General features: G+C 61.8%; 48 protein-coding genes, 4 tRNA genes and 1 riboswitch (1 of these 53 only partly in view). Of the genes, 27 read left to right on the top strand and 25 right to left on the bottom strand.

Going from position 1 to position 55,231, the window contains the following annotated elements:
- From CEY05_RS31300 to CEY05_RS24325, 3 genes are all read left to right on the top strand, one after another.
- Positions 1–762 (top strand): hypothetical protein (locus CEY05_RS31300; RefSeq protein ID WP_158219414.1); only part of this gene is annotated, 762 nt, incomplete at its 5' end.
- Positions 755–1,087, top strand: a complete 333-nt coding sequence (locus tag CEY05_RS24335) for a DUF3307 domain-containing protein (protein WP_088599818.1) — start codon at positions 755–757, stop codon at positions 1,085–1,087. The genes CEY05_RS31300 and CEY05_RS24335, both read left to right, overlap by 8 nt.
- A gap of 712 nt (positions 1,088–1,799) precedes the next feature.
- Positions 1,800–2,036 carry a helix-turn-helix domain-containing protein gene (locus CEY05_RS24325; protein WP_088599816.1) on the top strand — a complete coding sequence of 79 codons (237 nt, stop codon included), beginning with the start codon at positions 1,800–1,802 and terminating at the stop codon, positions 2,034–2,036.
- On the opposite strand, the gene CEY05_RS24320 is transcribed toward CEY05_RS24325, so the two are convergent.
- The 4 genes from CEY05_RS24320 to tpiA form a co-directional block, all read right to left on the bottom strand.
- The gene (locus tag CEY05_RS24320) at positions 2,010–2,999 is read right to left on the bottom strand and encodes a site-specific integrase (RefSeq protein ID WP_088599815.1); all 990 of its coding nucleotides are present in this window, start codon (positions 2,997–2,999) and stop codon (positions 2,010–2,012) included. The two genes, CEY05_RS24325 and CEY05_RS24320, sit on opposite strands and share 27 nt — an antisense overlap.
- Before the next feature lie 138 nt (positions 3,000–3,137).
- Positions 3,138–3,222, bottom strand: a tRNA-Leu gene (locus tag CEY05_RS24315).
- Between the two features lie 133 nt (positions 3,223–3,355).
- The gene (gene secG / locus CEY05_RS24310) at positions 3,356–3,841 is read right to left on the bottom strand and encodes a preprotein translocase subunit SecG (protein WP_088599814.1); all 486 of its coding nucleotides are present in this window, start codon (positions 3,839–3,841) and stop codon (positions 3,356–3,358) included.
- A gap of 27 nt (positions 3,842–3,868) precedes the next feature.
- Positions 3,869–4,633: a triose-phosphate isomerase gene (tpiA, locus tag CEY05_RS24305; protein WP_088599813.1), complete on the bottom strand. Its 765-nt coding sequence runs from the start codon at positions 4,631–4,633 to the stop codon at positions 3,869–3,871.
- Positions 4,634–4,955: 322 nt separating this feature from the next.
- Positions 4,956–5,117: riboswitch (yybP-ykoY riboswitch) on the top strand.
- 11 nt (positions 5,118–5,128) lie between these two features.
- Between tpiA and mntP the strand changes: the two genes are divergently transcribed.
- The 3 genes from mntP to CEY05_RS24290 all read left to right on the top strand — a co-directional run bounded on the left by mntP (position 5,129) and on the right by CEY05_RS24290 (position 7,917).
- A complete protein-coding gene (gene mntP / locus CEY05_RS24300) occupies positions 5,129–5,698 on the top strand; it encodes a manganese efflux pump MntP (RefSeq protein ID WP_088599812.1) in 570 nt (189 codons plus the stop codon).
- Between the two features lie 388 nt (positions 5,699–6,086).
- Complete coding sequence (locus CEY05_RS24295; RefSeq protein WP_088599811.1) at positions 6,087–7,148, top strand: NAD(P)-dependent alcohol dehydrogenase; 1,062 nt, start codon at positions 6,087–6,089, stop codon at positions 7,146–7,148.
- A gap of 148 nt (positions 7,149–7,296) precedes the next feature.
- Positions 7,297–7,917 carry a hemolysin III family protein gene (locus CEY05_RS24290; protein WP_158219412.1) on the top strand — a complete coding sequence of 207 codons (621 nt, stop codon included), beginning with the start codon at positions 7,297–7,299 and terminating at the stop codon, positions 7,915–7,917.
- Here the strand turns inward: CEY05_RS24290 and CEY05_RS24285 are convergent.
- The 7 genes from CEY05_RS24285 to CEY05_RS24255 form a co-directional block, all read right to left on the bottom strand.
- The gene (locus CEY05_RS24285) at positions 7,914–8,789 is read right to left on the bottom strand and encodes an ABC transporter permease (RefSeq protein WP_088599809.1); all 876 of its coding nucleotides are present in this window, start codon (positions 8,787–8,789) and stop codon (positions 7,914–7,916) included. The genes CEY05_RS24290 and CEY05_RS24285 overlap by 4 nt on opposite strands.
- A 4-nt stretch (positions 8,790–8,793) precedes the next feature.
- Complete coding sequence (locus CEY05_RS24280; protein ID WP_088599808.1) at positions 8,794–9,726, bottom strand: ABC transporter permease; 933 nt, start codon at positions 9,724–9,726, stop codon at positions 8,794–8,796.
- Between the two features lie 8 nt (positions 9,727–9,734).
- Entirely contained in the window at positions 9,735–10,484 is a 750-nt protein-coding gene (locus CEY05_RS24275; protein WP_088599807.1) for a glycerophosphodiester phosphodiesterase family protein, read from the bottom strand.
- The gene (locus tag CEY05_RS24270) at positions 10,481–11,488 is read right to left on the bottom strand and encodes an ABC transporter ATP-binding protein (protein ID WP_198952889.1); all 1,008 of its coding nucleotides are present in this window, start codon (positions 11,486–11,488) and stop codon (positions 10,481–10,483) included. The genes CEY05_RS24275 and CEY05_RS24270 overlap by 4 nt, the downstream gene beginning before the upstream one ends.
- The gene (locus CEY05_RS24265; protein ID WP_198952888.1) at positions 11,485–12,348 is read right to left on the bottom strand and encodes an ABC transporter ATP-binding protein; all 864 of its coding nucleotides are present in this window, start codon (positions 12,346–12,348) and stop codon (positions 11,485–11,487) included. The genes CEY05_RS24270 and CEY05_RS24265 overlap by 4 nt, the downstream gene beginning before the upstream one ends.
- Positions 12,349–12,360: 12 nt before the next feature.
- Positions 12,361–13,971, bottom strand: a complete 1,611-nt coding sequence (locus CEY05_RS24260; RefSeq protein WP_158219411.1) for an ABC transporter substrate-binding protein — start codon at positions 13,969–13,971, stop codon at positions 12,361–12,363.
- 73 nt (positions 13,972–14,044) lie between these two features.
- Positions 14,045–14,902 carry a MurR/RpiR family transcriptional regulator gene (locus CEY05_RS24255; protein WP_088599804.1) on the bottom strand — a complete coding sequence of 286 codons (858 nt, stop codon included), beginning with the start codon at positions 14,900–14,902 and terminating at the stop codon, positions 14,045–14,047.
- Positions 14,903–15,182: 280 nt separating this feature from the next.
- On the opposite strand from CEY05_RS24255, the gene CEY05_RS24250 reads away from it, so the two are divergent.
- Together CEY05_RS24250 and CEY05_RS24245 are read left to right on the top strand one after the other, a co-directional pair.
- Positions 15,183–16,937 carry an MOSC and FAD-binding oxidoreductase domain-containing protein gene (locus CEY05_RS24250; RefSeq protein ID WP_088599803.1) on the top strand — a complete coding sequence of 585 codons (1,755 nt, stop codon included), beginning with the start codon at positions 15,183–15,185 and terminating at the stop codon, positions 16,935–16,937.
- An 86-nt stretch (positions 16,938–17,023) separates the two neighbouring features.
- Positions 17,024–17,764 (top strand): NADPH-dependent F420 reductase, encoded by a 741-nt coding sequence (locus tag CEY05_RS24245; RefSeq protein WP_088599802.1) that lies wholly within the window; start codon positions 17,024–17,026, stop codon positions 17,762–17,764.
- Between the two features lie 14 nt (positions 17,765–17,778).
- Here the strand turns inward: CEY05_RS24245 and CEY05_RS24240 are convergent.
- A tRNA-Ser gene (locus CEY05_RS24240) sits at positions 17,779–17,866 on the bottom strand.
- Positions 17,867–18,101: 235 nt separating this feature from the next.
- Between CEY05_RS24240 and CEY05_RS24235 the strand changes: the two genes are divergently transcribed.
- The 4 genes from CEY05_RS24235 to CEY05_RS24220 all read left to right on the top strand — a co-directional run bounded on the left by CEY05_RS24235 (position 18,102) and on the right by CEY05_RS24220 (position 20,188).
- Positions 18,102–18,186 (top strand) — tRNA-Leu (locus tag CEY05_RS24235).
- 374 nt (positions 18,187–18,560) lie between these two features.
- The gene (locus CEY05_RS31510; RefSeq protein ID WP_198952896.1) at positions 18,561–18,971 is read left to right on the top strand and encodes a hypothetical protein; all 411 of its coding nucleotides are present in this window, start codon (positions 18,561–18,563) and stop codon (positions 18,969–18,971) included.
- A gap of 11 nt (positions 18,972–18,982) precedes the next feature.
- The gene (locus CEY05_RS24225; protein ID WP_143220625.1) at positions 18,983–19,501 is read left to right on the top strand and encodes a hypothetical protein; all 519 of its coding nucleotides are present in this window, start codon (positions 18,983–18,985) and stop codon (positions 19,499–19,501) included.
- A 51-nt stretch (positions 19,502–19,552) separates the two neighbouring features.
- Positions 19,553–20,188 (top strand): PIN domain-containing protein, encoded by a 636-nt coding sequence (locus CEY05_RS24220; RefSeq protein ID WP_255407785.1) that lies wholly within the window; start codon positions 19,553–19,555, stop codon positions 20,186–20,188.
- Between the two features lie 12 nt (positions 20,189–20,200).
- Here the strand turns inward: CEY05_RS24220 and CEY05_RS24215 are convergent, their stop codons facing one another.
- From CEY05_RS24215 to rpsO, 5 genes are all read right to left on the bottom strand, one after another.
- Positions 20,201–20,695 carry a hypothetical protein gene (locus tag CEY05_RS24215; RefSeq protein WP_088599799.1) on the bottom strand — a complete coding sequence of 165 codons (495 nt, stop codon included), beginning with the start codon at positions 20,693–20,695 and terminating at the stop codon, positions 20,201–20,203.
- Positions 20,696–20,874: 179 nt separating this feature from the next.
- Positions 20,875–22,092 (bottom strand): threonine ammonia-lyase, encoded by a 1,218-nt coding sequence (locus CEY05_RS24210; RefSeq protein WP_088599798.1) that lies wholly within the window; start codon positions 22,090–22,092, stop codon positions 20,875–20,877.
- A gap of 40 nt (positions 22,093–22,132) precedes the next feature.
- Positions 22,133–22,801 carry a hypothetical protein gene (locus CEY05_RS24205; protein ID WP_198952894.1) on the bottom strand — a complete coding sequence of 223 codons (669 nt, stop codon included), beginning with the start codon at positions 22,799–22,801 and terminating at the stop codon, positions 22,133–22,135.
- A gap of 325 nt (positions 22,802–23,126) precedes the next feature.
- Entirely contained in the window at positions 23,127–25,289 is a 2,163-nt protein-coding gene (gene pnp / locus CEY05_RS24200; RefSeq protein WP_088599796.1) for a polyribonucleotide nucleotidyltransferase, read from the bottom strand.
- A gap of 89 nt (positions 25,290–25,378) precedes the next feature.
- Positions 25,379–25,648 (bottom strand): 30S ribosomal protein S15, encoded by a 270-nt coding sequence (gene rpsO, locus CEY05_RS24195; protein WP_006223612.1) that lies wholly within the window; start codon positions 25,646–25,648, stop codon positions 25,379–25,381.
- A gap of 376 nt (positions 25,649–26,024) precedes the next feature.
- Here rpsO and CEY05_RS24190 point away from each other — a divergent pair, with 376 nt between their 5' ends.
- Positions 26,025–26,525, top strand: a complete 501-nt coding sequence (locus CEY05_RS24190) for a hypothetical protein (RefSeq protein ID WP_233161696.1) — start codon at positions 26,025–26,027, stop codon at positions 26,523–26,525.
- Between the two features lie 33 nt (positions 26,526–26,558).
- Here CEY05_RS24190 and pssA read toward each other — a convergent pair whose 3' ends face one another.
- From pssA to CEY05_RS24165, 5 genes are all read right to left on the bottom strand, one after another.
- Entirely contained in the window at positions 26,559–27,338 is a 780-nt protein-coding gene (gene pssA / locus CEY05_RS24185) for a CDP-diacylglycerol--serine O-phosphatidyltransferase (RefSeq protein WP_088599795.1), read from the bottom strand.
- A gap of 68 nt (positions 27,339–27,406) precedes the next feature.
- Positions 27,407–28,081 (bottom strand): phosphatidylserine decarboxylase, encoded by a 675-nt coding sequence (locus CEY05_RS24180; RefSeq protein WP_088599794.1) that lies wholly within the window; start codon positions 28,079–28,081, stop codon positions 27,407–27,409.
- A gap of 194 nt (positions 28,082–28,275) precedes the next feature.
- Entirely contained in the window at positions 28,276–29,292 is a 1,017-nt protein-coding gene (gene ilvC / locus CEY05_RS24175; RefSeq protein WP_088599793.1) for a ketol-acid reductoisomerase, read from the bottom strand.
- 111 nt (positions 29,293–29,403) lie between these two features.
- A complete protein-coding gene (gene ilvN / locus CEY05_RS24170; RefSeq protein WP_057655781.1) occupies positions 29,404–29,895 on the bottom strand; it encodes an acetolactate synthase small subunit in 492 nt (163 codons plus the stop codon).
- 9 nt (positions 29,896–29,904) lie between these two features.
- Positions 29,905–31,614: an acetolactate synthase 3 catalytic subunit gene (locus tag CEY05_RS24165; protein ID WP_088599792.1), complete on the bottom strand. Its 1,710-nt coding sequence runs from the start codon at positions 31,612–31,614 to the stop codon at positions 29,905–29,907.
- Between the two features lie 510 nt (positions 31,615–32,124).
- Here CEY05_RS24165 and CEY05_RS24160 point away from each other — a divergent pair.
- Positions 32,125–34,353: an FUSC family protein gene (locus CEY05_RS24160; protein ID WP_088599791.1), complete on the top strand. Its 2,229-nt coding sequence runs from the start codon at positions 32,125–32,127 to the stop codon at positions 34,351–34,353.
- Between the two features lie 61 nt (positions 34,354–34,414).
- Here CEY05_RS24160 and yaaA read toward each other — a convergent pair whose 3' ends face one another.
- The 3 genes from yaaA to CEY05_RS24145 all read right to left on the bottom strand — a co-directional run bounded on the left by yaaA (position 34,415) and on the right by CEY05_RS24145 (position 37,372).
- Entirely contained in the window at positions 34,415–35,191 is a 777-nt protein-coding gene (gene yaaA / locus CEY05_RS24155; protein WP_088599863.1) for a peroxide stress protein YaaA, read from the bottom strand.
- 127 nt (positions 35,192–35,318) lie between these two features.
- Positions 35,319–36,101: a 3-hydroxybutyrate dehydrogenase gene (locus CEY05_RS24150; protein ID WP_088599790.1), complete on the bottom strand. Its 783-nt coding sequence runs from the start codon at positions 36,099–36,101 to the stop codon at positions 35,319–35,321.
- Between the two features lie 101 nt (positions 36,102–36,202).
- Positions 36,203–37,372, bottom strand: coding sequence for a cation:proton antiporter (locus tag CEY05_RS24145; protein ID WP_088599789.1), 1,170 nt, complete (start codon positions 37,370–37,372; stop codon positions 36,203–36,205).
- A gap of 285 nt (positions 37,373–37,657) precedes the next feature.
- On the opposite strand from CEY05_RS24145, the gene CEY05_RS24140 reads away from it, so the two are divergent.
- The 13 genes from CEY05_RS24140 to drmA form a co-directional block, all read left to right on the top strand.
- Positions 37,658–37,748 (top strand) — tRNA-Ser (locus tag CEY05_RS24140).
- Between the two features lie 176 nt (positions 37,749–37,924).
- Positions 37,925–39,124, top strand: a complete 1,200-nt coding sequence (locus tag CEY05_RS24135) for a tyrosine-type recombinase/integrase (RefSeq protein WP_088599788.1) — start codon at positions 37,925–37,927, stop codon at positions 39,122–39,124.
- Positions 39,125–39,414: 290 nt separating this feature from the next.
- Complete coding sequence (locus CEY05_RS24130; protein ID WP_158219410.1) at positions 39,415–39,651, top strand: AlpA family transcriptional regulator; 237 nt, start codon at positions 39,415–39,417, stop codon at positions 39,649–39,651.
- On the top strand, positions 39,651–40,619 hold the full coding sequence (locus CEY05_RS31075; RefSeq protein WP_143220621.1) for a hypothetical protein: 969 nt from the start codon (positions 39,651–39,653) through the stop codon (positions 40,617–40,619). Before CEY05_RS24130 ends, CEY05_RS31075 begins: the two co-directional genes overlap by 1 nt.
- A 499-nt stretch (positions 40,620–41,118) precedes the next feature.
- Positions 41,119–41,376 carry a hypothetical protein gene (locus tag CEY05_RS24115; RefSeq protein WP_088599784.1) on the top strand — a complete coding sequence of 86 codons (258 nt, stop codon included), beginning with the start codon at positions 41,119–41,121 and terminating at the stop codon, positions 41,374–41,376.
- A 30-nt stretch (positions 41,377–41,406) separates the two neighbouring features.
- Positions 41,407–42,132, top strand: a complete 726-nt coding sequence (locus CEY05_RS24110) for a hypothetical protein (RefSeq protein ID WP_233161688.1) — start codon at positions 41,407–41,409, stop codon at positions 42,130–42,132.
- Positions 42,133–42,409: 277 nt separating this feature from the next.
- Entirely contained in the window at positions 42,410–42,622 is a 213-nt protein-coding gene (locus tag CEY05_RS24105) for a helix-turn-helix domain-containing protein (RefSeq protein ID WP_255407784.1), read from the top strand.
- Positions 42,623–42,673: 51 nt separating this feature from the next.
- On the top strand, positions 42,674–43,732 hold the full coding sequence (locus CEY05_RS24100) for a DNA cytosine methyltransferase (protein ID WP_198952887.1): 1,059 nt from the start codon (positions 42,674–42,676) through the stop codon (positions 43,730–43,732).
- Positions 43,733–43,750: 18 nt separating this feature from the next.
- Positions 43,751–44,209, top strand: coding sequence for a very short patch repair endonuclease (locus tag CEY05_RS24095; protein WP_088599782.1), 459 nt, complete (start codon positions 43,751–43,753; stop codon positions 44,207–44,209).
- Positions 44,210–44,229: 20 nt separating this feature from the next.
- Positions 44,230–47,370, top strand: a complete 3,141-nt coding sequence (gene drmD / locus CEY05_RS24090; RefSeq protein WP_088599781.1) for a DISARM system SNF2-like helicase DrmD — start codon at positions 44,230–44,232, stop codon at positions 47,368–47,370.
- Positions 47,367–51,656, top strand: coding sequence for a type IIL restriction-modification enzyme MmeI (locus tag CEY05_RS24085; protein WP_088599780.1), 4,290 nt, complete (start codon positions 47,367–47,369; stop codon positions 51,654–51,656). Before drmD ends, CEY05_RS24085 begins: the two co-directional genes overlap by 4 nt.
- Complete coding sequence (locus CEY05_RS24080) at positions 51,656–53,530, top strand: DUF4209 domain-containing protein (RefSeq protein ID WP_088599779.1); 1,875 nt, start codon at positions 51,656–51,658, stop codon at positions 53,528–53,530. Before CEY05_RS24085 ends, CEY05_RS24080 begins: the two co-directional genes overlap by 1 nt.
- Positions 53,520–55,231: the 5' portion of a DISARM system helicase DrmA gene (drmA, locus tag CEY05_RS24075; protein WP_088599778.1), read on the top strand. It continues 2,356 nt past the right edge of the window; only the first 1,712 of its 4,068 coding nucleotides appear in the window; the start codon lies at positions 53,520–53,522; the stop codon falls past the right edge of the window. The genes CEY05_RS24080 and drmA overlap by 11 nt, the downstream gene beginning before the upstream one ends.

The raw sequence follows: 55,231 nt of genomic DNA, 5'->3' as shown, positions 1-55,231 counted from the left end.
AAAGACGGACCGCAAAGCGGCCGATGGTTCGAGATTGAACCAACCGACGAATGGGAATTCGCAAGCACGCACGAGGTACGAAAACTCTACGCCGCCCCGCCTGAGAAGCAAACTTCACACCCCGAGGGGGATGCGGTGGGAGCGGCTGAGACGATTGCGGGCGCCATCACGAAACTGGACCGTCTGCGCGCGCTGACGCCGAGTGACGTTAGCGAAACCTGGGAGGAAGCATACCGGGAGTTGTCCGAAGCCCTGTATAGCGCCGAGTCGCAATTGCTCGCCGCCCCAACCGTCCCGCATTCCTTGACGGTTGCGCAGGGCGATGAGCGGGCGGCGTTTGAGGCGGACTATGCGAAAGCCTGGAACGCTGCCTACGACAACAAGACCAATCACACCGCTGCTGATGTGGCGCAGCTGCGGGACGGTGACGGGTATGGCGATGACGTGGACTATCTGAAGGGCCGCTGGGAAGGCTGGATGGCCCGCGCCGCCAAGCCGGAGCAGCAGGGCGGGGGCGATGCGGAGCGTCAGAAAGCGCTTGGCGAAGCAGTCGAGCGCGCCTGCAGGGAATTGCCGGCGGATTACGAAATTCAGATCAGGCTGGAGAACGGCTACGGCGGCGCAAAGCTGTACCAGTTCGATGGCGGCGTCAGCACTGACCTGGATGACGATGACGAGCGCGACCTCGCCCGGGAGATCAGTGAGGGCATCGCCACAGCCATCGCCCAGCGCGCCGCTGCTCAGGGGGCGAACGATGAGTGAAATGCTCTTCCTCCTGATCGCCGCGCACGCGCTCTGCGACTACCCGCTGCAGGGTGATTTCCTGGCCCGTGCCAAGGACCGCAACACCGACCTCGGTAAGTTGTTCTGGCCGCATGCCCTGTTCGCCCATTCGATGATCCACGGCGGTGCGGTGCTGCTGATTACAGGACTGCTGCCGTTGGCCATCGCAGAGGTCTGCGTCCACGCCATCACCGACTGGCTGAAATGCGAGAAGCGCATCGGGCTGAATACCGACCAAGCGGTCCATATCCTGTGCAAGGTGATCTGGGCTGCGGTCGCAACTTATGGGGTGGCGCATGGCTGAATCGACTGGCGATAAGCAACTGTTGGAGGCCGCGGCGCGGGCGGCGGGCGCCGATGAGATATATGCGCGGCTTTCCGAAATAGCCCACCGAGACAGCGCTGTTTCGATATCAGTTCGCGCGGCTGACCTACGGGCAATCTTGGCTCTGTACCAGCAGAGTCAGGCAGAAACTATCGCTTGGGAGTCCACCACTCCCGTATACATCCAATACGTCACAGACAGTCGATACCGCAAGTTCCCAGCCTATGCGAGGAAATGGTACAGGCCTTATCGGTGCGCCGCTTGTGATGGGCGCGCCGCCGCCGCCGCCCTGTGTGACCCCCACCAGAAGGGAGAGAGCGGTGGCCAATGATCTATTACCGTGCCCATTCTGCGGCGGTCCCGTAGAGATTGAGAAGACCATTGATGGGCGGCGATGGTGGGGCGTCGTATGCCGCAACACCAGGAACCTCGGCGGTTCATGCTGTGTCAGCATCACGCCATCTGCATCCGAAGAGGCGGCGGTGGCACGTTGGAACATGCGCACGCCTGCGGGGCAAACGCCGCAAGAACTTGCAGCCGCCTCAGTACGGCAACGGCGAGATGAGATTCCGTTCCCGAATATCGACGGCACCGACCTATTCCGCCGATACACGGACGGCGATGACTGGAATACCAAGCGTTGACTGAAGCAATACGACGACTGATTGAAACGACGAGAGAGGACTGGGCCATGCAGATCGAGCAACACGAACTCAAGCAATTGCTGTCCGAGGCAGCGCGCCAGGGCGCCATGCTCGCCATCGAGGGGATGGTGTGCTACCACCTGTCCGATGCCTGCGAGCGCTTGGGCATCAGCTATAACACGCTCAAGCGCCGCATCAGCGAGGGGAAGATCAAGACCGTGGACGGCCGCATCACCGGCGCTGAGCTGTTGCGCTACCTATCCCAGCAAAGCGGCGAGGCTTGAAGCGTGCGGGTTGTAATAGCGCATGGCCATCTTCGGGTCGGTCCACCCGAAGACCTTGCACAGGTCCAGCACGGTCAGCTTCTTGGAAATCATCGTCGCCGCAGTGTGGCGGGTGTCGTGCCAGGTGAAGCCCGACAGCCCGGCCCGCTCGCGGTACTTGCGAAACAGGGCGTCCAGGCTTGCGGTCTTCAAGCCAAAAACCAGGACATCATCCCATCCTTTCATCCGCTCCAGCACCTTGCGCGCCTTGGTCGACAGCGGGACATCGCGGGCGCGGCCGCTCTTGGTCATGGGCAGGTGGCAATGGTCCACGAAGACCTGATCCCAGGTCAGCCCGCATAGCTCTCCGGCACGCATGCCGGTCCTGATCGCCATCAACATGCACAGCGCCACGGCCTGGCCCGTCGTGGCCACCCTTCCCCGCCGCTGGTAGCCCATCTCTCGCAACATCTTGCGGATCTCCCACCATGCCAATACCCGCTCCCGGTGTTTCACCTGGGCGGGCTTGCGGATATCTCGGCATGGGTTGGAATCGACCCAGCGCCATTCCAGGCGCGCGGTCTGGAAGACAGATGACAGCAGGGTGATTTCGCGCAGGACGGCGGCAGGCCCCACCTTGGCCCCACGGGCGTCCCTGAAATCGGCGATATGCTGGGGGGTGACGCGGCCAATCGGCAGGGCCAGGGGCAGTTTATGCCCAGGCTGCTCGAAGGCCGCCAGGCGCACAGCCTCCCACCGGTAGCCGCGCTTGCTGGGGCTGACCTCTTCGGCATAGCGCCGAAGGGCATCTTGCAGGGTATGCTGTTCGCCAAGTGGCTTGGTGGCTTGGGCGACTATCTCCGCTTCACGGCGCGCCGCCCATTCCTTGGCTTCGCGCTGCGTGGGAAACGTCTCGCTATCGCGGATGCCCAGCTTCTTGATCTGGACGCGGTAGCCTTTATCGGTCTTCTGAATGCTCGCCATGGGGCCTTGAGCGGGGCCGCGATGGGGCCGAAGACTGCGAATATTTGATATCTGGCAGTCAACGGACTGCCGATCTTTCCCGCAAGTCGTTGATTTTGATAGTTTTGGATTCTATACGATCAACGACTTTCTAAATCTTGGTGCCGACGGCGAGACTCGAACTCGCACAGCTTTCGCCACTACCCCCTCAAGATAGCGTGTCTACCAATTTCACCACGTCGGCAGGGTAATTCTTGTTTCCAGCGATGCGGCTGCTGGAAAGTCCGAAATTCTAGCATGGTTCCGGCCATCGTGTCGGCGCGGAACCATCGGACTACTTGGCCACTTCAACCGCTTCGATCGCTGATCGACCCGGTTTACTTCGCGGGCGCGGCCGGGGTGCTCGTAGCCGGCGCCGCGGGCGTGGCAGGCGCGGCAGGCGCGCCCGGGATCGACGCATCGGGCTTGGCAGCCGGGGCGGCAGGCGTGCTGCCAGCCGGCGCCGCCGGAATCGCGTTACCGCCAGCAGGAGCGGGAGCACCCGGAACCTGCGGCACCGAACGATCGGCCGGCGCTTGATACCCACCCATCACGCCCGTATCCACCGCGGCCGGACCACCGACGCCCTTGTGCGTCACATATGCCAGACCCGCCGTGGTGGCGAAAAACACCACCGCCGCCCACTTGGTGGTGCGCGAAAGGAAGTTGGCGGCGCCCGAAGCACCGAACAGGCTACCGGCGGAACCGCTACCGAAAGACGAACCCATGTCGGCGCCCTTGCCTTGCTGCAAGAGAACCAGAACGATGATGCCCAGTGCCGACAGCAACTGAACGACCATCAAAATCGATTGAATCAAAGGCATTACTTACTCCGAAATCCGAAACGCTGCTCAAACAGCGGCTATGCGTAAAAATTCATCGGCCACCAGCGACGCGCCGCCCACCAGGGCACCGTCGATGTCGGGCATGGCGAACAACGTAGCGGCATTGGCCGCCTTGACGCTGCCGCCGTAAAGAATACGTACTTGCGGGACGCCCAGGCCTTGCAGCGCCACGCGGATGGCGCCATGGACTTCCTGCGCCTGCTCCGGCGTCGCGGTGCGACCCGTACCTATCGCCCAGACCGGCTCGTAGGCCAGCACCATCCTGGCCAGCGCGTCCGCGCCCAAGGCCAGCACCGGCGCCAGCTGGCGTTCGATGACACCCAGCGTATTGCCGCCTTCGCGCTCGTCCAGGGTTTCGCCGACGCACACCACCGGGGTCAGGCCGGCGGCCAGGGCGGCGCGTGCCTTGTCAGCCACCAACTGATCGCTCTCGCCATGCATGGCACGGCGCTCGGAATGGCCCGCCAGGGCCCAGCGGCAGCCGAAATCCTGCAACATGGCGCCCGCCACTTCGCCCGTGTAGGCGCCCTTGTCATGCACGCTGATGTCCTGCGCGCCCCAGGAAATGGGACTGCCCTTGAGCAGCACCTCGGCCTGGGCCAGATAGGGGAATGGCACGCAAACACCCATCTCGCAATGGCCGGCCACGCCCTGGCGCAAAGCCGCCAGCAAGGCAGCATTGTCGGCCAGCGTGCCGTGCATCTTCCAGTTACCCAGCACCAGGCGCGCACGCTCGGTGTCGGACGGGTGTTGGCGATCTGTCGTCGTCATATATAGGCTTCGCAAACCGTAGGTTGGATCGGAATATGGCCCGGCGGGTTCCCCGCCCCTGGCACAGGCCGCGTACGGCAGGAGACTTGAAATCTCCCGGCTCGATCCACGGCCGTCAGGCAAGACGGACCCACCGGAAAAAATCCCGGTAAACCCGCGATTGTATCCTGTTCGGCCGCTTCAGGTGGGAGAACCTGCCGTAACAGCCGCTTTTCGGGGTAACCAAGCCACATACCCCAACCCTCGGCCTTCTGCCCGAATATCCCTTTGGACGAGGCCATCTTTACGCCCAGCTGTCACGAAGCGCTGCTAAACTGGCGGCTCACTTTGGGGAGTAGCCTGCTTCCACCCCCTGGAAGCGCCCGCGTCAACATTCTTGGCCTCACGGCCATGGCGCTGGCAGCCCTTGCGGCTTGGCGAGACCATGGGTTTCCTTATGCCTCAGCCGGGCGCATTCGGGAATCTATGCGTCGCCCGGCCGAGACTCCCCGTTTCATGAATTTCGCGGCAACCATCCTGCTGGCCTTCGCCATGTCGACCGACGCTTTCGCGGCCGCCGTCGGCAAAGGCACCGCCCTGTATAAGCCCCGCTTCAGCGACGCCCTGCGCACCGGCATCATCTTCGGCGTGATCGAGGCCATTACGCCCCTCATAGGCTGGCTGATCGGCTCGGCCGCCGCCAAGTACGTCCAGGAATGGGACCACTGGCTGGCTTTCGTCATGCTGTCCGTATTGGGCTTGCTGATGATACGCAACGCCTTGCGCAGCCAGGGCGAGGAAGAAGCAAGCGAACCGCCCCGCAAGCATTCCTTCTGGAATCTGGCCCTCACCGGCTTCGCCACCAGCATCGACGCCATGGCCGTCGGCGTGAGCCTGGCTTTCATCGACAACAACATCTTCATCACCGCCTCCGTCATCGGCCTGGCCACGCTGCTGATGGTGACGATAGGCGTGATGCTGGGCCGGGTGCTGGGCAAATTCGTCGGCAGGCGGGCGGAAATGTTCGGCGGCCTGGTGTTGATCGGCGTCGGTACGTCCATCCTGTTCGAACACCTGCACGCATGATGCACAACGGCCCTCGCATGTCCAAATCCACAGGCATTGCCGCTGCGACTATCCTGGCGTGGCCCTGTAGCAAGCCATGGACGTCAGACGTGGACGCCGAACATCGGCGCAGGTAACGAGCAGCAGAATTTTGCAGGCCAGACCCCTGCGGAAGCCTTCTTCCGCAGCCCCGTCCATCAGAAAAATGTCGGAGAAATAGGCAAGCATCCGCTTCATTTAGGCACGCAATTGTCATCTGAATCAGCCTAGTATTGATCCCGACGTGGATCACGGCGCAATGCCTGTGGGCGCGTATCGCAGCCACAGCCAATACACGGCCTCCCCCCTCGTTTCACAGCCGTCCCGTCTTTCCACGAATTCCGCAATTTTCTCGCTGTCGGAGATCCCCATGACTACCTCTTACGCATTCGGCGCCACTGGCCCCAAGGCCGCGCTCGCACCTTTCAACTACGAAGTTCGCGACCTGCGTGAATTCGATGTCCAGCTGGAAGTGCTGTACTGCGGCGTCTGCCACTCGGACCTGCACCAGGCGCGCGACGAATGGCGCAACACCATTTATCCCGTCGTCCCCGGCCATGAAATCGTCGGCCGCGTGACCGCCGTCGGTTCGCAAGCCACCAAGTTCAAGCTTGGCGACATCGTCGGCGTGGGCTGCATGGTCGATTCCTGCCGCGCCTGCCCCAGCTGCAAGGAAGGCCTGGAGCAGTACTGCGAAGGCGAAACGGGCTTCGTGCCGACCTACAACGGCACCGACAAGCAGACCGGTGCAACCACCTACGGCGGCTACTCGTCGCAGATGGTGGTGGACGAGGCCTATGTGCTCAGCGTCCCCAAGAACCTGGAACTGGCCGGTGTAGCGCCCCTGCTGTGCGCGGGCATCACCACCTACTCGCCGTTGCGCACCTGGAATGCCGGCCCCGGCAAGAAAGTCGGCATCGTCGGCCTGGGTGGCCTGGGCCATATGGGCGTGAAACTGGCCGCCGCGATGGGCGCGCACGTGGTGCTGTTCACCACCTCGCCGTCCAAGATCGAGGATGGCAAGCGCCTGGGCGCCAACGAAGTCGTCATCTCCAAGAATGCCGAAGAGATGGGCGAGCATGCCAACAGCTTCGACCTCATCATCAATACGGTGGCGGCACAACACGACCTCAACCCCTTCCTGAACCTGCTGCGCCGCGACGGCACGATGGTCCTGGTGGGTGCGCCGGAGCACGATCACCCGTCTCCCCAGGTCTTCAACCTGATCTTCAAGCGTCGCCGCCTGGCCGGCTCGCTGATCGGCGGCATTGCCGAAACGCAGGAAATGCTGGACTTCTGCGGTGAGCACGGCATCACGTCCGACATCGAGCTGATCAAGATGCAGGACATCAACCATGCCTACGAGCGCATGCTCAAGAGCGATGTGAAGTACCGCTTCGTGATCGACTCGGCGACGCTGCAGCAGCAGTAAGCAGCAGCAAGCAGCAATCGCGCTTGCGCCAACGATGAAAATGGCCGGCTCACGCCGGCCATTTTTCATCGCCCCGCCGACGAGCCGGCGCGGCACCGCCACAATCCCGTCACATGGACTGGTATACGCTGCCTCATTGGAGGTAGACATGTATCAAGGTGAACGTTTGAACACGGCCACCCACTTCGTGGGACTTTGCCTGGCTGCGGCCGCCCTGGTCTGGCTGGGCCCGCGGATGTGGCTGGATGGAAAGCCGGGGTCGGCGGCCGGGTTCGCCATCTATGGGCTGTCCCTCTTGACCGTCTATGGCAGCTCCATGCTGTTTCATGGCACGCGCGGCACCAGCAAGGCCACGTGGGCCATCGTCGACCATTGCGCCATCTATCTGCTGATTGGCGGCACATACACCGCGCTGGCCCTGCTCAGCCTGGAGGGTCCCACCCTGGTGATCCTGCTCAGCGCCGTCTGGTTGCTGTGCTTGTGGGGACTCATCAACGAGGCCTGGCTGGGCCGCTCGCGGCGGCCGTCAGTGCGCCGTTATGTCTGGCTGGGCTGGGGCGCGGTCGCGGCCCTGATCCCGGTGATGCCCGAAATGAATGCCTGGAGCCTGGTGGCACTGTGGGGCGGCGCCGCCGTCTATACCGCGGGCACCCTCTTCTACCGGAACCGTCGCTCGCTCGTCCACGCCCACGGGGTCTGGCATGTCTTCGTGATCGTCGGCAGCGCCTGCCATTTCCTCAGCATCGCGGCGCAATTGCGTCAGGGCTAGCGCAAGGCCGGATCCAGGCGATCGCGGATCCAGTCGCCGACGATGGATATCGACATCGTCGTCAGGAAAATGATCGTCCCGGGAAAGATCGCGATCCACCATGCCGTGGTCAGGAAGGCCCGTCCGGCTCCCAGCATCTGCCCCAGGCTGGTCAGCGGCGGCCGTATTCCCAGGCCGAGAAAGCTCAAGGACGTTTCCAGCAGGATGACTTGCGGAAAGTTCAGCGTGAACTGCACGATCAGCACGCTGAGGATATTCGGCAGGATGTGCTTCGAATACAGCTGCCAGGGCGATGCGCCCAGGGCGGTCACCGCCACCGCATAACCCTGGTTCCTGGCGGAGATCACCACGCCCCGCGTCAAGCGCGCGAACACTTCCCAGCCGTAGAAGCCCATGATCAGGATGAACAGCATGAAGCTGCCGCCGAACACGGCGATCAGGGCCAGCGCGATCAGCAGGAAAGGCAGCGACGCCTGCACATCGGCGAGCATCATGATGGCCTCTTCGACCAGCCCGCGGAAATGCGCCGCCAGAAAGCCCAGGACAGTGCCGATCAACGCCCCGATGGCGGTGCCTCCCAACGCCACCAGGATGCTGAAGCGAATCGCATACAAGAGCCGGCTGAGGATATCCCGCCCCAGTTCGTCGGTGCCCAGCCAGTGGGCGGAAGTGCCGCCCAGGAACACCGGGGGCGCCAGACGCAAGCGCAGCGCCTGGGTGCGATAGTCGTAGGGTGCCAGGACATCGGCCAGGCAGGCCACGGCCAGCAGCAGCACGATGAAGACCACGGCCACGACGACCACCACCGGATAGTGCGAGTCCGGCCGGTCCGCCGCGGACTTTTTCCACCGACGTGGCAATACGAGCGACATGGCCCTACCCTTCCTTGCGCGCCGAGCGCATGCGTGGATCGACCAGGGTGTAGAAAAAATCCACCGCCAGATTACTCAGCACCATGGTGACCGCCGTCAGGATCAGGATGGCCTGCACCACGGCGAAATCCCGTGAGGTCACCGCACCGATAAGCAGGCGGCCGATGCCGGGCCAGCCGAACACCGTCTCGACGATGATGGACCCGGCCACCAGATCGCCCAGCTTCAGGCCGACGATGGTGATGATGGGAATGGCAGCGTTGGGCAGCGCATGCCACAGTACCCGCCGGGCTTGCGGCACCCCTTTGGCCCGCGCGGCGACCATGTACTGCCGATTGAGCACCTCCAGCATGGCCGAGCGCGTGAAGCGGGCGAACACGCCGGCGAAGTGCGTGCCCAGCGTGATGGCCGGCAGGATCAGGTGCCAGAGCGTGTCCGCGCCGGCACTGGGCAACATGCGCAAGTGCAGCGAGAACAGCAATATCAGCAGGATGCCCAGGAAGAAATTGGGCAGGCTGAACCCCAGCACCGCGAAGCTCATGACGAAGCGGTCCACCGGCCGATTGCGATGCAGCGCGGCGACGATGCCCAGCGCCAGTCCAGCCAGCAGGCCCAGCCCGAAGCCGGTCAGCCCCAAGCGCAAGGTATAGGGCAACGCTTCAGCGATCAGCTCCGTGGCCGGCTTCTGGTCGGACAGCGACAAGCCGAAATCGCCCTGCATCAGGTTTTGCAGATACGAAACGTATTGCTCCCACAGCGGGCGATCCAGGCCGAACTTCTGCCGGTACTGCTGGACGACTTCGGGCGACGCCTGATCGCCGACCAGGGCTTCGATGGGATCGCCCGAAAGATTCAAGGCCACGAACGTGAACGTGACGACGATCCACACCGTCAGGAGACCACGTACAAGCTTGCGTATCGTTGCGCGCCAGTCCATGCTGTGCCTCAGGTTGACGAAGGGGTGGCGGCAATGCCGGACGTACCCGGCGCGATCATCAGCAACGGGTCGTTCACCAGCACGCCCCGGGGCTGCAAGTCCAGAATGCGCGCCAGGCGTTCGGGCGTGGTGTCGCCTACCGCGCAGGGCGTGCCCTTGCCCCCCATGGTGACCCAGGTGGGTTTGTCGCGCAGCACGCGCGCGGCGGCTGGCTGTGCCACCTCACCCTCCCACACGCGGAACACCTGTGCGCCCGCCTGCTCGAACGCGTCGGCCTGTGCGTAATCCGGCAGGAACGCCAGCAGCTTCAGGCCGGGCTCCAGTTCACGCGCCCTGCGCATCTGTGCCACGTCACGCACGCCGATCCAGGCGCGGCCGATGGCGCCATGCGCCAGGACATCACGCACCACGGCCTCGATCAAGATCAGATCGGGCGTCTTCACGTCGATGAGGACAGGCCGGCGCGGCGCGATGCGGGTCAAGGTCACCGGCAATGGCGACAGGCGTTCGTTGCCCATCAAGGCCACGGCGTCGAGTTCGGCGGCGTCCAGATCGGCAATCGCGCGGGCCTCGCCGTTCAAGGCGATACGGGCCAGGTTGGCATCGTGACAGGCGTACACCTGCCCGTCCCGGGTCAGCCGCGCATCGGTTTCGACGACGTCCGCGCCGATGGCGATGGCGCCGTCATAGGCGGCCTGGGTGTTTTCAACATAGCGCGAGGAATATCCCCGGTGGGCGATAACGAGGGGACGATTCATCGTATTTCCTTGATTTGCTCCGCGAAATGGCAGCGCACGGCATGGATGCCGTCTATCACGCGCAGCGCCGGCGCCTCGGTAACGCAGCGGCGCAGCGCGTAGGGACAGCGGGTATGGAAGTGGCAACCACTGGGCGGATGCGCGGGGCTGGGAGGCTCGCCTTTGAGCACGACACGCCCACCGCGGCCCTGGCCGGGTGCTTTCGACACGTCAGGAATGGCGGACAGCAGCGCGCGCGTATAGGGATGCAAGGGCTGGTCGTACAACTCGTCGGTCCAGCCTTCCTCGACGATCTGGCCCAGATACATGACCGCAACGCGATGCGACAGCCGCCTGACGACACGCAGGTCGTGGGAGATGAACAGATAGGCAATGCCATAGTCCTGCTGCAGGCTCTCCAGCAAGGCAATGACAGTGGCCTGCACCGACACGTCCAGCGCCGATACCGGCTCGTCGCACACGATCAGGCTGGGCTTCAAGGCCAGCGCCCTGGCGATCACCACACGCTGGGCCTGGCCCCCACTTATCTGATGGGGATAACGATGCGCCATCTCGGCCGGCAGCGACACCGCCCGCATGAGTTCGGCAACCTCGGCATCGCGTTCGTCGGGCGCGCCGATGTCGTGCAGGTCCAGAGGCTCGCGAATCTGCCTGGCGATGGGCAGGCGCGGATCCAGCGACGATAGCGGGTTCTGGAAAATGATCTGGACTTCGGCGCGTTTCGCGCGCCATTGCGACGCCGACAGGGACGCCAGATCCTTGCCCTTGAATCGGATGGTCCCTTGCGTGGGGCGATCCAGCCCCACGATCATGCGCCCCGTGGTGGTCTTGCCGCAGCCGCTTTCGCCCACCAGGCCCAAGGTCTCGCCGATACGAAGACTGAAAGACACGCTCTCGACGGCATGGATCGCGCGGCGCTTGCCCAGCCAGGACCGCGCACCGCCAAAGTAGCGCCGCAGCCCATCGACCTCCAGCAGATCGCCGTCATAGCCGGGCTTGCTCATAGCCATGTCTCCCGTGGCCGATAGACGGGCGCGCGGATGTCCAGGCGCGGCATGGCGGCAAGCAGCTCGCGCGTGTAATCCTCGCGCGGCCTGGCGAATAGCTGTTTCGCCGGCGCGGCTTCGACCACACGACCATGCCGCATGACCACGACGTCGTCGGCCATCTCCGCCACCACACCCAGATCGTGCGTGATGAAAAGCATGGCCATGCCCAGTTGCGCTTTCAGGCGGTTGAGCAGATCCAGGATCTGCGCCTGTATGGTCACGTCCAGCGCGGTGGTGGGCTCGTCGGCGATCAGCAGTTTGGGCCCACAGGCCAGCGCCATGGCGATCATCACGCGTTGTGCCATGCCGCCGGAGAACTGGTGCACATACGAGGCCAGGCGCTGCCTGGGTTCGGGAATGCCCACCATTTCCAGCAATTCCAACGCGCGCGCGGCGCGCTGCGAGCCCGACAGGTTCGTATGCAGCGCCAGGGCTTCATGCAGCTGGCTGCCCACGGTGTGAACCGGATTGAGCGAGCCCAACGGATCCTGGAACACCATGCCGATGGTGCCGCCGCGGATACGCTGCAGCGCCTGTTCCGGCAACATTGCAAGGTCGCGTCCCTCGAACAGGATACGCCCCGCCGTCATCCGGCCATTGCGGGGAAGGATGCCCAATATGGCCTGGCAGGTGATGCTTTTGCCGCTGCCGCTCTCACCCACGATGCATAGCGTGCGGCCGGCATCGACGCTGAAGCCGACGTCGTGCAGCACGCCGGTCCATCCCGTCGCCCCGCGGAAACCTGCATGCAGGCCGTGTACGGCGAGGACGGGCTCGGCAGCGCCGTCGGCGACGACTTGAGGGACGACTTGCAAGATGGGCTTCAATCAAGGCGTCCCGAACGAGAGGTTGTCGGGGCGCAGATCCATGTAGTACTGCGAATACGGCTGCCAGACCACTTTCTTTTTCATGGCATAGCCGGTGACCGGGTTGTACAGCATGGTCATGGGCATGTCGTCCTCGAAGACATCGAGCACCTTGGTATACGTCGCCCGCCGTTGCGCCGGATCCGTGGCCGTATACAAGGTCTTGGCCAGCGTGTTGAATTGCGGGTTCGCGGTATAGAGCTTCTGCGACTTCTGCGTCTCGGAATCCGCGCCCCAGAGTATCAGCAGCGAGCCCGTCGGATCCGGAATGCGATAGGTGTTGGACCAGGCGAACATCTGCACGCCGGGCTTGCGCACGTCCTTGAAGCTGTCGACGAAATCGATGCGGACGTTGATACCGACGGCGCGCCACATTTCCTGCATGATCTGCGCTGCCTCGACGTTATAGAGGTAGTAATTCGGGATCAGGCGATAGGAGATCTCCTGGCCTTTGTAGCGGCTCTGCTGCAGGAGCTTCCTGGCCTGCTCCGGATCGTAGGCGTAGCCCACGCGGTTCTTGTCGTAGAGATTGCCGAAGCTGGGCAGCTGATAGCCATTGGGCGCATACGTCTTGCCCTTCCACAAGGCATCGATCAGCGCCTGGCGGTCGATCGCCAGGCTCAAGGCATGGCGCAATTTCTTGTCGGACAGCAGCGGATCGTTGGTGTTGAAAACCACGACGTGGCTGTTTTCCAAAGGCACGGTCTTCAGTGCCACGTCCTTGTAGGCTGCCAGCGCCTGCCATTGGTCCGGCGGAATTTCGGCGGCGATGTCGTAGTCGCCCGCCACCAGGCCGGCCACGCGAGCCGCCACTTCGGGGACCGATTTGAAGACAACCTTCTTCGCTGCCGGCTTGCCTTCGTAATAGGCATCGAAGGCTTCCAGCGTGACGTGGTCGTTCTTTTGATAGCCGGCGAACTTGTAGGGGCCGGTGCCCACCGGGTTCCAGCGCAAGGCCTTGGCCGCGTCGTCCATCCAGACCTTGGCGGCGACACCGTCCTTCTTGTATTTGTTCCAGGCCTCGTCGCAGATGACGAAGGACATATAGCTGGACAGGCGCTGCTCCAGCGAGGCGTCGTGTTCAGCGGTGGTGAAACGCACGGTGGTGTCGTCGACCTTTTCGACTTTACGCAGGGTGCCGAAATAGGCCGGACCTTCGGCGTAATAGGCGTCCGGGCCCCACAGGCGCTCCGGCGAGAACGTCGCCAGGACATCGTCAGCATTGAACGGGCTGCCATCGTGGCAGGTCACGCCCGTGCGCAGCTTCACATCGAACGTGGTGGGCGTGGTCCAGGACCAGCTGGTCGCCAGGCCGGGAACCAGCTTCGCACCGCCATCGGCATCCGGATGATTGAAATCGCGGCGGATCAGCGTGTCGAAAATCGAATAGTAGATGCGGACGTCGACGTTGCCGTTACCGGCGGCGGGGTCCAGCGTGCGCGCAAGTTCATTTACCGCGACGGTCAGATTGGGGCGCGTATCGCTCGCGGCCTGGGCCTGCCCCATGGGCAGGATCAACGCCGACAGACACGAGAGAACGCCGCGTACGGCGTGCCGTTTCAGATTCAACATGCCAATTCCTCCGCCTGCGCGGTCAGTGATATCGAAAGGTGTTCTGTAGCTTGGTACTTCTTTGTTCTTGTATTCAGGGCTGGGACCGGTCGCCACGCTTCTTTTGCGGCACGCCGGCATTCTCGAACGACAGGCGCAGGTCTTCCAGCTGGGCCAAGGCATCCATGGAACGGCCTCGATCCACTCTGGAAAGCTCCAGCACCAGCGTGTTGCAGATCGCCATCGGCACCGTCAGGGAGTGGAACTCGCCTGGCTCGCCGCGTCTGGCGGTGATGGAGATCTTGGCCGCGGGCGCCACGCTGCGGTCGGTGAGCAGCACGGTGCCGGCGCCGCGTTCGGCGGCCAGCGTCAGGGCGCGCACCACGCCGGGGCTGTCGTGGCGAAAGATCATGCCGAACACCAGGTCTTTCTGTGTCAGGCCGATCAGTTCGTCGGCGGCTTGCCAGTCGGCGTGCGCCAGGCCGGTGGCGGCGTAGCCGGAACGCTTCAAGCGCCGCGCGAATAGCTCGGCCAGGCTGCCAGCGTGGCTTTCACCGATGACGATGATTTTGTTTGCGCGACGCAAGGCGTTGGTCGCTGCCGTGATCTGTTCCTGGCTGACCTGCGCCATCAGGCGGCTGAGCGCCAGCATTTCTCCAGCGACCACGGATTCCAGCAGGGAGCGCCCCGCTGCACTATCGACACGCTTGCGCACGCGCGCCGCCGCATCCTGCTCGAATTCCAGCGCCTCGCGCATGGCGCTATAGGTTTCGAAGCCCAGCTTGCGCGCCAGGCGGCTGGCCGTGGATGGGTGCACGCCTGCACGCGCTGCAACTTTCTGTGCAGGCATGAGGCTGCCGATGGTGGGGTCTGTCAGCAGAACGTTGACCAACCGTATGTCGGACGGCGTCAGTGTGTCGTTCTTTTCCGCGACCAGGTCTTCGAAACGCATTCCAGAGGACTTTATAAGAAATTCTTGTGAGCAGTCAGGTGAAGCTATGCTGAATCGTATGCAAACTATATTGCAGGATCTTTACCATTGCAATTTTTATTGCAGCGACGATTACGGATGCGGCGGGACGGATGCCGAGCCACGGAGGCGGGGTGGTCAGGCCCCGTTTCGACTCGCCAATATTACGGATAGCGCCCTGCCGCGCGCCGACGTACTATTTACCGCGGCCCGGTTTCGCTTCAGCACCCGGCGCCGAATTCCGTAACGACGGAGCCATGCCATGGCACGATTACTCTCGGTAAACGTCGGCCTGCCGCGCGACATCGACTGGAAGGGCCGCACGGTACACACAGGCATCTGGAAGTACCCGGTCATAGGCCGCTGCCGCGTCGGGCGCCTGAACCTGGCGGGGGACGGCCAGGGCGACCTCGGCGGGCATGGCGGCGAGCAGCGCGCGGTCTTTGTGTACCAGGTCGAAGCCTATCGCCACTGGGAAGCCGAACTCCACCGTAACGATTTCGTCCACGGCCAGTTCGGTGAGAACTTCACGGTAACTGGCCTGCCGGACACCGAAGTCTGCATCGGCGACCGCTATCGGATCGGCAGCGCCCTGTTTGAAGTCACCCAGCCGCGCGTGACCTGTTATCGCGTCGGTATTCGCACCAACGAACCAAGGATGCCGGCGCTACTGGTGGCAGCCGGACTGCCGGGGTTCTACCTGCGCGTCCTGAGCGAAGGCGATGTGGGTGCCGGCGACGAAATCGTCAAGGTCGGCGCCGCCGCCGAACGCATGACCGTCGCGCAAACCGACGCCCTGTTGTATTCATCCCGCCACCCGCGCGAACAGTTGGAGCGGGCGCTGCGCATCGAGGCGCTTTCGAAGGGTTGGCGCGGATCGTTCGACGCGCTGCTGCGGCGTCCCATGGCCAGCGGCAATGCGGGCCTGGCGCCGGCGGCCGCCCGTCAGGCCGCTGCGCCAGGCTTCCAGCGGCTCTCGGTGACCGCAGTGGAATCCGTTTCCGACGATGTCATCGCCCTGTCGCTGCAAAGTGCGGATGGACAGGCGCTGACGCCGGCGCTCCCCGGCCAGTATCTGGTCCTGCGCTTGCAGGTGGCTGCCGGCGAACCGCCGGTCCTGCGCAGCTATTCGGTCTGCGGCCGGACGGATTCGCCTGGTTACCGGATAGGCGTGAAGGTCGAGCCTGACGGCAGGGCCGGCAGATATGTCCGTGATCACGTGAAGGTCGGTGACGTCCTCGATGTCAGCGCGCCGCGTGGCGGTTTCACGCTGCAAGGCGGGGAAGGCCCCGTGTTGCTCATGAGCGCCGGCATCGGCGTGACGCCGGTACTGGCGATGCTGAATGCGCTGGCCATGGCGCACACGGCGCGCCGGGTCTCGTGGATACACGTGGCGCGCGACGGCCGGCATCACCCATTCGCGGCGGAGGCACGGCGCCTGGTGGACTCGCTGGCGCAGGGATGCGGCCATGTGCGCTACACCCGGCCGTCCCCGAGCGATGTGGCCGGCCGGGATTTCGATGGCTCAGGCCGCCTGTCGCTGACGGCGCTGCGCGAGCTTCCCATCGCTGCGGACTCGGAGGCCTATGTGTGCGGTCCGATCGCTTTCATGGCGGACATGAAGCAGGCGCTGGCGTCACTGGGTGTAGCGTCAGAGCGGCTATATACCGAAACCTTCAACGGCGGCGCGTCGCTGACGCCCGGCATCGCCGCTACCGCAACGCGGCCCCCGCATGCCCCCGAACATGAAGATTGCGCCGGGCCGCGAATATCGTTCGCCCGCAGCGGTGTCAGCGCGCATTGGAATGGCGCGGCCTATCGAAGTATTCTGGAACTGGCCGAAGCCTGCGATGTGCCCGCGCGCTGGTCCTGCCGCAGCGGCGTCTGCCATAACTGCGAGAGCGGCCTGATCTCCGGTTCTGTCGCGTACGAGCCGGATCCGCTGGATCTTCCGGCAACGGGCAATGTATTGATCTGCTGTGCAATGCCGCGCGATGACTTGGTCGTCGATCTATGACGGACGGCCGCCACGGCACGCGATGACCTGTTTATCCGCCCTTGAATAGCGCGCCGCCCTGGCGCGCGCCCGAGATGGAGCCCACGATGATCTATCGCCGTGATTTTCTTGCAGCCGCCGCGCTGGCTGCCATCTTGTCAGCCGTTGTGCTGCCGCCCGTCCACGCACAGGCGGCCACGCCATCGAACCAGGCCAGGCCGCAAGTCGGCATCATAGGTGCCGGCACGGTGGGCGGGACGCTGGGCGCCATGCTCGTGCAGGCAGGGTATCCGGTGATGTTCTCGTCCCGGCACCCTGAAGAACTGCGGGAGATGGTGCAAAAGCTGGGCAAGCTGGCAAGTGCCGGCACGCCCGGTGAAGCGGCCAGGTGGGGGCAGATCGTCTTGGTGGCCGTGCCGTATGGCGCGCTACCTCAATTGGGACAGGATCTGCGTGCTGAACTGCGCGGCAAGGTGGTCATCGACGCTACCAATCCATTCTCCGGACGCGACGGCGCCCCGGCGCGGCGCGCCGAACAGGAGGGGGTGGGCAAGGTTTCGGCGGAACTGCTGCCTGGGACACGTCTGGTCAGGGCTTTCAATACGATGAGCACGCGCACGATCGCCAGCGCCGCACACCGGCCGGGCGATCCGCTGGCCATTCCCATCGCGGGCGACGATGCCGACGCACTTGCCGTCACGTCGCAACTGATACGCGATATCGGTCTGGAACCGGTCGTGACAGGCGGTTTGGAGACGGCGAGGACTTTTCAGCCGGGGGCCCCCGGCTGGCAGGCTATCGGCAATGCCGCGGATCTGCGCAAGCGCTTGAATTTACCGGCAAGGTAAATGGCCGAGGGGCTTGGCGGAAGGAGTGGGATTCGAACCCACGGATGGTTTCCCATCGCCGGTTTTCAAGACCGGTGCAATCGACCACTCTGCCATCCTTCCCGCAACTTCTCCACAAGGCTGCCGCGCTCATCATGCTACGCTGCTTGCAGGGCGGCCATTGTATCGGATTTCAGGGGCCGCCGTGCCGCGCGCCACCCGGCCGGAATCCGCAAAACGGCCCCTGGCACCGTGCCGCGCGCCTGCGCCGCCACGGGTGCAAACAGGCGGTACAATCCCGCTTCGCTCAAAACAGCGCCCGCACCTGTTCCCCATTCGGCGGAGCTTTTGCCACACCGCCCGGGTGGTGAAATTGGTAGACACAGGAGACTTAAAATCTCCCGCCGCAAGGCGTACCGGTTCGATTCCGGTCCCGGGCACCACGTATCGGCACGGCTTGGCGGCGATAGTGACCGTTAACGAAACCCGAGGCGTTCCGCATCCGTTCAGCAACGCGTTCCGCATTTCCCCATGCCCCACCAGTCCCACGGTAATCCCCCCGTAAAAGCGATGTTGTGGATTCAGACGGTCAGTGCAACACCCCATTTTTAGTATTGCTACCAACATGGTCGTTTACTTCTGCGATCCGGGCAGCCCCTGGCAGCGAGGCACCAACGAAAATACGAACGGCCTGCGACGCCAGTTTGCGACGTGCCGAAAAATCGGACTGATCCGACGGCAAAATGGCACTTTGCCAGGGATCCAATTCCGACGGGGGCGGCACCTATGTGCATCGCCAACCAGGAGGAGGAACAGCATGTCCCGCATCAGAATGAGAGACCCCGTCAGTCGGTATGAGTTGAACAGCAAGCTTGCCGCACAGGATGCGCGCCTGGATTCCGCGATGCACCAGATGTTGAGCATCGTGACCCGCATGGATCAGACTTGCAAGGACATGCGCGCTGAAAACATGAAGATGCGCGATGAGCTACGCGCCGAAGTGCAAGAGATTCGTGCCGATGGCAAAGACACCAGGAAAACCGTGATCGTCACGGGCATCGCGGTCGTCCTTGGCGTCGCGGCCTTCAATTCATCCGTGTGCTCCAGTCTCGTGGCAGGATTCCAGGCAGCGCTAGCCGCACAGCAATCACTTCAGCCGCCACTGCATATGCCGGCGCCCCCTTCGTCCCTGCCCCCCGGCCCCATCATCGCCGCCCCGGTGCATTAAGGAGGAACAGCATGCCGCGCATACGAATGAGTGACCCGGTCAGTCGGTACGAACTGAATAGCAAGCTAGCCGTGCAGGATGCTCGGCTGGACGCCGCGATGCACCAGATGCTGGGTATCGTGACTCGCATGGAGCAGACTTGCATCGACATTCGCGCCGACAACAAAGCGATGGAGGCAAGATTCGACGCCAGATTCCTCTCCATAGACGCGAAATTCGATCGCATGGACGCAAAGTTCGATTCCATCGACTCAAAATTCGATTCCATCGAAAAGAAGTTTTCCTCCTTGAAGACGACCATGATCGTCACAGGCATCGGGACGGCCCTCACGGTCGTCTTCGGCGTCGGGTCATTCAACGCAACGTTGACGTCCAACATGCTCGCAGCATTCCAGGTGGCTGCATCGAACCAGCAGCACACACGGACGTCCATGGCCGAACCGCAGGCCGTGCGACCTCCACTGGCATCCCCCCAACCCGCTCCGCCCACCGACACGGAGAAAATCCCCCCGCCCGAAGCCCCCAGGTAAAATCCGCCATTCCCTCTGCCTGACTGCCGCCCCGACGGCCCGCTTCCGCTCTTGCCCTACACCCTCATCCCCATCGCAGGCCGCGCCATATCCGTGGGCGGCCCTCCCCTGTTGGTCCTCGATGCCTGCGTATTGATGTCTTCGGTACTGCGCCCGCTATTGCTGCGCCTGGCCGACCAGCAGGCCTATCGGCCGGTGTGGAGCGCGCGTATCGGCCAGGAATGGGTGCGCAACGCGGCGCGCATCTGGGAGTGCGACCCGGCGCTGGTCGAAGGCGACTGGCAAGCCATGCAGGCCCGCTTTCCGGACGCCGATGCTGGCGAATTCAGCGCCTACGAAGCCGGTCTGCGCTACAGCGACCCCAAGGACAGGCACGTGATCGCCGCCGGCCTGGCATGGCGTGCGCGCTGCGGCGAGCAGATCACGCCCGCGGCCAGCGTGCTGACCTGGAATCTGAAGGACTTCAATCGGTCCGAACTGCGGCGCCTGGGCATGGATGTCTATGACCCCGATCGTCTGCTGTCTTTCTGGTGGAGCCAGGATCCCGCGCCGCTACGCGACGCCCTGGCCCACACCATGGAGCAACTGGTCGAAGCTGGCCGCCAGCCCGAACCCCTTGCGGTGACCTTGAATCGCGAACGTCTGCATCGCCTGCGCAGCCTGATGCTGGCCGCGCAGGCGGCCTGAAAGGACGTCTCCTCAGGCGTGCTGTCGCGCCGGACAGCGACGCAGCCAGACCGCATCAGGCACCGCAGCGGCCCGTTTCGAACAGCGGGGATTCATCACGCCCAGCGCCCGCGCCAATTCATCCTGGCCACGCTTGCGATAAACGACATCCACCCGCACGGCATTGTGCTGGGTATCGCTCTGCGCCTGCGGCGCAAGCACATGGCGCTGGGCGCGGCCTTGCAGTTCCGGCCGCACGCCAGCCAGGATCAGGTACTGATGCACGTAGTCTTCATTACGCCGCGCCAATTTTCGATTGTGATCGAGATCGGCCGGATTGCCGCCGGTAAACACCGTCCCGCGTAGATTGATTTCCTGGATGACGTAGCAGTCTTCCGGCAACTGGTGCCTTAATCGCGCCAGCGCGCGGTCCAGCTGACCCTGCGTGTCGGCATGCTGCGCGACGGTCACGTCGAAGCTTTGGTGGCGGGCCGGCTCGGCGGAGTGGGAATGGATGGGATATGTCATGACGGTGCTGCCTCCTTGCCAAGATAAAGATCATGCGAACACGAATCGCATGTGGCGGGTGAGTTGGCAGCCGGCGTAGACCGGTTCCCTCGATGTATTCAGTCCCGATCCGTCATCTCATGAACTCCCAGGCAGTCAGCAACGTGGCGACCGTCCCTGCATCATCGCGGCCAGAGACATCAATGATCATGATTGCTGGCCGCGAAGCCGGCCGCATTCAATCGGTCGATGACCTCGGTGATATGTTCGGGCCCGCGCGTCTGCAGCACGAAATCGACCTCCACATTGCGCACCGGCAAGGACGTGAAGGCGCGCTGGTGATGCACCTCGGTGATGTTGGCTTGCGCATCGGCGATAAGCGAGGTGGCCTGCGCCAGCGCGCCCGGGAGGTCGCGCATGTCGACGCGGATGCGGGCCAGGCGGCCCGCGCGCACCATGCCGCGTTCGATCAGCTCGCCCAGCATCAAGGGATCGATATTGCCCCCCGTCAACACCAGGCCAATGCGCTTGTCCATGAAACGCGTATCGCCTTTGCCATGCGCGTGCAGCAAAGCGGCCAGGCCAGCCGCGCCCGCGCCTTCCACCACGGTCTTTTCGATTTCCAGCAGCACCACGATGGCGTGCTCGATATCGGCCTCGCTCACCAGCTGGATATCGTCGACCAGGCGCGCGACGATCTCGCGGGTGATGCGCCCCGGCGACTTCACGGCGATCCCCTCGGCGATGGTGTACGGTCCATGCGGCAATTCCTTGCCGGCCAGCGTCGCATACATGGAGGGAAAGCGCTCGGTCTGCACGCCGATCACCTGCAGGTTCGGCTGCAAGGCCTTGGCCGCCGTGGCGATGCCACCGATCAGCCCGCCCCCGCCGATCGGCACGACCAGCATATCCAGGTCCGGGCGCACTTCCAGCATTTCCAAGGCGACCGTGCCCTGCCCGGCGATCACCGCCGCGTCGTCATACGGATGGATCATCACCAGGCCGCGCTTGGCCGCCAGCTCATAGCCATGCGCTTGCGCATCGTCGAAGGTATCGCCCGCCAGCACCACCTCGGCGCCGTAGCGGCGAGTATTGGCCACCTTCACGGTCGGCGTGAAGCGCGGCATCACGATCACCGCCGGCACGCCCATGCGCTGGGCGTGATAGGCCACGCCTTGGGCATGGTTGCCTGCCGACACGGCGATCACGCCACAAGCACGCTCGTCGTCGGTCAGCAGGCGCATGCGATTGAACGCGCCGCGCTCCTTGAAAGACGCGGTGAACTGCAGATTCTCGAATTTCAGCCAGATTTCCGCGCCCAGCATGTCGGACAGCGTGCGCGAATGGGTGAAGGGCGTGTTCAGCACCTGCCCCTGGAGGTTTTGCCGCGCGGCCTGGATATCGGAAAGATCGATCACGATGGCGTCCTGACGAAGAAACGACGGCCTGCCCGGACGGCTACCGCACCGGCAGGAAATTAAAGAACATCAAGCCCTGAGCATAATTGATCCCGATGCGGCGGCTGTTTTCGCCCAACAGGTTGGCGATCAGGTCCAGACGTCCGATGATGGCACCGAATTCCCGCTCGAAACTCAGATTCACGGCGGTGCCGCTGATTTCATTGGCCAGCAGCAAGGGATTGCCGGCGCTATCGCGCCGGCTGGCCAGCAGCCAGGCGGCGGCCTCGACGTTGCGCGCCGCGTTATAAACGCGCTGGCCGTCGAGGATGTCGGCCACGTAGAAACGCGTCTTGCCGTTGTGCGCTGCAATGATGGTGTCGGCCAGGCCAAAGATGAACGCGGCCACCCGGTCGCCCTGGTAATTGGGATCCAGCGACACGGCCAGCACCTGGATGTCGCGCAGGCCGCTCAAGCCGCCGGGCGGTCTGCGGGTGTCGATCAACTGGCGCAAATGCGTAATGGCGGCCGCCTGGTCCGCCATGCCCGCTTTGCGCCATTCACGCGGATTGCGGCGGTACAGCTTGTCGGCCAGCGAATAAAGGCTGTTGAGGTTGTCACGCATCTCCAGCGTGACGGTGCGATTGAAATCCGTCTGGCCGAACTGGTCGGCGGACATGCTTTCGCTGCGCGGCCCGCGGCCATCGCTGGAGGTGGCCTGGGGATTCATGCAAGCGGCCAGGGTCAAGGACAGTGAAAACGCCACGGCGCCGTAGGCAGCGCGCTTCAGCCCACGGCCCAGCCCAGGCCCCATTCCAGCCCTCGAGCCAGGACCGACGCGGGCCAGCGCGCCATCAGCCCTGCGCAATGTCTTGCCCACGCTCAGCCATGCATACATCCATTATCGGCCCCCCTCTTGCCATCCAATGCCGACAAAACTTTACCCCAAAAAGCGGCCAGGGCAGTCGAAAAGCAGAACGGCGCCCGCAGGCGCCGTTCTTTCAGGCATCCCGCCACCAAAGGCAGCGGGACACCTGCACTGTCACCCTTGCGGCTTAGCCCGCCGGGGTTTCCGTGGCGGCCGGCGTTTCCGCGGCCGTCTGGTTTTGCTGCTGCTCGATGCCGCCGATAGCCTTGACGGACAGGCGCAGACGGCCCTTGTCGTCAGCTTCGATGACCTTCACGCGCACTGCCTGGCCCACCTTCAACACGTCGTTGATGTTGGCGATGCGGTAGTTGGCGATCTCCGAGATGTGCAGCAGGCCGTCGCGGCCCGGCAGCACTTGCACGATGGCGCCGAAGTCCAGCAGACGCAGGACGGAGCCGTCGTAGATCTGGCCCACTTCGACGTCGGCGGTCAGCTCGACGATACGGCGTTGCGCTTCCTTGGCCTGATTTTCATCCACGCTGGCGATCACGATGGTGCCGTCGTCGGAGATGTCGATCTGGGTGCCGGTTTCTTCGGTCAGCGCGCGGATGGTGGCGCCGCCCTTGCCGATCACGTCACGGATCTTCTCGGGGTTGATCTTGATGGTCAGCATGCGCGGCGCGAAAGCCGACAGCTCGCCACGCGACTCGCCCAGGGATTTCTTCATCTCGTCCAAGATGTGCAGGCGGCCTTCACGGGCTTGCGCCAGCGCGACCTGCATGATTTCCTTGGTGATGCCCTGGATCTTGATGTCCATCTGCAGCGCGGTCACGCCCTTCTCGGTACCGGCAACCTTGAAGTCCATGTCGCCCAGGTGATCTTCGTCACCCAGGATGTCCGTCAGCACGGCAAACTTGCCGTTGTCCAGGATCAGGCCCATGGCCACACCGGCCACGTGATCCTTGACGGGCACGCCGGCGTCCATCATGGCCAGCGAACCGCCGCACACCGATGCCATCGACGACGAGCCGTTGGATTCGGTGATTTCCGAGACGATACGGATGGTGTATTGGAAATCTTCGGGCGCGGGCAGCAGCGGCACCAGGGCGCGCTTGGCCAGGCGGCCGTGGCCGATTTCGCGACGCTTGGGCACGCCGATGCGACCGGTTTCGCCGGTGGCGAACGGAGGCATGTTGTAGTGCATCATGAAGCGGTCACGGTACTCGCCCATCAGCGCGTCGATGATCTGCTCGTCCTGCTTGGTGCCCAGCGTGGCAACCACCAGGGCTTGCGTTTCGCCGCGGGTGAACAGGGCGCTGCCGTGTGCGCGCGGCAGCACGCCCAGGCGCACGCTGATCGGACGCACGGTGCGGGTGTCGCGGCCGTCGATACGCGGTTCGCCGTTCAGGATCTGGCTGCGCACGATGCGCGATTCCATATCGAACAGGATATTGTCGACGGTGACGCCGTCGGGCTCGCCGGTGCCGGTTTCGGCAGCCTGCGCGGCCAGGCGGGTACGCACATCGGCGTAGACTTCACGCAGCTTGGTGGTACGAGCCTGCTTTTCGCGGACTTGGTAGGCGGCAACCAGGCCGTCCTGGCCAGCGGCGCCAACAGCGGCGATCAGCGCGTCGTTCTTGGGCGCAGGCGCCCAATCCCAGTCGGGCTTGCCAGCATCGCGCACCAGTTCGTGGATGGCGTTGATGGCGGCTTGCAGTTGTTCGTGGCCGTAGACCACACCACCCAGCATCACTTCTTCCGACAGCTGGTCGGCTTCCGATTCCACCATCAGCACGGCGGTCTCGGTACCGGCGACGACCAGGTTCAGGTTCGACGTCTTGGTCTGCGCGGCAGTCGGGTTCAGCACGTACTGGCCATTGATGTAGCCAACGCGAGCGGCGCCGATGGGGCCGTTGAAGGGGATGCCGGAGATGGCCAGGGCGGCGGAAGCGCCGATCATGGCGGGGATGTCAGGGTCGATCTCGGGGTTGACCGAAACCGTGTGGATCACAACCTGCACATCGTTGTAGAAGCCTTCCGGGAACAGCGGGCGCAGCGGACGGTCGATCAGGCGCGACGTCAGCGTCTCTTTTTCCGACGGCTTGCCTTCGCGCTTGAAGAACCCGCCGGGGATGCGGCCGGCAGCATAGGTCTTCTCGATGTAATCGACGGTCAGCGGAAAGAAGTCCTGGCCGGCCTTGGCTTTCTTCGCGGCCACGACCGTGGCGAGCACGACGGTGTCATCGATCGACACGACAACGGCACCAGAGGCCTGGCGGGCGATTTCGCCGGTTTCCATAACGACCGTGTGCTGGCCGTACTGGAACGTTTTAGTCACTTTATTGAACATGACGATTATTCCTTACAAATGAAAAACCGTGGCCGCTGCGACAGAGTCGCACCGGCCACGGTTGCGTCATGGGGAACCGACCCCGTCGATCACTTGCGCAGACCGAGTTTTTCGATCAGAGCGCGATAAGAATCGGGATTACGGCCTTTGAGGTAGTCGAGCAGTTTGCGACGGCGGCTGACCATGCGCAGCAGACCGCGGCGCGAGTGGTGATCCTTCATGTGTTCCTTGAAGTGACCAGTCAACTCATTGATGCGGGCGGTGAGCAGAGCCACCTGAACTTCGGGGGAGCCGGTATCGCCCTGAGCGCGCTGGAATTGCGCGACGATATCGGACTTCTTGATGTCAGCGACGGACATGTAATGACCTCTTCGAACATGCGTCAGGGCCGAGGCGCCCGGACGTGGGTTAAAAATGATTTCTACTACGAGCCAGGCATCGATTGTCGATGCGTCTTGCCAAATAGATACTGTATGCCTTGGAATACACGTTTTCCGGACGTCTATGCCGGAGAACCGAAGGATTATAGCTGAAAGCCGGGATTTGTCCCCTGCATTCTTTCATCAGGCGTTCAGGCGGCGCCCGGAGACTTCCATGCCCGATTCATCAGGAACCCTGTCCCCCATTGATTCGCGCCGATTCTCGAACCCGGCTCGTGCCACGCGGCCTGGCCGGTCGCGCCCCAAAGCCCTTGCCCAGCGGCTGGCGCTGCCGCTGGCCTTGACCACCCTGGCCATGCTGGCGGGTTGCGCCGACATGGCGGCTAAAGTACCGCCGGGCGCACCGCTGGCCCAGGTGGAAGCCGACTACGGCCGCCCCAATTTCACTTGTGTAAGGCCGGGGCCGGGGCCGGGGCCAGGGCCGGACGGTGGCGGCCGGCGGGTGATCTGGAGCCAACAGCCGCTGGGCCAATATGCGTGGGGCGCCAACGTCGGCGCCGACGGCCGCATCGACCGGGTGGAGCGGCTGCTGACGGACGAGCACTTCAAGCTGCTCGACGACGGCGACTGGCCGGCGGAAAAAGTGCGCTGTGAATTCGGCCCGCCGGCCATCATCGACCAGGTCGGCCTGCCCAGCGTGCGGCAGGTGGTCTGGTCTTACCGGTATCGGGAAAACGACGTGTGGAATTCGCTGATGTACGTCTACATGGGGCGCGACGGCGACCGCGTCACGCGCCACCATCCCGGGCCGGATCCGATGTACGAGGACGATCGTTTCGGCATGGGATGGATGTAAAAAAGCCCGGCTTTGGCCGGGCTCGGATTCACATCACTGCGGCCCGCCGTTGCGCAGGCGGCTACGCTGCAGCCGACGGGCACGGCTCCAGCGCCAGGCCAGCAGGAACCAGCCCGACACGCCATAGACCACGAACAGGCCGAACAGCACGACCGGGGGATCGCTGGAGACGAAAACGAAGGCGGCCACCACCAGCAGGATCATCCAGAACGGCACGCTGCGGCCCAGGGCGAAGCTCTTGCCGCTATAGAACGGTACGTTGGTGACCATGGCGATGCCGGCATACATGGTGACGACGAACGCCGTCCAGGCCATGAAGGAATCATGGATGGGCAGCTTGTTATCCACCGCCAGCCACACGAAACCGGCCACCAGCGCCGCCGCCGAAGGGCTGGGCAGCCCCTGGAAGAAACGCTTGTCGACCACGCCGATATTGGCATTGAAGCGTGCCAGGCGCAGTGCCGCGCCCGCCACGTAGACGAAGGCGGCCAGCCAGCCCCAGCGCCCCAGCTCGTTGAGCATCCATTCGTACATGACCAGCGCCGGCGCGACGCCGAAGGAGGTCATGTCCGACAGCGAGTCGTACTGCTCGCCGAAGGCGGACTGGGTATTGGTCAGGCGCGCCACACGGCCATCCATGCCATCCAGGACCATGGCCGCGAAAATCGCGATGGCCGCGGCCTCGAACTGGTTGTTCATGGCCTGCACCACGGCATAGAAGCCGGCAAACAGGGCAGCCGTGGTAAACGCGTTGGGCAGCAGGTAGATGCTGCGGTGGCGGTTCTCGGCGTCGCGCATCGAAAGTTTGGGCATGGCGGGCGTCTAAAGTGGCAGGGATGACATCGGTGGCGTCGGAACGAAGGCGGGGGCGCGTCGGCGCCTCAACCCACGGACGATTCGCTGACCGCGGCCGGCAAATCGGCCAGCACTGAACTGGTGGCGCTGACCTTGTCACCCAGCGCCACGCGCGGACGCGCGGCAGGCGGCAGGTAAACGTCCACCCGCGAACCGAAGCGGATGAAACCGTAGCGCTGGCCGCGCGTCAGCTTGTCGGTCTTGCGCGCATAACAGAGGATACGCTTGGCCACCAGGCCGGCTACCTGCACCGCCGTGACCGTATGGCCGGCGGGCGTGCGCAGCACCATGGCGTTGCGCTCGTTTTCCAGCGAAGCCTTGGCCAGGGCGGCATTGACGAATTTGCCAGGGAAATATTGCACATCCAGCACTTCGCCATCCACCGGCGAGCGGTTGGAGTGGACGTTGAACACGTTCATGAACACGCTGATCTTCAGCGCGTCACGGTCGGCATAGGGATCGCGCACGGTTTCCACCGCGACGATGCGGCCATCGGCGGGAGACAGCACCGCGGTGGCCGAATCCGGCGCCATGCGGGGCGGATCGCGGAAAAATTGCAGTACGAATAGCGCCAGGATCCAGAAGATCACCGACACGCCCGGCGACCAGAAAGTCACCAGCAGGGCAATCACGATGGCACCGGCCAGGAAAGGCCAGCCCTCGCGGGCAATGATGGGATGGGGATAAGGGGGTTTATTCATCGTAGGCGAAGGTTAACCGATATGGCCCCGTTTGGCCTCCGACGGCTGTGGCAAGACGAGACGGATTGAGCCCTGACAGGGCAAAAAAAGCGGCATGCCTGAGCATGCCGCCGGATGCAAATTCTGTTCCCGGGCCGCGGTCGTGCCGCGGCCCAGGTGGCGGGGCAAGGATTGTACCCTTCCCCGGATGCCCATTAGTTCTTGGACTTGTCCACCAGCTTGTTGGCGGCGATCCAGGGCATCATGGCGCGCAGCTTGGCGCCGACCACTTCGATCTGCGACTCCGCGTTGATGCGGCGGCGCGAGGTCAGGGTCGGGGCACCGGCCGTGTTTTCCAGGATGAAGCGCTTGGCGTATTCGCCGGTCTGGATGTCGGTCAGGGCCTGGCGCATGGCCTTGCGGGTTTCGTCGGTGACGATCTTGGGGCCGGTCTCGTATTCGCCGAACTCAGCGTTGTTCGAGATCGAGTAGTTCATGTTGGCGATACCGCCTTCATAGATCAGGTCGACGATCAGCTTCAGTTCGTGCAGGCATTCGAAATAAGCCATTTCGGGCGCGTAGCCGCCTTCCACCAGCGTGTCGAAACCGGCCTTGATCAGCTCGACGGTACCACCGCACAGCACGGCCTGTTCGCCGAACAGATCGGTTTCGGTTTCTTCGCGGAAGTTGGTTTCGATGATGCCGGCACGGCCGCCGCCGTTGGCGCTGGCGTACGACAGGGCCACGTCACGGGCGGCGCCGGACTTGTCCTGGTACACGGCCACCAGGTGGGGCACGCCGCCGCCTTGGGCGTACGTCGAACGCACGGTGTGGCCCGGGGCCTTGGGGGCGATCATGATGACGTCGATGTCTTCACGCGGCACCACTTGGCCGTAGTGCACGTTGAAGCCGTGCGCGAAAGCCAGCGCGGCGCCGGCCTTGATGTTGGCGTGCACGTCGTCGCGGTAGACCTTGGCGATGTTCTCGTCGGGCAACAGCATCATGACCACGTCGGCGTTCTTGACGGCTTCGGCCACTTCCTGGACTTTCAGGCCGGCCTTCTCGGCCTTGCTCCACGAAGCGCCATCCTTGCGCAGGCCGACCACGACCTTCACGCCGGAGTCGTTCAGGTTCTGGGCGTGGGCGTGGCCTTGCGAGCCGTAGCCGATGATGGCGACCGTACGGCCCTTGATCAGGGAGAGATCAGCATCTTTGTCGTAGAAAACTTTCATGGGGTGCTCCGATATTTATCTAGGAATCTGGTTCAAATCGAAAATACAAATTGGGCTTTCACCGCGGCCAGAGGCGTCTGGCAAGGCGCGGCCGGCTGGTTGCCCGCCGTGCTACAGCTTCAGTACTCGTTCACCGCGTCCGATTCCCGAAACCCCAGTGCGGACGGTTTCCAGAATCGCGCTGCGATCCAGCGCCTCGATGAAGGCGGAGATCTTTTCCTGTACACCGGTCAGTTCGATGGTGTAGGACTTGTCGGTGACGTCGATGATGCGGCCGCGGAAAATGTCGGCCATGCGCTTCATTTCCTCGCGTTCCTTGCCGACCGCGCGCACCTTGACGAGCATGAGCTCGCGTTCGATGTGCGCCCCTTCGGTCAGGTCCACCACCTTCACCACATCCACCAGGCGGTTCAGGTGCTTGGTGATCTGTTCGATCACTTCGTCCGAACCGGTGGTGACGATGGTCATGCGGGACAGCGTGTCGTCCTCGGTGGGCGCCACGGTCAAGGTTTCGATGTTGTAGCCGCGTGCCGAAAACAGGCCGACCACGCGGGACAAGGCGCCGGGCTCGTTTTCGAGCAGGATGGAGATAACGTGTTTCATGGCGCCCTCTTACAGATCTTCCGAGCCGAGCAGCATCTCGGTCAGGCCGCGGCCGGCCTTGACCATCGGCCACACGTTCTCGGTCCGGTCGGTGATGAAGTCCAGGAACACCAACCGCTTCTTGTGCTTGTTGAAAGCCTCGCGCAGCGCCGGCTCGACGTCCGCCGGGCGCTCGATGCGCAGGCCGACGTGGCCGTAGGCTTCCGCCACCTTGACGAAGTCAGGCAGGGAATCCATATAGGACTCGGAGTAGCGCGAGCCGTAGTCGATCTGCTGCCACTGCCGAACCATGCCCAGGAACCGGTTGTTCAGGCACACGATCTTGGGCGTCAGATGATATTGCTGGCAGGTCGACAATTCCTGGATGTTCATCTGGATGGACGCCTCGCCGGTGATGACGGCGATGTCTTCTCCCGGATTGGCCATCTGCACGCCCATGGCGTAGGGCAGCCCCACACCCATGGTGCCCAGGCCGCCGGAATTGATCCAGCGGCGCGGCGAACCGAAGCGGTAGTACTGGGCCGCCCACATCTGGTGCTGGCCCACGTCCGACGTGACGAAGGCATTGCCGCCGGTCACTTCCCACAGCTTTTCCACCACGAACTGAGGCTTGATGACCTCATCCGAGTTGGTGTACTTCAGGCATTCCTTGCCGCGCCAGGTATTGACCTGCTGCCACCACTTGGCCAGCGCCGGCGGCTTGGTGTCGGCGGCGCGGAACTGCGCCAGCATGTCCACCAGCACGTCCTTGACGTTGCCGACGATGGGCACGTCCACCCGCACCCGCTTGGAGATCGACGAGGGGTCGATGTCCACGTGGATGATCTTGCGCGGGTTTTGCGCGAAATGCTTGGGATTGCCGATGACGCGGTCGTCGAAGCGGGCACCGATGGCCAGCAGCACGTCGCAATGCTGCATCGCCATATTGGCTTCGTACGTGCCGTGCATGCCGGGCATGCCCAGGAAGCTGGGGTGGCTGGCCGGCAAGCCGCCCAGGCCCATCAGCGTATTGGTGCACGGCGCGCCCATGTAGTCGACCAGTTCGGCCAACTCGGGCGCGGCGTCCGACAGGATGACGCCGCCGCCCGTGTAGATCATGGGCCGTTCGGCCGCCAGCAGCATCTGCACGGCTTTCTTGATCTGGCCCTGGTGGCCCTTGGTCACCGGCGCGTAGGAACGCATGGTGATTTCGCCCTTGGGCGGGGTGTACTTGCCCGGCGCCAGGGTGATGTCCTTGGGGATGTCGACCAGCACGGGGCCGGGACGGCCGGTGCGCGCGATGTAGAAAGCGCGGCGCAGCGTATCGGCCAGGTCCTTGACGTCACGTACCAGGAAATTGTGCTTCACGCAGGGGCGCGTGATGCCCACGGTATCGCATTCCTGGAAGGCGTCTTCGCCGATGGCCGCGGTGGGCACCTGGCCGCTGATGATCACCATCGGAATGGAGTCCATGTAGGCGGTGGCGATGCCGGTGACCGCATTGGTCACGCCGGGGCCGCTGGTGACGATACAGACACCCGTCTTGTTCGACGAACGCGAATAGGCATCGGCCGCATGCACGGCAGCCTGTTCGTGGCGAACGAGGATGTGCTGGAACTTGTCCTGCTTGAAGATTGCGTCGTAGATGTAGAGCACCGCGCCGCCCGGGTATCCGAAGACGTGTTCCACGCCCTCATCCGCAAGGCAACGCACGACGATGTCGGCGCCATTGAGTTCCATATTGTGTTCCTTTCCCTGTTTCCGGCCCAACGTTCTGGAGTGCCTCGCCCGGATACGGCGGCGGCGGAACCCGATACCGGCTGCGGTAACACGATCGGCGCTTTGCGGTTCACGGAACCGCGCCACCCGAACGCCCTACCGATCCGGCACGCGTCCATCTAAAACGCAGTGCATGCGCCCACATGGGCGCCGGAGATCGAAATGGAAGCCTTGACTGCACGCTTTTGGCGCGGCCAATGGCAGGGTACTACTGGCGCTTGCTGCCGGTCGGTGGACCGGCGGTCTTGCTGACCATTCAACACCGGACACAGATGACGGACCGGTGCGAGCGAAGGACTTTACCGTGTTTGCCCTCGCCCTGGCAAATCAATAGGCCCCCGGAGCGTAAAAACGCCGCCCCAGCAGTAAAAATGCCACACAATTCACTGGAAATTGCGGGGACATAACCCGCCAAAGCGCCCGTTACTCTCTCTATACTTGTCGCAACATCACGTCCGGACCCACCACCCTATGGATTTGCGCCTTACCAGCCTCCGCAAATTTCTCTACAGCCACTATTTTTTCGGAGGGGTGCGGCAAGCCACGGGGATGCTGCTGCCGGTCTTGATCCTGGGCGTGCTGTTCGACCGTTATACGCTGGGCCTGGTCGCCACGTTCGGCGCCCAGTGCGTATCCATCATCGACCAGCCGGGCGGCCCGCAGCGCCATCGCACCAACGAAATGCTGGGCGGTGCCCTGTTGGCGACCTTCACGGTGATCATCACCGGGTTTGCCTCGACGCAGCCCGCCATCCTGTGGGTAGTGGTGACGCTGCAGTGCTTCGCCTATTCCATGCTGACCGTGTTCGGCAAGCGCGGCGGCCTGATCGGTTTCGGCGGCCTGCTGGTGATGGCCCTGACGATGCACTCGCCCCTGCAGCCGAACCAGGTGCTGCTGCACGCGGCCGGGACGCTGGGCGGCGCCCTCTTCTACCTGGCTTTCAGCCTGACCTTCAGCCGCATCTTCTGGCTGCGCGAAGAACAGCAGGCCATGTCGGTCGCCCTGTTCGCCACCGCCGACTATATGGAGGCGCGCGCCGCCTTCTACGACGAGGCCGAGGACCTGGACACCTGCTACAGCACCGTGATCCAGCGCCAGTCCGCCATGACGGAAAAGCACCAGGCCGCGCGCGACATGGTGCTGCGCCAGCTGCCGCGCGGCAAAGGGGCGGGGGACGCCCGCCGCGTCATGGTGTGGAATATGTTCGTCGACATGCTGCAGTTGATGGACACGCTGTTCGCCACGCACACCGACTACGCGTATCTGCGGCGGGCGCTCAGCGGCAACGACCTGCTGCTGTTCATGCACGACTCACTGATCAAGATGTCGCTGGAGATGAATCGCGTCGCCCTGGCCTTGTCCAGCAATGACAAAGTGCGCCGCCGCACCAGCATCAAGGCCGAACTGCGGGCCATGGAATATGAAATCGACCTGCTCAAGCAGGCCGGCCTGGCCGAACGCGAACCCGAGACCCTGGCCGTGCTGATCCAGATCCAGCGCCGCCTGCGCAATGCCAGCCGCATCGTCGACCGCCTGGCCGACCACACCCAGGCCAGCCCGGACGCGTTGCCCACCAGCGCCCTGCGCATCGACAAGTCGCTGACGCGCTTCATGACCCGCCAGGAATTCCGCCTCGGCATGCTGACCAGCAACCTGCGCCTGAATTCGCCCAATTTCCGCTACGCCCTGCGGGTGACCCTGGCCGCATCGGTAGCGATGATCCTTACCGAACTATGGGTGACCGAAGCGTTCTCGGCGCACAACTACTGGATCATCCTGACCATCGTCATCGTCATGAAGCCCGGCTTCGCGCTGACCCGCCAGCGCAACGGCTGGCGCCTGATGGGCACCTTGCTGGGCTGCCTGCTGGCGGCCGTCCTGCTGAACCTTACCGACAAGCCCGCCATTTTGTTCGGCGCCCTGCTGGTCGCCTGCATCATGGGCAACAGCCTGGTGCTGCTCAATTACATGGGCAGCGCGGTGTTCAATACGCTGTTCGTGGTGCTGGTGTTCCACTTCGTGTCACCGGGAACGGTGTCGATGGCGGTGATCGGGGAACGCGCCCTGGATACCCTGATCGGCTGCGCCGTGGCCTTGCTGTGCAGCTACGCTTTCCCCTGGTGGGAATCGCGCTTCATGGGGCCGCTGGCACGCGCGGCGATCAATGCGAACCGGGAATACCTGAACGCGGGGCTGCGCTATGCGGAAGTGATGCGCCGCAAGCAGATGGCCAAGGCGGCCCAGGCCCCCGTCACCGCCGCGCTGGTGCAGGGGCCGCAGCCCGACGTGCCGCCGCAGCCGGACGAGGAGGAAGCCGACCTGAACTGGCGGCTGGCACGCAAGAACGTGCATATTTCCTTCAGCAATTTCGCCGAGGCGTTCTACCGCATGACCAGCGAGCCGCGCTCGCGCCAGCAGTTCGTGCCGGAGTTGAACAACCTGCTGATACAGAACCATATCCTGGCGTCGCAGACCACCGCCGCGGTGCCGACGCTGTCGACCCTGGCCGAAGACCCTCCGGCGTCGGTCCAGGATACCTTGCAAGACATCGTGATCATGCTCGACCCGGCGCGCCCGCCGGTGCCGCCGCTGCCGGAGCAACTGGACAACCAGGGCGACCTGGCCGCCCTGGCCTATCCACTGAAGCTGATGGTCAAGGCAGGGCAGATGATCCGGCAGGAAAGCGGGGCGTTGGGATGAGTGCCAGGCTGGCGCCCCGCCTCGGACGGGCCGCCTTGGAATGCCCGCTGAGCCGGCGCGCTCAGCCTTCCAGCTGGCGCCGGAATACCAGCTTATCCGGCGTCGACACGTCCGCCGCGTAGGCATAGCCTTCGCTGTCGAAGCCTTGCAGCTTCTCCGGCGTGCCTGCCTTGTGCGTAATGGCGTAGCGCGCCATCAGGCCGCGCGCGCGCTTGGCGTGGAAGCTGATGATCTTCCAGGCGCCGTTCTTCCAGTCCTGGAACACGCACTGCACCACGCGCGCCTGCAGGGTCTTCAAGTCGACCGACTTGAAATATTCCTCGGAAGCCAGGTTGACGATGATGGGCTTCTTGGCGCCGGCCTGGCGTTCGTTCAGGTACTCGGCGATGCGGGCACCCCAGAACTCGTACAGGCTCTTGCCGCGCTTGGTTTCCAGGCGCGTGCCCATTTCCAGGCGATAAGGCTGCATCAGGTCCAGGGGCCGCAGTACGCCGTACAGGCCGCTGAGAATGCCTACATGTTCCTGGGCCCAGGCCAGTTGGGCGGGCGTCAGCGTGTCGGCCTGCAGGCCTTCGTAGACATCGCCATTGAAGGCGAGGATGGCCTGGCGCGAATTGGCCTGGGTGAACTTGGGCTTCCACTCGGCGTAACGGCGCACGTTCAGCTCGGACAGCGCCGCGCTCAAGGTCATCAGCGCGGAGATATCGTCGGCCGATTTGGTCTTGAGCACCTTGATCAGTTCGGCGGCCTGGTCGACGAACAGCGGCTGGGTGTGTTCCTGGACCTGCACCGGGGTGTCATAGTCCAGCTTCTTGGCGGGAGACAACAGATACAGCATGGAAACGGGTTCCTTTTTCTTGCCTGGATAGCTTTGATGGGTTTGATTGTAGATATCGGAGGGATTCAAAACCTTGGCAGGCCAAGGTCTTGCGGCCACCGGGGCTTTGCCCGGACAGGCGCGCGCATCAACGGGCGGTCCAGCCGCCATCGACCGAGATCGTGGTGCCGGTCACCTGCTCGGCCGCCGGCGAAGCCAGGTAGACCGCCGTGCCGCCCAGTTGCTCCGGCGTGACGAACTGCAGCGACGGCTGCTTTTCGCCCAGCAGGTCGCGCGCGGCTTCTTCCTGGCTGATGCCTTTTTGCGCGGCGATGGCGCTGATCTGTTTTTCCACCAGAGCGGTGCGCACCCAGCCCGGGCAGATGGCGTTGGCGGTGATGCCCTGCCCCGCTGTTTCCAGCGCGGTCACCTTGGTCAGCCCGACCACGCCGTGCTTGGCGGCGACGTAGGCCGACTTGTTGGCCGAACCGACCAGGCCGTGGGCGGAGGCGATATTGATGATGCGGCCCCAGCCCTGCTTCTTCATATGGGGCAAGGCGGCAGCCGTGCCGTGGAAGACGGCCGACAGGTTCAGCGCGATGATGGCGTCCCAGCGCTCGGCGGGGAAGTCCTCGATCAGCGACGTGTGCTGGATGCCGGCGTTGTTGACGATAATGTCGATGCGGCCCATCTGCTTGACGGTGTTCTCGACCAGGCCGCGCACGGCGTCGCCGCGGCTCAGGTCGGCGCCGTCATACAGCGCCTTGACGCCGTGTGCCAGGGCCAGGCCGGCACGCGTCTTCTCGATTTCGGCGGCGTCGCCGAAACCGTTCAACACCACATCCGCCCCTTGCGCGGCCAGCGCCGTGGCGATCCCCAGGCCGATGCCGCTGGTGGATCCGGTGACGACCGCTACTTTTCCTTTGAGCATGAAGATTCTCCTAACCGCGTAAGGGAATGATGAAGGGAGGGACCGCCGGCCCGCCGAGCGCCTGGCTGCTTGCGGGAAGGCGCGGTCGCGCGGCGCCGGGATCAGTCCGCCGCCGCTTCGGGAGTGTAGCCGCGTCGCGCCCGCGCGCGCATGCGCAAGCGTTCGAGCACTTTCAGCCATACGGGGACGATGGCCATGGACACCGCCACTACCACCGAGATGAGATCGCGGTGGGGAACTGTCAGCAGACTGTTATCCACGGCTTCGTTGAAGATGGCGAAGCCGAACTCCCCGCCCTGCGCCAGGCCGATGGCAAACGGCAGGCGATGGTAGGACGGCAGGCCGGACCAGCGCGCGATGCCGTACAGGATGAGGCCCTTGATCGCCAGCAGACCGACCACGCCCAGGATTACGAAAAGCCAGTGGTCGCGCAGGACTTCCAGGTTGATGACCATGCCGATGGACAGGAAGAACAGGCCCAGCAGCAGGCCCTTGAAGGGTTCGATGCTCTCTTCCATGCCTTCGCGAAAGCGTGACTTGGCCAGCACCACGCCCACCAGGAAACCGCCCAGGCCGGCGGACAAGCCGGCGTGGTCGAACAGTTGGGCCGTGCCTATCACCACCAGCAGCGTGGCGGCGGTGAAGAGTTCCTTCAGCTGGGCTCGTTCGGCCCATCCCAACAGGCGCAGGCCGCGCCCCAGGACCACCACGGCGACGCCGACCAGGCCTTCCATGAAGGATGGCGTACGGGTGCCGCCGCCGCCGATGACGCCCACCGCGACCAGGACGGGAATGGCGGCCATGTCCTGCCACAGCAGGATCCCGACGGCCGTGCGGCCCATGGGCGTGCGGCTGAGATCACGCTCATCGAGCAGGCGCATGGCGACGGCGGTGGAGGACAGCGACAGGGCCAGGCTGCACAGGATGGCGCCGGCCCATGACATGCCGATCAGGTGGCGCAGGACGCCGCCCAGCAGCAGCGACAAGGCGGCGGCGCTGACGAACATCTGCAGCGAGCCGATGCCAAAGACCTCGCGCCGCATGGCCCACAGGCGGGCGGGTGCCATTTCCAGGCCGATCACGAACAGCATCATGACCACGCCCAGCTGGGAGATATTGGTGATGGCGGGAACGTCCTGGACCAGGCCCAGGCAATACGGCCCGATCAATATGCCCGCCAGCAGATAACCCGGAATCGCGCCCAGACCCAGCAACTGCGTCAACGGCACGCAGATCACGGCGGACAGCAGAAGGATGATGACGATTTCCATGCGGGCATCCTGGCGGCGTGGGCGCTAAGAGACGCATTCTGACAAGAAATTACCCAAGCGGGTTAGATCCCCTGTGCAGCAATTCAACAACTTTTCGAATGGCTAGCCACATTTCCAAAATGTCTGCTAGAATGGCGGACTTTGCTGCTCCCCACACAATTCAGGCATCAAACTTGTGTGGCGGTGGATACCCGAAAGGGAGTTGAGTTCTTCTTGATGACGATCTTGGCTGGCGGCAAAACGATAGCCTCGATTCGACCACGGGGTTATTGAAAGCGGTACCCCGGAGAGGTGGCAGAGTGGTCGAATGTACCTGACTCGAAATCAGGCGTACGGTATCCCCGTACCGTGGGTTCGAATCCCACCCTCTCCGCCAAAATCTAGTCCGAAGCGATCCAAATCGGTTCGGAAAATAGGCAGAAAGCCCGTGAAATCAAAGTTTCACGGGCTTTTTTGCTTCTGGGTGGTCTGATAGGGTTCGTTGCAATCCGGTAGCTCGAGGGGTATTTTTGGGGGTATGTCCACGTACCCCCAAAGCTAGATACCCCCAACATGCCACTGACGCACCAACAAGTCCTCAAAGTAAAACCTGCCGAGAAGCCCCAGAAGCTCGCTGATGGCGGCGGGCTCTATCTGTTGGTCAATCAGGCGGGCAAGTACTGGCGCTGGAAATACCGCGTCGATGGCAAGGAAAAGGTCATGGCGCTGGGCGTGTTCCCGGACGTGAGCCTTGCCGAAGCCCGCGAGGCGCACCAAGCCGCTCGGAAATTGCTGGCATCGGGCACCGACCCAATGGTCGAACGTAAGCAACAGGGCTTGGCTCCGGCGGGTACGACCTTCTCTGAGGTCGCCCGCCAGTGGTGGAACCACTGGTCGCCCTCGCGTAGCGAGCGTCACGCCGAATACGTGTTGCGCCGCATGGAGTCCGACATCTTTCCGACGCTGGGCGCGCGCCCTATCAGCGAAGTCCAGGCGCCCGAACTGGTCCGCATGACCAAGACGATCGAAGAGCGCGGCGCGCTCGACATTGCCAAGCGCTCCCTGCAAACCTGTAGCCAGATTTTCCGCTACGCCATCGCCCACGGCTTAGCGACGCGCAATCCAGCCACCGAAATCCGTCCCAGCGACATCCTTGTGTCTCGCCGCAAGCAAAACTACGCGCGCGTAGATGCCAAAGAGCTACCAGCACTGTTGCGCCATATCGAGATCTATCAGGGCAGTACGGTGACTCGCATGGCGATGAAGCTGATGGCAATGACCTTTGTGCGCACCAGCGAATTGATTGGCGCACGATGGGTTGAATTCGATCTGGAGAATACCTGCTGGGACATTCCGGCCGAGCGGATGAAGATGAAGTCACCGCATATCGTGCCGCTATCGCGCCAGGCAGTGGCCTTGCTTCAGATGCTGCATACACTGACCGGCCATCGGGAGTTGCTCTTTCCTGGCGACCGCGACTTCAAAAAGCCGATGTCAAACAACACCATCCTCAAAGCGCTGGAGCGCATGGGCTACAAAGGTCAGATGACCGGGCACGGATTCCGGGGTGTTGCCTCGACGATCCTGCACGAGCAAGGCTGGCCGCACGAGCATATCGAGCTGCAACTGGCGCATCAGGAGCGCAACGATGTCAGCGCGGCATACAACCACGCGCTGTATCTGGAGCCTCGCGCCAAGATGATGCAGTCCTGGTCGGACTATCTGGATCGGTGCGTGTCCGGTGCGTCGGTCACGCAATTGCGCAGCCCCTGATTAGCCAACTGGACGTTGAGATCACAATTTGTTGCCGCGCAAGAAAATTTGTGGTTTCATTCGCGTCAGGCTTGGTTGACGCACCAACCAGCTTTCGCATGACTGGCATCTCTAGCCGGTTGTCCGAGTAGTGTTTTGTACCTCTGACTTGAGCAGCGGAACCTTTGTAGTCGCCGACGTGCGGTCGTACTGCGACCCATTACCACATCCCTTAACTCGGATGCTGGGTGGTGGGTGCGCGCATTTTCTACGACCCCTCACGCAGCTACGACCGCATGCTCAGAGGTCATATGAACACCATCAAACCGCTCCACCTGCGGGGCGCCGAAGTCGATACCTTGATCGGCATCGGGAAAACTACCCGATTTAACTGGCAAGACCCCAAATCCCCTTACTACGATCCGACGTGGCCATTGCCGATTAGGCTTGGCACGCGTAAGACCGTCTATATCGCGGACGAAGTAGAGGCGTGGCTGAAAGCGCGCCCTCGTACTCGTGAGGTCCTCGGCGTAACGGAGGTGGCGTGATGAACGGCCCCTCCTACACAAACAACGTGTCTAGCCCGAGTAAGCACGATGCTTGCATCCAGCAAGCCGGCCTCGACTTCGGCATCGCTCATTGCCTCGACGCCACCACGCATTGGTTAGTGGACGACTACGCCCAAAGCCTGCGTGGGGCGGTTAAGACTACGGCACAGATTTTCAATGGGCGTCGCATGTTATTTAGCGACCAAGAGCAGGATGACCTCACCAGTCGCCTGAAGCTGTGTCGAACGCTTCCGAGTCCGGATCGCGAGGATGTCCCCGTCATCGACGCTCTCTTGCGTACTCTGCTGCCGAGCCATTTCAGCCAACTTGTGAGCACAATGGCCGAGCGCAAGGAAATGGGCATGTTTAATCGCGAACTGTTCGAACAGGTTTGCCATGAAGGCGCGCGCACTCAGGCCGTAGCACGCGCAACTCAATGGCAGCGCAAGAGCAGCGCCGATGGGATGCGAGTTCAGCATGCGGTGGACGCGGCATTTTCCAGTGACGAGCCGGTCCTCGCGTACAAGGTTGCTCTCTTGCGCAAGCCGTTCATCCCAGAGAACGAAGCGGCTGCATATGCGCTGCACGAATGTGCGAAAGGTAACGAGCTGCTGTTTCAGCAGGCACTATCGGGCGAAAAGACGCATCGCCAGCTCGACACACTGCATCGGCCCAGCATTGCGTTGACTCAGAACGACTTGCATGCCCTGCAAGATGGCCTCGACCGCGCGGCATTCATCAATGCCTGGCTTCGAGGCGGTGTCATCACGGTCAATTTCTCTCGCGTCCATGGTCTTTATCTTGGTGCCGTTTTGCTGGCCGATGGTCGTGCAGCGCCGAGCGACCTTGCCGACGAGGTGGACCGTCTGTCGTGCAGGGCTGACGGCCCGGCTCGAAGCCCTGGATGCCGAAGCGGGCGAAGTCCGCCGATACCAGGCCATCAAGGACAGGGCCGAGACCCGCCGTGATGCTGTTCGTAGTGATCCAGTCACGGCTCGGCTGGCGACGATTTTCAGCATAACGGATGCGACGCTTGATCTGCTCGTAGGACTGGCGTTCGCTGCCGTCCTGGAAGGGATGGCTTGCCTGCTGTGGTGGATTGCGTTGTTACCCAGTAGTCAGACATTCATCACGGACAGTTTGGCCGTCGCGGCCACCGCCCCACCGGCACCCGAACCATCACCGGCCATCCCCGAGCCAGACACGGAACTCACGAAGCTCGTCCGAGATATTCAGGCGGGCATCGTGTCGCCCACCGTCTCCGGCATTCGTCAACATCTTCGCTGTTCCCAGGCAAAGGCCGCTGCGTTTCGGCGTCAGCTTGCCAGCGCCACATCCTAACCAGCCATTCGGCTGGAGTTCCCTCATCTCGTTCATTGCATCCGGGTCATCCGGAGGGCCGCGATCGCGCTCGATTTCTACAGGAGTTGCATTTTGAAGCCTTTCCCTCCCAGGCCGCGTTTCCCGATGGGGAGAGCGGTCATCACACCTGCTGCACAGGAAGCGCTTGATGCTATCGGCATATCGGGCGCCTCTCTTCTCGCTCGCCATATTTTTGGTGAGTGGGGCAATTTGTCTGCCGAAAATTTGGCCGCCAACGAGCTGGCCTTGCTAATCGGCCAGCGCTTGCTGTCAAGCTACGACCTGCCCGACGGCGAGACGGTCTGGATCATCACGGAAGCCGACCGATCCGTGACAACCATCTTGTTACCTAGCGACTACTGACTACCAATCCAACCTTCTCTCGGAGCAAACATGAAACTTATTTCCTCTACATGCCTGGCAGCGCTGAGTCTGGCACTCTCCGCCTGCGGTCATTCCGAGGTAGATACCGTCAAGGCGGCCTCAATCCCGCAAGACCCCACGTATACCTACGCCACCGCGCTGTCGAATCGTGCCTCGTGCGAGAAAGATAGCTGGCGCTTGTTCAAGGACGACACGAGCCGAACAGTCGTCGAATATCGTTGCGAACTCAGGAATGGCGCAGCGCTTCTTGCAGCATTCCGTCAGCAGAAAATCGCCGATACGCAGCACGATTTCCAGGGCTATTACAACGGCCTCGACCAGACGGCAGAAAGCATCCACCAGCAAAATCCCGAAGCTCTGGAAAAACAACTCACCGAGGCTCAGACCCAGCTTACGCAGTTGCAGGCCAATGGCACGCCATCGGCAGCCACCCCGGAGGCGCTGAAACAGGGCATCGTCAACGGCGCGAGCGAACTGGAGGCTGCTCAATCTGCCGTCGAGCGGGCACAACGGCAACTGAACGATGCGCGAAATGGCCTGGCCGGCGTGGAGCAGGAGCGAGTCCGTTTCGAGAAACACGAAAAGGACGCACTCGCGCAGATCGACAAGGCATACGCTGGCATCACCCAGGCGACCGAGGTATTTCAGTGGTTCGTCCGTGATACCGAAGTCGTGCCTGCTTGGGCCGGCGTCGAGCTGGCGCAACAGGACAGAAATACCGTGCGCCAAGATTGAAATTGGAACCAGACGATGTGGGATTTACTCCGTCACCGGGGCGATGATCATGTTCACGCTGTGCTCAATGTTCCGGACAACATCATTCTCGGCCAGTAGTCACCGGCATCGGAATAGGTTGCGGTAAGTCGTCCGCTTGAGAGCGCGCTAACACTCGTCTGAGTCTGATCGGAATCGCGTCAAACCACTCCTAACCAGCCCAAATCCAGTCAAATCATGTTTATCGAGACACATTTTCATGAGATCATTCGAAAATTACCCAAACTCCGACTTTTTGATGGAAATCGACGCCATGTCAGATCGCTGGTTGTCGGTCGAAGAGATCGCCGAATACCTCGGCGTCAGCAAGGACACCGTTTACGCCTGGATCAGTAAACGCAACATGCCTGCGCATCGCATCGGCCGATTTTGGAAATTCAAGTCTGAAGAAGTCGATGAATGGGTGCGCTCTGGTGGCGCAGCAGAGAACGAAGGTCGAGGCAACGAATGACTGACTTGCTATCGATGGGTTTCGATCGCCTCATCCGGTGCTCGAAACGAAATGAGAGCTGTTGAAATGACGAAAATTTCTTGTGTTGATTTGTTCTGTGGAGCTGGCGGGCTGACGCATGGCTTCGTACTCGAAGGCGTACCGGTCGTTGCCGGCATCGATATGGACCCCGCTTGCCGCTTTCCTTATGAAGCCAACAACAGCGCCAAGTTTGTAGAACGCGACATCAGCAAGGTCACCGCTGCCGAGTTGAATACGCTGTTTGGCGAAGCCGACTTGAAGATCCTTGCAGGGTGCGCACCTTGCCAGCCTTTTTCCACCTATGCACAACGCTATGAGCTTGATGGCAAGGATGGGAAATGGGGGCTCTTGTACGAGTTCGCTCGTCTGGCCAAGGGTACCCGACCAGATGTCATCACGATGGAGAACGTCCCGACCGTTGCCAAGCATGAGGTGTTTCATGACTTTGTCGATACGCTGAAGCGACTCGGTTACAACGTATGGTTCGATGTCGTCGATAGCTCCCAATATGGCGTACCACAGACCCGCCGACGCATGGTTCTGCTGGCATCCCGACACGGCGAGATCACGATGATCAAACCTACGCTCGAAAAGCCCAGAACCGTGAGACAGGCGATTGGCCGCCTACGTGCGCTGAGCGCTGGCGAGGCTGCCCCCAGAGACAAGCTGCACGTTTCATCCACGCTGTCGGAGAGGAACCTCAAGCGCATCAAGGTTTCGAAGCCTGGCGGTACGTGGCGTGATTGGCCAGAGCATCTCGTTGCCGATTGCCATCGCGCAGAAAGCGGCAGGACTTACCCGGGCGTCTATGGCCGCATGGAATGGGACAAGCCTGCCCCCACTATGACGACGCAGTGCTATGGGTTTGGGAATGGCCGGTTCGGTCACCCAGAACAGGATCGCGCAATCACCTTGAGAGAAGCGGCAATCATTCAGAGCTTCCCGCGTGACTATGCGTTCATTCCCGATGATGGAGAGGTGAGTTTCAAGGTTCTTGGACGCCTCATCGGCAATGCAGTTCCTGTCGACCTGGGGAGGGCTATCGCCCGCAGCATCAATGAGCACTTGACATCGACCGGACTCCGATGATCTGACGAGACTCCATCGATGCCACGCGTTCAGCCCTCATCTCCTGAAGCCAGTCGCCGAATGGCGAAAGTCCGGCGAACGGGAACCGGTGCCGAGATCGCATTGCGTCGAGATCTGCACCGGAGAGGCCTGCGCTATCGAGTCGACTTCGAGGTACTGAAGAAACCTCGTCGAGTCGCGGACATCGCTTTTCCGGGGCTGATGATCGCCATCTTCGTCGATGGATGCTTCTGGCATGGGTGTCCCGAACACGCCACATGGCCGAAGCAGAATTCGGACTTCTGGCGGCAAAAGATCGAAACGAACCGCGCTAGGGATATCAACACGAACGAACGGCTTCGGAATATCGGGTGGACGGTACTGCGATTCTGGGAACACGAACAACCGACCGAGGCAGCCGACATCGTCGTCCAGACGGTCGCCATGGGCAGATCGAAGCGTGGCGCTTCGTCGCCTGGCACACACAAAAAGAACTGAACAGGAAGATCGCTGACCTCATGGAAATCGCAATCGAGCAACAGAACCAGACCTATCGCACTCGGCCAGAGCCGGGGCAACTGGTCGAGGTTAGGCGACGCCAGTGGGTCGTTGCCGAGGTCGCCTCATCCAAGCTGACATCAACTGCAGCGCAACAAAACGCGGTCACGCTCTCATCCATTGATGAGGATGGTTTGGGCGAAGAGGTGGAAGTCATCTGGGAGATCGAGCCTGGCGCGCAAGTCATCGAACGTGCGGGGCTGCCAACGATCTCCGGCCAAGATGACTCCGACACCCTCGAAGCCTTTCTTGATGCGGTTCGCTGGGGTGCTGCCACCAATGCCGACAGAGGCTTTCTGCAAGCGCCGTTCCGCAGCGGTGTCACCATCGCGGACTTCCAGCTTGATCCACTGGTACGGGCCATCGACATGGCGCGCGTCAATCTACTCATCGCAGATGACGTTGGCTTGGGTAAGACCATTGAGGCTGGTCTGGTCATTCAGGAGATGCTGCTGCGGCACCGTGCTCGCACCGTCCTGATCGTTTGCCCCGCATCGCTGCAAGAAAAGTGGCGAGTGGAAATGCTGGAAAAGTTTGGCCTTGATTTCCGGGTTGTCGACACGGCCTACATCAAGCAGCTGCGCCGAGATCGCGGCATCCATGCCAACCCATGGACTTCACATCCACGACTGATCGCGTCCATGGACTGGGTTAAGAGCGGCGAAGGGCTGCGCGCCATGCGTGACGTCTTGCCTGCTCATACCAGCTACCCGCGCAAATTTGACATGCTCGTGGTCGATGAAGCACACAATATCGCCCCCGCTGCCGGCGCGAACTACGCGCTGGAGAGCCAGCGAACACGTTTCATTCGCTCCATCAGCCCGCACTTCCAGCATCGCCTGTTTCTGACGGCTACCCCCCACAACGGTTACACCGAATCCTTTACTTCGCTGCTTGAGTTGCTAGACGATCAGCGCTTCGCTCGCAACATCCTGCCCGACGAAAAGCAGCTTAGCCAAGTCATGATCCGACGCCTCAAAAGCGATTTGGTCGATGCCGAAGGTAAGCCGCTCTATGCACAGCGCAATTTGCAAGCGCTGCCGGCCTCGTATTCGGCACAAGAGCGGGCCATTCACCAGAAGCTGAACGACTACTGCACGAGTCGCGAGCAGGATGCCGAGAAGGTAAGCAATGGGTTCGGCACGTCGTTCGTCAACCAGTTGCTCAAGAAGCGGCTCTTTTCGTCTCCCGCCGCTTTCGCTTCCACACTTGAGAAGCACATTGCGAGCCTGGCCAATGGCAGCCAGTGCAAGGACAAGGATGCAATGGCCGACCGCATTTTGCGCAAAGCCATCTTGCGGGTCGAAGAAGACTATGCCAACGACCAGGAGGTCGAGAACGCGCAGTCCGAGGCCGTCGAAGAGGCCTCACGGCGCGCGCAACCGCTGACGGCAGAGCAGCAGCAAATGCTAAGCGAGCTGCGGTCTTGGGCTCAGGCTGCCAAAAACCAGGTCGATGCCAAAGCCAAGGCCATCCTCGACTGGCTCAAGGCCAATCTCAAGGACGACGGTCAGTGGAATGATCGTCGGGTCATCTTGTTCACCGAATACCGCACTACGCACCAGTGGATGCACGAGATCTTAGCCAGCCACGATTTTGGTGGCGATCGACTCGCCATCCTCCATGGCGGCATGCCGCAGGATGAACGCGAGAAGGTCAAAGCAGCCTTCCAGACCTCGCCCACGGATTCAGCGGTGCGCATCCTGCTGGCCACTGATGCCGCATCTGAAGGTATCGACTTGCAGAACCACTGTAATTGCCTCATCCATCTGGAGATCCCTTATAACCCCAATGTGATGGAGCAGCGCAACGGTCGTATCGACCGGCATGGTCAGCGCCAGAAGGAAGTGTTGATCTGGCATCCCGTCGATGGCGGCGAACATGGCAAGGCAACCATTGGCGGCCACGGCGATGACATCATCCGGGCACTGCGCAAGCTCGAATCCATGCGGGCGGACATGGGCAGCGTCAACCCGGTCATCGCACCGCAGATGTCAGGGCTGATCGAAGGCTCGCTCAAGGACCTCGACACCCGCCTTGCTGAAGCCAAGATCGCCAAGGCCAGACGCTTCGTGCGTGCCGAGCGCGAACTCAAAGACCGCGTCGCCAAGCTGCATGAACGGCTGCTGACCACGCAGCAGGACTTTCACCTCACGCCGGAGCACATCCTCATGGCGGTCAAGACGGGCCTCAAGTTGGCAGGCCGCCCGCCACTCGAGCCCTTTGCTTTGCCTGATGCCCCTGCTGGCACTGTATTCAAGATGCCCGCGCTTTCGGGCTCGTGGGCGCGCTGCCTCGAAGGCTTGCGTCACCCACACACACTGCAAATTCGGCCCATTACTTTCGATCATGCTGTTGCCACTGGGCGTGACGACGTAGTGCTGGTTCACCTGAATCACCGACTGGTACAGATGTGCCTGCGTTTGCTACGCGCCGAGGTCTGGGCACAAGACGACGTGAAAAAGCTGCATCGTGTCGCGGTGCGTTCGGTGCCGGACGCACTGATTGATGGGCCTGCAGTGGTCATCATCTCGCGGCTGGTCGTCACTGGCGGTAACCATCATCGCCTCCATGAAGAGCTGACGGTCGCTGGGGGCTATCTGGGCGACAAGACGTTCCGCCGAGAGGAGGGGGTCACCAAAATCCAGCAATGGCTAGATGAGGCCAAGCCACTGACCGCCGCCGACACGTTGTTTGATGCCATCCGTGTACGTTTCGACCGTACACAAAGTGCCATCTTGCAGACGATTGACGCCCGGTCGAAAGACCGACTCAAGTTCCTGGCCAACACCCTGCAATCCCGCAAGCAACAGGAGGTTGCCGATATCGGAGCCGTGCTTGATGAATTGGAAAGGGCCATTCAAACGGAGCTGAAAAAAGATCCGCAACCGGAACAGCTTTCCCTGTTCACGGAAGACGAACGAACACAGCTTCGGCGTGACACCGCCGCACTGGAGGCGCGACTTGCTCGCATTCCAGCCGAGCGCCAGCAGGAGGCTGAAGCCATCGAAACCCGATACGCCAAACTCAACGACCGCACCTTTCCGGTCGCCGTCATCTTTCTGGTGCCTGCATCTGCCGTTCAGGGAGGTGCCGCATGAGTGCTCCCAGCGTGCATGATGATTGGCTGTCGCTGATCGAGATCTCCGGTCCTTTTCTCGCCGTTCCCGTTCTGAAGGAAGCCTTTCCGCAGGGGCTGGAAGAACTCGATACCACCAAGCGCAAACGTCTGCGCCAAGCCTACGAGGAATGGCGCGAAGCCCTAGAGTTGGACGACGCGCAATTTGCTGAGTTGCACGTGGCCTGGATCGACGAGGTGCTGTCGCGTGGCCTTGAGCTCGATGAAGACGGCAAAGGCGACGTTCTAAAGCGCGCCGCCTGGTGCGCCGCCAACCTCCAAACCGACTTGCCCGAGCACGGCATAACGCTGTCGCCTGATCTCGCGGTGGTCGATGAGCAACGCGCCAACAAGCCGCTGCTGCTGATCCAAACCTATGCGCATGATATCGACCTCGATGCCACCCTGAAGCAAGACGGCTGGGCCGCCACACCTGCCGATCGCATGGTTTCTTTGTGCCGTTCCTTGGGTTGCCGGCTCGGACTGGTGACCAACGGCGAGCGCTGGATGCTGGTGGATGCCCCGGTGGGTGCCGTCACCACCTTCTCCAGTTGGTATGCACGCATTTGGAGCCAAGAGCCCATCACGCTGCAGGCCTTCGTGCACCTGCTTGGCATTCGCCGTTTCTTTGTCGACGAAGCCGAACAACTGCCCGCACTGTTCGATCGCTCTCTAAAGTTTCAGGACGAAGTCACCGACGCCCTGGGCGAGCAAGTGCGCCGTGCCGTTGAAGTACTGATTCAGACGCTCGACAAAGCCGATCAGGACCGCAATCGAGAGCTCCTGCACGACGTCAAGGAACCCGAGCTATATGAAGCCGCGCTGACGGTGATGATGCGCCTGGTGTTCCTGCTTTCCGCCGAGGAGCGTGGCCTGCTCCTGATGGGTGACGAACGCTACGAGGCCAACTACGCGCTCTCCACCTTGCGCATGCAGTTGCGCAAAGAGTCCGAGGAAATTCTCGAACGCCGCTGGGATGCCTGGTCGCGCCTGCTGGCGATCTTCCGCGCGGTCTTCGGCGGCATCGAACACGAAAACCTGCGCCTGCCGGCACTGGGCGGCTCGCTATTCGATCCCGATCGATTCCCCTTCCTCGAAGGTCGGGCCAAAGGCTCGAACTGGCGCAGCGATGCGGCCACACCGCTGCCCATCGACAACCGCACCGTGTTGCTGTTGCTGGAGGCCATCCAGCAATTCCAGGGTCGAACGCTGTCCTACCGCGCACTGGATGTCGAACAGATCGGCTACGTATACGAGGGTCTGCTCGAACGTACTGTCAAGCGTACCGATGAAGTCACGCTGGAACTGGATGCCACCAAGAATGCCAAGACGCCATGGGTCAAGCTGGCCGAGCTGGATTCCGCACGCTTGGATGGTGCGGCTCGACTCGCCGAATTGTTGCAAGAACGCTCCGGCAGTTCCGCCAGCCGGGTTCGTAATGATCTGGCCAAACCTGTCGCCGACACCCTGGCCGACTGCCTCTTGACCGCCTGCCAAGGCGACACCACGCTCCGCGATCGCGTAAAGCCCTATGCCCATCTGCTGCGCACCGACCCATGGGGCTATCCACTGGTCTATCCTGCAGGAGCCTTCATCGTCACCACCGGCTCCGACCGGCGCGAAACCGGCACCCACTACACCCCGAAATCGTTGACCGAAGCAATCGTCGCCGAGACTCTCACGCCGGTAGCCTATGTCGGCCCAGCAGAGGGCGCGCCGCGCGATCAATGGGCTCTGAAGTCCCCCGCAGAACTGCTCGACCTTAAGATTTGCGACCCGGCCATGGGCTCAGGCGCCTTCCTGGTGCAAGCCTGCCGTTGGCTGTCTGATCGCCTTGTTGAAGCCTGGTCACAGGCTGAGGCCTCGGGCAAAAACGTGAGCGCGGAGGGTGAAATTCTGGAGGCAGGAACAGCCAGGGAACCTCTGCCCCGCGACGGCGAAGCGCGCACAGTCATCGCACGCCGCCTCATCGCCGAGCGTTGCCTCTACGGGGTCGATTTGAACCCGCTGGCGGTCGAACTTGCCAAACTCTCGATTTGGTTAGTGACTCTGGCAAAGGGTTGCCCGTTCGGTTTCCTTGATCACAACTTACGCTGCGGTGATAGTTTGTTGGGTATCCATCGACTGGATCAACTCACCGAACTGAGTATGACGCCCAATGGCAAAGGACAGCAGCGATTGTTCGGGCGGAACATTGAGCGCGCCGTACATGAGGCGATTGAGTTGCGTCAGCATCTTCGCGAAATGCCTATCCGCGATATTCATGACGTAGAAGCGATGGCGCACTTGGATGCTGACGCTCGGCGCCGGCTCGAAGTGCCGGAGTGTATCGCCGATGCGTTCGTTGGCACAATATTCACATCAGGGGGTAACAGCGCCGCATTGGAAAGCACGCTGGCGTCGCTGACCCTTCAGGCCGGACAGGCCATTGATGGCGGAATGGAGGTGCGTGCCTTGATGCGCCTGCGATCAGTCGCCGCGCTTTCGGCCGATCTACCTACAAACAAGCCCGCGCGTCGGCCGTTTCATTGGCCATTGGAGTATCCGGAGGTGTTCGCGCGCGAAGTCGACGGTTTCGATGCCATCGTCGGAAATCCTCCGTTCAGTGGTGGCCGTTTGATCGGACGTCGTTTCGGGCTGACGTATCAAGACTACTTGAAGCTGGTGCGCAATGGCGTTGTGGGGTCGCCCGATCTCTGCGTCTACTTCTACCTGCGAGCCTTTTCCTTGCTCGGATCAAGGGGGTGCTTCGGTCTTTTGGCAACCAAGTCAATCACTGAGACTGGCTCCCGCGTGGTTTGTCTGGATCAGATCATTGGGAAAGGTGGAATCGTCTATCGCGGCTGCTCTCCAATGCCCTGGCCTGGTACTGCCGCCGTCGACGTATCAATAGCATGGGTCACACGTGATGCCTGGCAAGGCCAGAAGGTTCTGAATGATCGATTGGTATTAGCCATAAATGGGGCGTTGGAAGAGGATTTCCAGATCAAACGCCCGATGAAACTCAAAGCATTGAAGGGACAGTTCTCACAAGGCCAGGACGTCATGGGGCGGGGCTTCGAACTCACGGCCGAGGAACGGGCGGAAATGCTTTTAGCCGACCCATCGTGCGAAGAAGTGATCTTTCCTCTATTTAATGGGCAAGACCTTAACACCATGCCGAGGCTGGATCCCTACCGCTGGGTGATCTACTTTCGAGATTGGCCGGAGGAAAAAGCACGGCGATACGGGGCGGCATTTCGCCGTGTCGAAGAGCTGGTGAAACCTTATCGAGATGCTCTGACTGGCCAGATTCATCAAGATTGCTTCTGGAAGTTTTGGGATCTTCGCCCACAGCTCGTTGCCGAGTTGGGACGAAGGGAGAGTATTCTCGCATCCGGTATTACGTCAAAGTATCTGTCATTCAGGTTCGTTCCGACTAATGTTGTTATGAATAAGGTTACAAAGCTTTATTTCTTTGACAAATGGTGGGAATTCGCTTGTTTGCAGTCATCATTGCACGCGGCCTGGGCCTACTGGACGTGCGGAATGATGGGACTTTCGAGGTTGAAATACTCAACTTCGGAAGCGCTTGAAACGTGGCCAATGCCAGTCATCAATGGTCGCAACGAACTTGATGACCTTGGTGAGCGCTATCACGCGCACCGAGAAGCAATCTTGGCTGACGAAGCGATTGGACTCACTCAGCTCTACAACCGCTTTCACAGCCAATTGCACGATGACTCTCGAATCAAGGAAATGCGAATGTTGCATCGCGAAATCGATCTCGCGGTTGCCCGCATCTATGGCTGGGACGATCTTGATCTCGACCACGGTTTCCACGCGGTGCAGTATTTGCCCGAGAACGACCAAGTTCGCTTCACTGTCAGCGAACGGGCGCGTCTTGAGGTGCTGCGCCGCTTGTCGGAACTCAACCTCGAACGGTACGCAGATGAGACGAATCAGGGGCTACATGGCGGTAGCACGAAGCGAGCCTCGCCCCGTACACCGCGCGCCGGTCGCAGCACCGGTGCCGTGACGGCTCAACCTTCGCTTGACTTCGACACGGAGACTGCGACTACCGCCAACGGCGCGGTCTCAGCCACGGCAATCCTCGACTTCTTGAGTGTGCACGCGGGCTGGCATGCCAAGGCCGACGTTCTTGCCGCCACTGGCGTAACGGACGGCCAATGGATTGCATTGATCGCCGATCTGATCGCAGGCGGCACGGTCGAGCGCCAAGGCGAGAGGCGCGGAGCGCGGTATAGGTTTATCGGGGGGCGCGACTGATGGAGAACCAACGCTATCCCGGAGAACTTCGCGTGTCGGCCCAAGACTTTGCTGGCTCCGGCTGGGCGGAGGCATTGGGAGATGTACCTCGTGAGGGATATTCCGCGATGTGGCAAGCACTTTCCTCCGCTGCTCGCTCGGCTATGGAAGATGGTCGCAAAGGACATAGCAAAGCACTCTGGTTACTCGCCGATGCCTGCTCCATGGCGCTGTCGCCGAAAAGCCTTAATGAGCCTTTCAAACCATTCATGGTGATGGAGGAGCGGCGCTCGGTGATTCCTGACGATCTATCAGAATCAGAAATCACGTTTTATGCCGAGATTGCCGATGCAATTCATGATGCGCGGTTGAAAGCGCGAGTGGCTGATCTCGTCTGGCTGAAGCAGCGTCCACGAAATTTCCACTTTGCGCTTACTGCGATCGACGCTTATCGCCTGATTCCATTGAATACTGAAACGTGGGTTCGTGGTGGCCGCGAGTGCTGGGAGCGCGCCATCAGTTTGACTCGCACGCTGAAAGCTGGCGCAGGAACCCGCTTGGCCGAGATGGAAAAAGCCATCCTTGACGCGTTCCATACAGCAACTAAGAAAAGCGGTTTTCTTGCATTATGGCTGGCTGACCTTATGGATACGCATGGTCTTGGTCGACCACATCCGACAGCCATTGCAGAGAAGCTGAGTGCGCTGGCTGTTGAATTTGATGGGGATGGCGATCTTCATCGCTCCCGCGAGTTCTTCGACGCAGCAAGCCGCTGGTTTAATCGGTCTGGTGACGAAGGCAAATCAGCTGAGATGACTGTTGCGGTCGCCGAAGGATGGGTAAAAGAAGCGATTGCCCGAGTTTCGTCCGATCAACCAAGTTATATGGTTGCTGCTGGTTTTTATGAGAAGGCTATCCAGATCTACCGCAGCATTCCACGCAGCCAGCGATCGCGTCATCAAGGCGATGAGAGGATTGCCGAATTGCATCGACACATGAATGAGGCGGGAGAAAAATCGCTGGATGAACTTGGCGAGGTCAAGACGCCAGGTGTAGACATCAGCGAGCTTGTCGAGAATGCTCGCACGTCGGTATCAGGAAAGTCTGTACAGGAAGCCTTGTTCTCGTTTGTGAACATCTATCAAGGGGTTCGGGTTGACCAGATCCGCACATCTGCAGAAAAGATCCTGCAGCAGAGTTTCTTTCGTCGGCTATTTGGCAGTACGCACCTGTCGCGAGATGGTCGCGTCATCGCCAGGCAGCCAGCAGCCGGATTCGAGAATGCTCCAGCCAGTGAAGACCCAGCGTTGTGGGCGCAGATGGTTCATGACTATCAGATTCTGATCAATATCGTCGTGCATGGCGACATATGGCCTGCCCATGAAGTGCTGCTGGAAGAGCATCGCTTGCGTGAAGATGACTTTATTGGCCTGGCAAGTCAGTCCCCAATAGTGCCACGAGGCCGAGAACGCCTATTCGGCAAGGCGCTATATGCGGGCTTTGACCGCGATTTCACCGTGTCCATGCATCTGCTGGCGCCCCAGATTGAGCACATGGTTCGGTTCCACCTGAAGAATGCCGGGGTGAAAACCACCAATCTCGACATTGATGGCATTGAGAACGAAAACGGCCTGAGTACGTTGATGGGCCTGCCAGAAGTTGAAAAGGTGTTCGGTAAAGATTTGTCCTTTGAGATCCGGGCGTTGTTCTGCGATGCACTGGGGCCGAACTTGCGTAACGAACTAGCTCACGGCCTCTTGAATGATGATTCGTTTCAGTCAATTCATGCAATTTACGTGTGGTGGATAGGGTTGAGGCTGGTCTTCAACACATTCTGGAATGCGGCGAGGAAAGCCGAAAGCGACAAGGATGCGGAGGAAAACAATGACAATTGACGAATCGACCAAATCACCCGATGCATGGATCGCCATTGATCATGGCCTTGTTGCCGATCTCACGCTGGCACCCTACACGTTGCAGCTGAAAGGCGAGCGTTCGCTGTATCAAGCCATCGCCGAAGACGATTGGGTATTGATCCTGAGCACCGCTGGTCACATCACGCGGGTAGGACGAGTGCTGCGGGTTCGTTCTGATCTGGAGACCACCGCGATCTACTTCGATCGCATGTTGTTGGTTGATCCGGCGGTTTCGATTGACCTTACGTCGCTCTCCCCCCCATCCTCTGGCAGCGTTGGCCGCCTTCAGTGGACGGATTTCCTTGAGTCGCTCCCCAAGGCATTACACAAGACCATCGCCGGAGTGCCGACCATTGAGGATCAGGCTTATATCCGCGAACTGCTGCAACTGGCCGTGATGGACGACCTGCTCGGCCCGGCTGGCGGCCCCCGTGAGCGCATTGTCGACATGGGGGTGCGCGACCGCTACCTAGTTGGCAAACTGGCCCCGCGCTACCTAGTTGGCAAACTGGCCCCGCGTGAGGCCGCACAAGGCGGCATTGAGGGGCTGGACGGGCCACTCGCAAATGACGACGCCGAAGAGCCCACCCAGGCCAAGGCTCCCGGAAGGCACGAGCCGGGCGCGGAGTTTGGAACGGCCACAGGGCGTGTGGAGCCGGAGTCGGATTCAGCTGACGAGATCGACGCCGCCAGCAACCAGTCATTGGTGCCTAGCAGCCTCGGCATGACCTTCTGCGTTGATGGTGATGCCGAGCGGATTGAGATTGAAGTGCGCTGGGGCCGCTATTTACCTGTTCCAGGGAAAGATCATGACGCTACCAAGCTCATAAACCGCAAAATCAAAGACCCCGCAGGAAGAGTGATTGACGTCATCCAAGAAGAGGTCAAATGCAAGGTATGGCAGCGCATTCCTTGCGGCGGAAAGATTTTACTGCCGCTCACCGAGGGGGTGGTTCCACATCAAGCACCTGATAATGAATTTCCCGACGTTCGGGTGCAGGGTTCCATTCGCGCGAAGAATGCCAATGGCGATCGTTTAGTTACCTTGTTTCTAGTCAACACTAATGAGATCCATGAAAAAGACACCAACAAAGATTCATCTTGGGTCTTTCAACCCGAGCTAATTGTTCGCGCGGAGAAGAGTGCTTTCAAACGCGCCATCTTCCGGCGCCGGCCGGTGCTGGACGCCAACGGCATGGACCCCGAACGTGAAGCGCTGGAGATGATTTACCGCAACCGCGTCGAATTCGCCGTGGGCCATGGCGTTGCCGTCCATGCCGAAACCGCAGACGACGTGACGCTGGCAACCGAGGTGCGCACCACGGTGATGCCACAATACGAGGTGCAGGTGACAGAGACGCCCGGTCTTGATCCAAGCGATCGCCCGGCGATGCGCGAGATGGTCAGCAGCGGCCTGCTCGACATGCAGCGCTTGGCGACTTTGGAGATCGACCCACTGGTCGACGCCTTGAGCATGCTGACCAAGGACTACGCTGCATGGATCAATGAGCAGCGCGCTCGCGTCGGGGCCGAAGTGACCGGCTACGACCCCCAGTCGCAACAAGCGATGGACCGCTGCCAGGAAATCCACACCCGTCTGCAGCAGGGTATCGATACACTGAAAACCAATGAGAAAGCGCTGGCGGCCTTTCGCTTCGCCAACAAAGCGATGGCCACGCA

The organism is Achromobacter sp. HZ34 (assembly GCF_002209485.1).
Classification (GTDB): domain Bacteria; phylum Pseudomonadota; class Gammaproteobacteria; order Burkholderiales; family Burkholderiaceae_B; genus Bordetella_C.
The sequence above is the reverse complement of the archived record's forward strand: the minus strand, read 5'-3'. Positions and strand labels throughout refer to the sequence as shown.

Bases quoted from the DNA above. Each gene is read 5' to 3' on its own strand.
- CEY05_RS24335 (WP_088599818.1), top strand. From the start codon at position 755: ATGAGTGAAATGCTCTTCCTCCTGATCGCCGCGCACGCGCTCTGCGAC.
- CEY05_RS24325 (WP_088599816.1), top strand. From the start codon at position 1,800: ATGCAGATCGAGCAACACGAACTCAAGCAATTGCTGTCCGAGGCAGCG.
- CEY05_RS24320 (WP_088599815.1), bottom strand. From the start codon at position 2,999: ATGGCGAGCATTCAGAAGACCGATAAAGGCTACCGCGTCCAGATCAAG.
- secG (WP_088599814.1), bottom strand. From the start codon at position 3,841: ATGCCTTTGATTCAATCGATTTTGATGGTCGTTCAGTTGCTGTCGGCA.
- tpiA (WP_088599813.1), bottom strand. From the start codon at position 4,633: ATGACGACGACAGATCGCCAACACCCGTCCGACACCGAGCGTGCGCGC.
- mntP (WP_088599812.1), top strand. From the start codon at position 5,129: ATGAATTTCGCGGCAACCATCCTGCTGGCCTTCGCCATGTCGACCGAC.
- CEY05_RS24295 (WP_088599811.1), top strand. From the start codon at position 6,087: ATGACTACCTCTTACGCATTCGGCGCCACTGGCCCCAAGGCCGCGCTC.
- CEY05_RS24290 (WP_158219412.1), top strand. From the start codon at position 7,297: ATGTATCAAGGTGAACGTTTGAACACGGCCACCCACTTCGTGGGACTT.
- CEY05_RS24285 (WP_088599809.1), bottom strand. From the start codon at position 8,789: ATGTCGCTCGTATTGCCACGTCGGTGGAAAAAGTCCGCGGCGGACCGG.
- CEY05_RS24280 (WP_088599808.1), bottom strand. From the start codon at position 9,726: ATGGACTGGCGCGCAACGATACGCAAGCTTGTACGTGGTCTCCTGACG.
- CEY05_RS24275 (WP_088599807.1), bottom strand. From the start codon at position 10,484: ATGAATCGTCCCCTCGTTATCGCCCACCGGGGATATTCCTCGCGCTAT.
- CEY05_RS24270 (WP_198952889.1), bottom strand. From the start codon at position 11,488: ATGAGCAAGCCCGGCTATGACGGCGATCTGCTGGAGGTCGATGGGCTG.
- CEY05_RS24260 (WP_158219411.1), bottom strand. From the start codon at position 13,971: ATGTTGAATCTGAAACGGCACGCCGTACGCGGCGTTCTCTCGTGTCTG.
- CEY05_RS24255 (WP_088599804.1), bottom strand. From the start codon at position 14,902: ATGCGTTTCGAAGACCTGGTCGCGGAAAAGAACGACACACTGACGCCG.
- CEY05_RS24250 (WP_088599803.1), top strand. From the start codon at position 15,183: ATGGCACGATTACTCTCGGTAAACGTCGGCCTGCCGCGCGACATCGAC.
- CEY05_RS24245 (WP_088599802.1), top strand. From the start codon at position 17,024: ATGATCTATCGCCGTGATTTTCTTGCAGCCGCCGCGCTGGCTGCCATC.
- CEY05_RS31510 (WP_198952896.1), top strand. From the start codon at position 18,561: ATGTCCCGCATCAGAATGAGAGACCCCGTCAGTCGGTATGAGTTGAAC.
- CEY05_RS24225 (WP_143220625.1), top strand. From the start codon at position 18,983: ATGCCGCGCATACGAATGAGTGACCCGGTCAGTCGGTACGAACTGAAT.
- CEY05_RS24215 (WP_088599799.1), bottom strand. From the start codon at position 20,695: ATGACATATCCCATCCATTCCCACTCCGCCGAGCCGGCCCGCCACCAA.
- CEY05_RS24205 (WP_198952894.1), bottom strand. From the start codon at position 22,801: ATGAATCCCCAGGCCACCTCCAGCGATGGCCGCGGGCCGCGCAGCGAA.
- pnp (WP_088599796.1), bottom strand. From the start codon at position 25,289: ATGTTCAATAAAGTGACTAAAACGTTCCAGTACGGCCAGCACACGGTC.
- rpsO (WP_006223612.1), bottom strand. From the start codon at position 25,648: ATGTCCGTCGCTGACATCAAGAAGTCCGATATCGTCGCGCAATTCCAG.
- CEY05_RS24190 (WP_233161696.1), top strand. From the start codon at position 26,025: ATGCTGGCGGGTTGCGCCGACATGGCGGCTAAAGTACCGCCGGGCGCA.
- pssA (WP_088599795.1), bottom strand. From the start codon at position 27,338: ATGCCCAAACTTTCGATGCGCGACGCCGAGAACCGCCACCGCAGCATC.
- CEY05_RS24180 (WP_088599794.1), bottom strand. From the start codon at position 28,081: ATGAATAAACCCCCTTATCCCCATCCCATCATTGCCCGCGAGGGCTGG.
- ilvC (WP_088599793.1), bottom strand. From the start codon at position 29,292: ATGAAAGTTTTCTACGACAAAGATGCTGATCTCTCCCTGATCAAGGGC.
- ilvN (WP_057655781.1), bottom strand. From the start codon at position 29,895: ATGAAACACGTTATCTCCATCCTGCTCGAAAACGAGCCCGGCGCCTTG.
- CEY05_RS24165 (WP_088599792.1), bottom strand. From the start codon at position 31,614: ATGGAACTCAATGGCGCCGACATCGTCGTGCGTTGCCTTGCGGATGAG.
- CEY05_RS24160 (WP_088599791.1), top strand. From the start codon at position 32,125: ATGGATTTGCGCCTTACCAGCCTCCGCAAATTTCTCTACAGCCACTAT.
- yaaA (WP_088599863.1), bottom strand. From the start codon at position 35,191: ATGCTGTATCTGTTGTCTCCCGCCAAGAAGCTGGACTATGACACCCCG.
- CEY05_RS24150 (WP_088599790.1), bottom strand. From the start codon at position 36,101: ATGCTCAAAGGAAAAGTAGCGGTCGTCACCGGATCCACCAGCGGCATC.
- CEY05_RS24145 (WP_088599789.1), bottom strand. From the start codon at position 37,372: ATGGAAATCGTCATCATCCTTCTGCTGTCCGCCGTGATCTGCGTGCCG.
- CEY05_RS24135 (WP_088599788.1), top strand. From the start codon at position 37,925: ATGCCACTGACGCACCAACAAGTCCTCAAAGTAAAACCTGCCGAGAAG.
- CEY05_RS24130 (WP_158219410.1), top strand. From the start codon at position 39,415: ATGAACACCATCAAACCGCTCCACCTGCGGGGCGCCGAAGTCGATACC.
- CEY05_RS31075 (WP_143220621.1), top strand. From the start codon at position 39,651: ATGAACGGCCCCTCCTACACAAACAACGTGTCTAGCCCGAGTAAGCAC.
- CEY05_RS24115 (WP_088599784.1), top strand. From the start codon at position 41,119: ATGGGGAGAGCGGTCATCACACCTGCTGCACAGGAAGCGCTTGATGCT.
- CEY05_RS24110 (WP_233161688.1), top strand. From the start codon at position 41,407: ATGAAACTTATTTCCTCTACATGCCTGGCAGCGCTGAGTCTGGCACTC.
- CEY05_RS24105 (WP_255407784.1), top strand. From the start codon at position 42,410: ATGGAAATCGACGCCATGTCAGATCGCTGGTTGTCGGTCGAAGAGATC.
- CEY05_RS24100 (WP_198952887.1), top strand. From the start codon at position 42,674: ATGAGAGCTGTTGAAATGACGAAAATTTCTTGTGTTGATTTGTTCTGT.
- CEY05_RS24095 (WP_088599782.1), top strand. From the start codon at position 43,751: ATGCCACGCGTTCAGCCCTCATCTCCTGAAGCCAGTCGCCGAATGGCG.
- drmD (WP_088599781.1), top strand. From the start codon at position 44,230: ATGGAAATCGCAATCGAGCAACAGAACCAGACCTATCGCACTCGGCCA.
- CEY05_RS24085 (WP_088599780.1), top strand. From the start codon at position 47,367: ATGAGTGCTCCCAGCGTGCATGATGATTGGCTGTCGCTGATCGAGATC.
- CEY05_RS24080 (WP_088599779.1), top strand. From the start codon at position 51,656: ATGGAGAACCAACGCTATCCCGGAGAACTTCGCGTGTCGGCCCAAGAC.